Genomic DNA, 57671 nt, shown 5'->3' on the forward strand with positions numbered 1-57671 from the left:
GACTTTTGTCCCAGCCTCTTTTAGCTTATTAACTTATGCATGAAGACCTCTTTACTAGCCTGGCCTTATTTAGATTTAAAATCTACCATAGCCTACCAGCCTAGGTCCCCAGTAGCTGCTGTTGACACCTGTGAACGCTACTCCTGTACTCGTTTGAGAGCCAATAAACTGACCGCCTCCCGTATAGATCCCTACATGAGTGACCCGTCCGCCTCCTTCTGAAAAGAAGACAAGATCGCCTGGTCTTGGATTGGACACTTTCTGTGATTGGGCGTACTGGCCGGAAGCTGTTCTTGGCAGATTCACGCCAACCTGACGAAAGACATGCTGAGTAAAGCCAGAACAGTCAAAACCACTAGGAGTCGTTCCTCCCCATAGATAGGGTGTACCCAGTACCGCATTGGCATATGGACTAAGACTTGCCCAAGTTGTCCCGCCGGCGGGTGCTGGAGCAGGTGCCGGCGCCGGTGTGCTCGCAGGACTATTACTTGCATTACTTCCAACTGTTTCTGACGCGTTCGCATTCGAAACACTGTTCGTAGCAGATGTGGACGAAGTGCTGCTCTGTGACGTTGAGCTGTTCGAACTGGCTGCAGAACTTGAGGCAGCAGCCGAGGAAGAACTTGAGCCTGATTGAGCACTGCTATTTGATCCTGTATCCCTATCAGCGCTTGAGCTGCTTGTATTTGATTCGTTGCTGGCTGAAACCGTCATATTTTCAGAACGGGAATGAGACTGGTTCGCTGCTGTCTCTGAGGTGGATGGAGCTGTCGGTGAAGGAGAAGCCTCTTCTCTTTCTGATGATGACATAGAGACTTCCACCGCTGCCTCTTCGGCCTCCACTGCTGCTGCTTCAGCAGCCAACGCAGCACGCTCTTCTTCTCTTTGCAGCTCTTCCACCTGTCTTTGTTCTTCTGCTTCACGAGCAGCCTGAGCTGCCTCTTCACGGGCTACCAGTAACTGGCCTACTGCCTGTTCAGCAGCTGCCCTTTGCTGCAGAAAACGTTCGCGGTCTGATTCAGCTGTTGCTCTTTCAGCTGCTATTTGAGCCACGAGCACTTCCTTTTCCAGACGCTGCTGCTCGAGATCCTCTGCAATCGTCTCCAGTTCAGCTGCTAGTGCATTTTGCTGCACAATCGTCTGCTCTGTTCTTTCCTGCTTCTGAACGACAGCTTCCATATCTCTGGCCTGAGCTCGAATAAGTTTACGGTTGGACGAAATCAAACTTGATACGATATCAATCCTTCCGATAACATCTGTCAATGACTCAGCTTCAATAATAAATTCAATATAACTGGTAGTCTGGCCTTCAACTTGAATCCGTCTTGCTTGCTGCTCCAGTTGTTCTGTCCGCTTCTCAATGATGTCCTCAAGTTCGGAAATTTCTTCCTGCAGGACGGTCATTTCCTGATGTGCTGCTTCGAGACGACGCACGACTTCTTCAGTCCGGTGTTCGTTCTGACTTATGCTTCCTTCAAGAACAGTCAGTTCCTCTGCTGCGTTTTGAACCATATCCTGCAGGGAGCTGATGGTCTCTTCTAAATTATGTACTCTGTTTTCAGCTTCTTCTATAGTGTTGATATTCTGGCTGATTTCTTCTTCAAACTGGTCTGCAAATACTTCAGGAGCCGCAGCAAGTGCACTCAGCAGCACCGTGCTGGTCAAAGTTGATACTATTAGTTTTTTGATCAAATGAATTCCCTCCATAATCGGCTTTTTTGAACCCTGTCTATCTGCTGTAAAACAACTGGCTAAATTATAGCATTATTTCGAGAGTCTATAATTTCAACTAGATTACACTTGCGTGTCACTTTCACTTATTCTTTTTTTTAATGCCTCCCTAATCCCTTGCTAGCTTGCATTTTGTAAGCAAAACCACTATAATTTGACTGATTCCATTCAGATGAATGCGTTTTGGTTTCAATCAATAAGGAGGTTTTTATATGAGTGATTATCGAGTATTGCTTTATTATAAATATGTTAAGATCGAAAATCCTGAATCATTTAGAGCAGAGCATTTGAGTCTCTGTAAAGATATTGGGTTGAAAGGACGGATCCTTGTTTCTGAAGAAGGCATCAACGGAACGGTTTCAGGTTCCGTCGAGCAGACAGAACAGTACATGAAAGCTGTAAAGGCCGATCCACGTTTTTCAGATATGTATTTTAAGATGGATCCTGCTGAAGAACATGCCTTCAGAAAAATGTATGTTCGCTACCGGCCGGAGATTGTTTCTCTTCAATTGGGAGAAAACGATCTGGATCCCAATCAACTGACTGGCCAGTACCTAAAACCAAAAGAATTTAAATCTGCTCTGGAGGATGAAAACACAATCGTCCTTGATGCCAGAAATGACTACGAGTATGACTTGGGACATTTTAGAGGAGCGGTCCGGCCGGAAATTCGTTCATTCCGGGAATTGCCTGCATGGATTAAAGAAAACAAAGAGAAATTTATGAACAAACGCGTAGTAACTTACTGCACAGGGGGCGTCCGCTGCGAAAAACTAACCGGTTGGCTGTTGAAGGAAGGCTTTGAAGATGTTGCTCAGCTTCATGGGGGCATACACAATTACGGGACGGATCCCGAAACTCAAGGTGAACTGTGGGACGGTAAGATGTACGTTTTTGATAATCGAATCAGCGTCGACATCAATCGTGTGGATAAAACCATCATCTCAAAAGACTGGTATGATGGAAAGCCATGCGAGCGCTATGTCAACTGCGGAAATCCTTTCTGCAACCGACAGTTCATTACTTCTGAAGAGAATGAGCACAAATATCTGCGCGGCTGTTCGCATGAATGCCGTATCCACCCGCGCAACCGCTATGTTGAAGCCCATCATTTAAACCGAGAAGAAGTAGCTGAACGGCTATCTGAAATCGGCGAAAAGCTGCCAGAAACCATCTAACAACTGATCCTTTACGCATGTTTCTTTCATCGTAAGGGATCTTTACCTATCTCAATGGATGTTGTTTAAACGTTCCCGATCTATTTTGCTCTTGCACTGCTTGCTCTCGGGCCTGAGCGGCACGATTCGCTCGTATTGTTAACATTATTGTCACAGGCGCAGGAAAATCTGCTTCAGCTCCCTATGCCTCCGTTTTATTATCCGACCTGTTTTGCTATAATAAAAGCAGCTGAAATTAGAGATACACATCAAACATTAAGGAGTTCATCATGAAACATTCTGAAGATAATGAATCAAAGCACACAGAAGAAACGAATGAACCCTCGCGCTTTGAAACGTTCATTTACTATTTCGATATATTCTACCGTGTGGTCAAAGCCCTTGTGATCATGCTTGTGGTTGTTCTACTTGTGGGTGGATCGTTGGGTGCTGGAGCTGCAATCGGTTATTTTGCTTCCCTCGTTCACGGAAATGAAATTCCTGAACACGAAGAAATGGTCCAGCAAATCAATGATTTTAATCAAACCTCGACTATGTTTTATGCTGGTGGAGAGGTCGTCAGTGATTTGAGAGCTGATTTAATGCGGACCCCAGTCCCCTTGTCAGATATCTCAAACAATCTGGTTGATGCCATCATAGCGACAGAAGATGAGTATTTCTTTGACCATGATGGAATTGTTCCTAAAGCTGTAGCCCGAGCACTTGTTCAGGATTTGGGAGAATCCGGTAATGCCACCGGTGGCTCAACGCTTACGCAACAACTTATCAAGCAGCAAATCATTGGCGGAGAGGTTTCTCACGAACGAAAAGCTAATGAGATTTTGCTGGCCATGCGAATCGAGAACCATTTGGATAAAGAAGACATTTTGGAAGCCTACTTGAACGTTTCTCCGTTCGGACGAAACAACAAAGGGCAGAATATCGCAGGAGTTGAAGAAGCTGCTCAAGGTATCTTCGGTGTCTCTGCTTCTGAAGTAACTGTACCCCAAGCTGCATTTATTGCCGGTCTGCCTCAGCGTCCTAATATATTCAGTCCTTATACGAATACCGGACAAATTAAAGAAGACCATGAACTTGGTTTGAGACGCCAGCGTGAAGTCCTTTTCCGCATGCACCGTGAAGGCATGATCACTGCTGAGGAATATCAGGAAGCTCTGGACTACGACATCACCCAGGATTTCCTTAACCGTGAAGAGCTCAATTATGAAGACATGTCCTATGTCTACGACTTGGGTGTAGAAGAAGCAGAAAGAATCCTATACAGACAGGCTCTTGAACGTGACGGTATAACTCGGGAAGACCTTGAAGAAAATCCTGAACTGGCTGAAGAATATCGGGAACAGGTACGCTATAATGTTCGAAACCGGGGCTATGAAATCCACACTACAATCGACCGTGATATTCACCGGGCAATGGAACAGACCGCCAGAGAATATCAAAACGAACTAGGCGCTTCCCAGACCTTGACCTGGGTAGATGATGACGGCAATGAGCAGTCACTTGAACTCCCTGTTCAGATGGCCGGCTCTTTGATTGACAATGAAACGGGCCGTGTCCTTGGATTTATTGGCGGAAGAGACTATGAAGTCAGCCAATTCAACCGCGCTTTTAGAAATAGAAGAAGTTCCGGGTCAGTCATCAAACCTCTATTAACGTATGGACCGGCTATCGACCAGAATATTATTACTCCTGCTTCAATCATCCCTGATACCGAAGTGGAAGTTAGGGATACTTGGCAAAATGGAGCATGGACTTACCATACCCCTACCAACGTAGGTCCAACGACCAATGATTGGATCACTGCCAGACAGTCGCTAGTAGAATCCAAAAATATTGCGGCGATCAAAGTCAATTCAGAAATGACTCAGCAAGAAGTCGACCTTGAAGCCTATATTCGTCGTATGGGAATTCCTGAAGCAGGTATTGCTTCAAATGAATTCAATAATGCCACTTTGCCAATTGGCGGAATGAGCGGCGGTCCAACACCGATTGAACTGACCAGTGCCTTCTCAGCTATTGGTAACAACGGCATGCACGCCGAAGCTCATGTAATCGAGCGGATTGTAAACAGCGAAGGTGACGTGGTGTATGAACACGAATCCCAACAGACAGAAGTCTGGACACCAGAATCGAATTACCTGCTCTTGGATATGCTGAGAGATGTGCATACTGAAGGAACAGCGACCGGCACAATGGAACAGCTGAACTTTGAAAGTGACTGGTTCTCCAAGACCGGCACGTCCAACAATCGAGCGGACATCTGGTATCTTGGCGGTACACCTCAGGTCACTTTTGGAACTTGGATTGGGTATGATAATCAGAACCTAACACTTAGAGATGATTTCAATATTCACCCAAGCCGTAGAAATCGTAATATGTGGGCACGTATTATGAATGCCGTTCATGAGGTGAATCCTGATATTATAGGCGTCGGTGAAAATCACAGCCGTCCAGATGGTATTACGGAAGATTCAGTGATTCAAGCTACTGGCATGAAAGCTGGGCAAGTTGAAACTCCTGGTGGAAATAGCTTCCGCTATTCGAGCAGTACACACACTGAGCTTTTCAAATCAGATAATGTTCCTGGACCCACGGTGTACGATTTCGCTATCGGTGCAACCGATGATGAGCTCTCTGATTTCTGGGGTGAGCGCAGATCGAGTGACGATGACGACTCTAGCGACAGCTCTGATTCAAACAGCGATGATAGCGATGATAGTGATGAGGAAAACAGCAGTGAAGAGACAAACGAAGAACCAGAAGCAGACGAGGAGGACTCTTCCAGTGAAGAGTCTTCATCGGATGACTCTGGTTCTTCCAGTAATAACAGTTCCTCTGACGACAGTGGCTCCTCCAATGGAAACGGCAATGAGTCCTCCAGCGACAATGGGGCTTCCAATGGAAACGATAATGAGTCCTCCAGCGACAATGGGGCTTCCAATGGAAACGATAATGCGTCCTCCAGCGACAATGGGGCTTCCAATGGAAACGATAATGCATCCTCCAGCGACAATGGGGCTTCCGATGGAAGCGATAATGCGTCCTCCAGCGACAATGGGGCTTTTGAAGAAGAATCTGTCGATGATAGTGATCCTGAAACACAAAGTCCTGAAGTTACTGAGCCCGAAGATGCTGAAGAAGACGATGAAAATGAAGAAGAAGACATAGACGGTGACTGAGCCATTCATTCAACCACTGACTATTATAATACCACGCATGCAAAAGGCCCTTATCCGGATTCGGATAAGGGCCTTTTTACATTATTTGGTTGTTCCCTTACCTTCAATATGATAAGGAAGCTTCACTGTTTTTTCGTCTGTTTCTTCTTTATTCATCAACTTGGTCAACAGACGCATCGCTACTGCTCCGATATCGTAAAGCGGCTGAACGACCGTACTCATTTGGGGTCTTGTCATTTCAGTCAGTTTGGAGTTGTTGGAAGTAATCAGTTCAAAGTCCTCAGGGACTGACAAACCTCTGTCCAAAGCTGCATTCAAAACACCTACAGCCAGTTCATCATCGGCAACAACAGCAGCTGTCGCTCCTGCTTTCGTGAGCTGTTCAAACACTGCATCTCCGACCTTGTATGTGTACTCCGATTGAATCACCAATTCTTCATCATAAGCGATGGAAGCCGCTTTAAGAGCCTGCTTGTATCCACTTAGACGGTACTGCCCGTTGATTGGATCTTCATGACTTTCGGAAACAAAAGCAATCTTTTGGTGGCCGTTAGCCAAAAGCATCTCTACGCTGTCCTTGGTTGCCGCTTCGTAATCGATATTTACACTACCGACTTGCTCATCAGGATCAACTGTACCGGCCAGTACGACTGGTGTACGGGAACGTGAAAATTCCGCACGCAGTTCTTCTGTAATCTTGTTACCCATAAAGATTACACCATCTACTTGCTTGGCAAGCAAGGTATTAAGCACTTGCACCTCTTTTTGTTCATTTTCATCAGAGTTGGCTAGAATGATGTTGTATTTATACATCGTTGCAATATCATCGATTCCTCTCGCCAAAGATGAGAAGTAAAGATTTGTGACATCCGGGATGATCACTCCTACGGTCGTTGTTTTCTTGCTTGCCAGTCCACGTGCAACAGCATTCGGACGATAATCAAGACGGTCAATGACATCTAGCACTTTCTTTCGTGTCGTTGGTTTAACATTAGGATTGCCGTTTACTACACGGGATACAGTAGCCATCGATACGCCCGCCTCACGGGCCACATCATAAATCGTAATTGTCTGTTTATCCATATTTGTACTCCTTTATTATTGCACTTTTTTGTGATAGCGCATACTTCATTTTCTAGAATATCAGTAAATGAAAACAATTTCAAACAGTTTTTTTATTTTTCATGAAATTTTCTATACCCTTTTCAGAAATCGCTTACTTTACTCATTTGGTCCTCATGTTCTTTTAATAGAATATGATTCCTGATACACTGATGAAAACACAACAAAGGAAGCTGACTATATGACCCCCTTGAACACACTGCAGCAAAAACTGAAACAGCAGACAGCCAATCTTTTTTATACGGATAGCCCCCAGACCATTGCCTACCTGACAAACTTTTACAGCGACCCTCACGAAAGGATTCTTGCCCTATTTGTTTATGGTGAAGACAGCGTACTGCTCGTGCCTGAGCTGGAAGTATCTGAAGCCAGAAAAAATGAACACATTGGGCAGGTTATAGGATATCGTGACGAAGAAAATGCCTGGCATAAACTTAGACATGCGCCCTTTTTAGTGCAAGCTGAAAGGTACTGGAAAATCGGGATTGAAACAGACCAGCTGGTTGTCGAGCGCTATGAGGAACTCCAGAGCTTATTTCCTGCTGCCGACTTCATAAACTTCACACCGTCCATCAATGAAATGAAAATGGTCAAGTCGGCTGAAGAAATACAAAAACTTTTAAAAGCTGGAGAGCTGGCTGATCAGGCTCTTGAGATAGGGATGGCAGCTTTAAAAACCGGTGTGTCGGAAAGAGAAATCGTCGCTCTTATTGAATTCGAGATGAAAAAACGCGGAGCATCTTCTATGAGTTTTGATACAATGGTCCTGTTTGGTGATCATGCAGCTAGTCCTCACGGTACTCCGGGTGAGCGCAAGCTCGTGGAAGATGAACCGGTTCTTTTTGACCTTGGAGTCATTTATGATGGTTACGCCAGCGACGTTACTCGAACAGTTATGTACGGCAAAGCCAGTGAGGCCTTTCTAAGTGCATACAGCTCTGTTTTAAATGCCCAGCGGTCTGCACAAGAGCAAGTCAGCCCCGGCGTCACTACTGGAGAGCTTGACCAGATTGCCAGGGAGTTGCTCACTAAGGACAGCTTCGGTCAATACTTCACGCACCGGCTGGGGCATGGAATCGGCCAGTCGGTTCACGAATACCCAAATATCGCTGCTGGTACTGATTTGCCCTTATGCAAAGGCATGTGTTTTTCGCTTGAACCTGGGGTGTATATAAAAGGCCAGTTCGGTATCCGTATAGAAGACTGTGTTGCTTTAACGGATAAAGGGCCCCTGGCCTTTACCCAGACAAGTAAAGAGCTGATAACCTTACCTTTGCAGTCCTAAACCTTTCTCTCCTGTACCAATACATGTCGGATCGTTAAGCCCGACATATTATATAAAGTTTATGATAGCTTATAGGGACTTTACAATCCGAAACTGACCAAACTGTGATAGCCTGTGTGAAACCGTGTCTTCTTTTTTATTTTATCCACTGAGTATGTATATACAGAAAAGGATGCGATGTGATTCGCATCCTTTTCTGTGAGTCAGGCTTTGCCCGTCGTCTATTTTTGTTCACTGGACAAAGGCGCAGGATTAGACGTCCTTACTTTCCTCAATTCCTTCATCTACAGTGGCTTTTGCTTCAGCTGCAGCTTCTTTTGCAATCTCCTTATCCACTTTTGAACGTTCTTTTAAAGTGGCCTTGACATCTTGAGCTGTTTCCTTAGCTTCTTCCTTGATTTCATCCAGATTTGCCTGCGTTTCATTGGCAGACGAACCGATTTGACTGCTTAGCTGCTCATAAGTAGCTGACGCATTCTCCATATACTCTGAACCTGCCTGTTCTACTGTTTCTTTTAATTCAGAGCCTTTGGTTTTAGCTATAGCCAAATATTCTCGTGCCTGTTCTTTTGTTTTGTCCGCCTGATCGGCAATGTCATCACGCAGATCCTTACCTGACTTTGGTGCTAGAAGCAAAGCAGTCAGGCCAGCAACAGCCGCCCCCACAAACGTTCCTAGTACAAAACTTTCCACATTATTGTCTTTCATCTTTTCTCATCTCTCCCTTAAGCAGTTTGTTTTAAGTCAAGCTCTGACTTTAGAGCTGACTTTTTTAGCAATACCAATAGAGGCACCTTTCTTTGAAGCGCTGGCTAGATGCGAAGTCAAATTGCGTGTTGACTGATTCAGGCTTGATACAGATTCGCCTAGATCTCCTACTGCTTTGAACAGAGGATCGGTCATGCCCAGCTTACCATTGACATCATCCAGTGTGACGTTGGACTTGTTCAACAGACCTTCCACTTCTATAAGTAAATGATCAGCATCTTTCGTTATGGTGCTCAAGCTCTTGTTGGCCTCTTCGATTGTCGTATTCAGTTCTTGAACGACATTAGCCACTTTGAATAAAACAAAACATAGTCCTAATACGAGTACAGCAAAAGCACCTGCTGCTATTAATGCTGCTATTTCTCCACCTGTCATAGTTATCCCTCTTTCTTATTATTCTGTATGAACTAAGATTACCATTATGATGCTAATAATTGCAAACCAGACGGCCTGCTTTCGTGCAGCATCAGAGTCTCGTTGATTCCTTCTGTGCAGGTCTTTTTGACATTTTAAGATAAGATGTTATCATATTTAATCATGTGCCTGAATTATGCTGTTCATTTTATAGCACATTAATAAACACAAGGAAGGAAACAATATATGATAGAATCACTTGATGCAATTACAGAAGGTATGGATGATCCGGCCGGTTTTTTTGAAGAGCTCTGGTCTTCGATTCAATGGCAACAGATAGCTTTATCTATTCTCGTTGTTTTTTTCCAGATTCTCTTCGCACTGATCGTATTTCTTATCATTAGAAAATTAGGTCACTACTTTATCGAAGTCGTTTTCAAACGTTACATGAAAGAAAAGAAAACAGTTCCGAACCGCCTGAATACACTTTATCGCTTAAGCAAAAACAGCCTGAATGGATTGCTGTATTTTTTCCTGGTCTATACGGTCCTGGAACTCCTCGGCATTCCGGTCGGCACGCTAGTAGCCAGTGCCGGGGTTGTCGGTCTGGCGCTTTCTCTGGGAGCACAGGGATTTGTTTCTGATATCGTGAACGGTTTTATGATTCTGCTTGAAAAACAGATTGATGTTGGAGATGTCGTCCAGTTGAGCGGCATTATGGGCACTGTTGAGGACGTCAATTTGAAAACAACAAAAGTGAAGGATTTTGACGGAACTACCCACTTTATTCCTAACCGGTCAATCACCATAATCAGTAACCGTTCACGCTCAGACATGCGGGTACTTCTTCAGATTCGACTGTTCCCTCAGACCGATTTGCATCTGGTCCGTAAAGTGTTGGAAGAAGTCAATGCGACATGGATTCCTCAGAGGCAGGAAATTACAGTGGAGCCCACAGAAATATCCTTTGTTCCTGTTGGTTCCGGACAGATTGCCTCTCAAGTCATTATGTATACAGAATCTGGAAGTGAGTTTGCCATGCGCAACTTCTTTTATGAAAAGTATGTTGATGCCTTAAGAGAGGCTGGTATAGATCTACCGAAAATCAACCTCGACCTCCAGCAGGCCTAAGCGTAAGCTGCAAAAAAAACACCGTCAATAACTGGGATAGCAAAATCCCGTTAGACGGTGTTTTTATATTCTTCTGTTTCCCACCTGTTTCTAATAGAAGAGCAGTAGCCTAACGAATAAGTTACTGTTCAATCATCTCTTTTTCACGCACTTCATAGAGTTTTTCAAAATCGTGTGCAATCCGGTTAGTTCCCTTGAGTATTTCACTTCGTGTGATAATTCCCTTGAAGTAGTTGTTTTCATCGACTACTGTAATAAAAGCATGATTAACAAGCATTCTCAATACTTCCTCAAGTTCAAAGTCTTCATATACATATGGATAATCAGTGTCCATGACTTCACGTGCTTCTATCTCTGCAAGCTTTTCAAACTCTACATCTTCAATATTGATAATAGACTGCATAATGGTTGGCAAAGAAATCAGGCCATACATCTTAGACTGCTCGTCCAATACTGGAACGATTGCGTACTTGTCACTTGTCAGTATCAGCATAGCGTGATTCAGTCTATTCGTCAGACCAATAACAGCGACTTCTTCAGCTGGTTTGACCAGCGAAGAATCACTGTCGACCAGCATCTTCTTCATACGTTCACTTATCATTGTTTCACCCCTTGTGAGCATCTTCTCTTCATTACTATTTTACTCCTTATCATTCAGTTTCCCAAATGTTTCTGATTATAAAGTGAATTTTTTAAGAAAAAAGCGGACAGAATAAACTGTCCGCCAAAAAAACCAGTAATCAAGTATCATAAAATGTGGAATCAATGAGAAAATAGTCAGGCAGTCACATCAAACTGCTTGCTCAGATCGCTGAGTTCATTGTGGTCCTGATCAAAGTAGGTAAACTGGACAGTATGTTTTTTTGGGTTATAATCCATGACCAAGTAAGTTCCCCGCTCTCTGTCTCTAGGTTGCGTCAAACTTCCCGGATTAATGAAAAAGATCCCGTCTTCCTGTTCCACTTTCGCAATATGCGTGTGCCCGTAAAAGACAAAGGTCGCTTGTTCTTCGTCTGCCCTACTTTTAAGCTTCTGATAAGACTGTTTTACTGCATGCTTATGACCGTGTACAACCAGCATTGTCTTGTCTTCGATTCGGCGGACAAGCTCTAGAGGGATTCCTTTAGCATAATCCATATTCCCTTCCACTGTCTTGTAGTTTTGCCATAGCGGATGATCTTCCGGCAACTCGGAATCGCCACAGTGGATCCATCCTGGTGCTTCATCTTCGTAAATTGAAAGAATCTCTTCCATATAATAAGCATTACCGTGATTATCACTCACCACAATCAGTTTCATATTCAACTTCCTTCCTCATCTGTATTCAGCCAGTGATCCAATACATGACCTAATTCCTGAATCGCTTTTGCCCGGTGGCTGAGTTGATTTTTTTCTTCCTTGCTTAATTGAGCCATCGTGCAGTCACGCTCTGGCAGGAAAAACAAAGAGTCATAGCCAAACCCATTTTCTCCCTGAGGAACGCCTGCGATTCGCCCTTCAACTTGACCCTCAACGACGAGAGTCTTTCTTCCTGGTTTAGCCAAAGCGAGTGAACAGTGAAATTTTGCTGTCCTGTCAGCATCGCTAATGTCATAGAGCTCATTGAGAAGTTTTGCGTTATTTTTTGCATCATTTTTTTCTTCTCCAGCGTAGCGTGCCGAATAGATTCCTGGTTGACCATGCAAGGCATCAACCATGAGTCCGGAGTCATCAGCCAGCACAAACATTTTGAAGTGTTGTGCGATCGTTTCCGCTTTTAATACAGCATTTTCGTCGAAGCTTTCTCCTGTTTCTTCTACGTCCGGCAATTCCGGATAATCCAGTAAAGTCTTGACCTGAAAGCCTTTTTGATTAAAGAGGTACTCAAATTCTCTTGCTTTTCCCTCGTTTCTGGTAGCAACGAGCAGAGTGTGTTTAGATGTGTTATTTGACATATGAACTCAACCTTTCAATCGGGATACTTTTAATCTTCATGTCGGTAGACTGCATCCATTTTGTAGCGATTTTATTGAATAGTGACACGTTCCCAGTCGTGTAGAGAGTGATGGTCTGTCTGTTACACGAACCGGTCCTCAAACCGAGTGCATCGAGTCTAGACCCAATATTGACAGCCGTCAACGCTCCTGAATCAATCAGATGCACAGAGGGCCCCACTGCCTTCTGTATGAATCCAGCGAGCAGTGGAAAATGAGTACAGCCTAAAATCAGTGTATCGATGGATTGATCGGGAAGCTTTTGAAGTGTTTTTTCGACAACTGTTGCTGCATAAACTGACTCATACTGGTTTGACTCGACCAGTTGAACGAAATCCGGACAAGCTAGGCTGCTAATTTTCATATTGGGACTGGCCTGGCTGATGGTCTGTGCATAGTAATTGGAATCCACCGTACTCTGTGTGGCCAATACGCCTATATGACCATTTTGGGTCTGTCGTATCGCTTCTGTACTGCCGGCACTGATCACGCCTAAAACAGGAATATCTAAGTCTTTTTGCAGCTGTTTAAGGGTTAAGGCCGTAGCTGTATTACAGGCAATAATGAGCATCTTGATGTCCTGACTGACCAGAAAACTGGCCAGTTCGTTTGTATATTGTATAATTTCTGCTGACGTCCGGTCACCATAAGGATTCCGCGCACTGTCACCGATATAGACAAAGGATTCATCCGGCAGCATGGCCTGTGCGGCTTTCAAAACCGTTAGTCCTCCGATGCCTGAATCCAGCAGTCCAATTGGCTTGTTTGACATAATAAACAACCTTTTCTGTAAGACAACTTAATTCATATAGGTAAGTTCCGTCTTCTATTTTAGTAAGATTTATCGAACATTCATTATTTCACTAGAAACTTCAACGTAAACAAGGTAAAATAATGACACGTGTTCTCTATCCCTTCAATTATAATCAAATTATTACAGAAATAAAAGAGATAAAGATGCACATGATGTGTTTATTAATTTACATAGGGGTGACAACATGACGGACGAATCTAATCAGGATGTATTATTTGACGGACTTGCACTGATCAGAGATACTTTGCTGCCCAATCTTCTAAAGGAAGACCAGTCAGCTATACTCTACTGGGCAGGAAAAGAGCTGGCACGCGATTTTGCGTTTTCTGATTTTCAGGAGCTCGCCCAAGCTGTCAAAAGACTCTCTTTTGGAACAATCGAGCTTAAGGAGCATAAAAAAACAGCCTATCGCATCCATTTGACCGGAGCAGCCATTGAAAGCCGCTTGAAAAGAAACCAGAAAGCTGATTTCTCTCTGGAAGCTGGCTTTCTGGCAGAAGCAATTCAGCAATTAAGTGGATATTACAGTGAAGGCAGTTGGCAGACTTCAACAAGTCAGCAGCACGTGGATATTCGCATTGAATCCGATCCAAAAGAAAAGATTACTGAGCAGACCTACTGATTTTATCTACGGGTCTGTTTTTTGTGCTCAGGCTGTCAAAAACCCCTTTAACTGCGCTGTCAGAAATAAGTTCCACATTATTATTTCCATAGTGAACGCCTGACACTAGCTGGCCATAGGCTTTAAAGTTTCTCCTGATATTTCCATAACGGTCGATTGTACTCATTGACGGATAGTCTATTTGAGCCCCACCGAAGCGGCAGGGACTTAAGAGGCCGTCATTCAGGAGGTTTTGAATCAACTCAGAATGAAGTTCTGCTGATTTCTCCAGATTAGTATCCTGCCCGGTACAGTTTATTACATAATCCACTGAAAAACATTCACCTGTTTCAGTCTGTACTGAAAAATGATCTGGCTGCTTGCTGATGCCTTTAACCCCGCTGATTAGGCCTACTTCTTCATTGGATATACGCTCAATCAGCTGACGAGCCGTGTTTTGCGGTATAGGCGCTTTAAACCGCTGCCATTGCTTTCCATAATCTCTGATGAAAATCTGTTTGTCCTCATCAGACAAGGCCTTCCAGATAAGTGGGTAGCACTTTCTCATTTGACGGACTATCGACTGAAACTTGCCGAGTATGCCCGCATATTTCAAGTCCAGATTCATCCCTTCTACTGTGCCGCTTCCCAAATGAGTCCAGACCCAGTTCAGATCAATATCATTTTCTTCCATTTCATTGAAAAACCACTCCAATACTGTGTTTAGGCGGAAAGATTCTCCTTTAGCAAGCAGACCAGCCAGACGGTCTTCACAGAAATAATGGAGGCTGACCTGACGTTCATCTCCCCGAACCGAAGAAAACAACCCGTCCTTAGAAAAAAACATGATCTTCGCTGAAGGATATGTTTCCTGTATGTACAGCATGACATCCAGTGCTGTAAGCCCAGTTCCAATGATTCCGACAGTAGACTCTCCAGTGACTTGTATATTCCTTCTTGCTGGATAAGGATTGTACACGTACTTTTCAGTTCCCTTGAGTTTATATGGATCCTGATAAGCCAACACCCCTGTGGTCAAATGGACTACATCTACTTCTATACGCGAGCAATTCGAACGCAGTAGATAGGAACCATTATCTTGGGGCTCAATCGCTGATATTTTCTCAAACCTGACTGTTACATTCAATTCTTGAATCCAGCGATCAAGATGCTCATTCAAGTACTCTCCAAACCAGGTTCTCGGCAAGTGTGTATGATAAACAGTCTGTATCCCTTTATTTTTTTTGACCCAATTTACGAAATCATCTGGCTGCTCTGGTATGATAGTCATTGTTTCAGTATACTGATTGATCAGGAGACTATCATCGTCGGCTTGAAAAGCCAGTCCTGTTCCAAAAAGATGTTCATCTGCAAATATTACTATTTCCGTCTCTTTGCGCTTTAAGGTATCCAGCTGGCTGCGCAGCTCTCTTAGTACGCTAATCCCTGCCACACCCATTCCAATAATTCCTATTCTCATCCAACTAGCCTCCAGAATTTCTTTATGCTCCTATCATATCATTCATTTCTATGTATAACTAAAAAAAGTGCTACCTTGTATAGTAAAACAAGATAAACACTTTTGTCTACAAATTCACATTCAGGTGTACACTGTTAATCACGTGGACGTTAGTATCAATAATCTTAACAAACTGAACCTTGCGCGCATCCCATTTCATCAAATCATTCAGGGAGTACTGATTTTTTCTGAGTACAACATCCAGTGGACAGTCGATTTCATCGTCTGCATTGTAAAACACATCCCTGTCATCCACCTCAAGCTCTATTGTCTGTTCTTTGCACTGGATGATATATTTATATTCTACCGTTGCTGCCAGCATTGACTGGTTGCCTTCGTTTCTTGTCATATGACCACTCTCCAAACTAATTTGTATGTAGACACGCTGTAGTGAGAGTTTATACTATACTAATTCTTATCACCTGCAATTTGATGATTGATTGAAAACAGGCTATGTGAGTATGTTAATACTATATCAGATATACTAAAAAAGATAGGATAATTGGCTTTTTTTTATTTACTCCTCAGTGAAGTGACACATTCCTTTCACAATTTATTACTGGCCAAACAATAACACAAAATAAACTTTAAAGAAAAAATGTGGTTTCAATAGAAAAAAAGGCCCGGTTGCATACCGGACCTTCAACTGACTGATGAAACACATACAGACAGTTTGTTTATTTATATTTAGCTAATGCAGATTCGATTTGCTCTTTGCTGTGGTAGCCAATTAACTTATCTACCACTTCTCCATCCTTTGTAACCAGCAAAGTCGGGATACTCATGATTCCGAACTTGCTTGGAGTCGCCTGGTTTGCATCGACATCCATCTTGAAGTAGTCTACTGTGCCGTCAGATTCTTCATTTAACTCATCAATCACAGGTGATTGCATGCGACATGGTCCGCACCATGTTGCCCAAAAGTCTACCAAGGCCAGTCCTTCATTTGTTTCTTGCTCAAAATTTGAGTCTGTCAGTTCTCTAACCATTCTTCATCCTCCTAAATTTAACTTACTTATTTAAAGTAAGTTATTTGATCCATTGTCAGTATAGCAAACTTTCACATAGTTGTCTACCATTGGGAATCATTATTTAAATGTAACGATGGTCGCACCGCTTCCACCCTGGTTAGCCGGAGCATCCTCAAACTGGTTCACCTGAGCGTTTTTCTTTAGATACTGATGCACGCCTTTCCGGACTGCACCAGTCCCCATTCCATGAATAATGGTGACCGTCGGATAATTGGCAAGAAGTGCCTGATCGATGTACTGATCTACCCGCTTGATTGCTTCTTCTACTCGTTCTCCTCTGACATCGATTTGAGTCGATACCCCAGACGATGAGGTCCGTTTGACGGAAACCCTCTGCTGAGGTTCTTTCTCCTGTTTTTCTTTGAGCAAGTCGGACTCGGGCAGCTTCATTTTCAGCATACCCATCTGAACAACCCACTGGTTTCCGTCTGCTTTCTCAATCAGTGTTCCTTTCTGACCAAAGGACTGGACCGAAACTGCATCCCCCACTTTCAGTGCTTTCTTTTCCTTCTGCTTGCGCAGCACTTTGTTCTGCTCGAGTCCCTGCTCTTCCCTTTTCAATCGGGAAAGACGGGTTTGAGCTTCAATAAATTCGTGCTCTTTCAGACTGTTCTGCCGACCGCTGTTCATCTGACGCTCTCTCAGCTCTTTAATGATTGCGTCTGCTTCAGCCTTGGCTTTTTCAACATAATCGTTGGCTTTTTGTTCAGCCTGTTTCTGGAGCCGATCTTTCTCTTTCTGATAATCAGCATAGGCTTGCTTGAGTTCTCGGTGAATTTTTTGGGCTTCTTCTAAATCATGTTTAGCTTTGACCGCTTCCTGCTCGGCTTCATTACGGCGGCTTTCTAAGTCTTGAATCATCTGATCGACACTCTGGCTTTCTCCGCTCATTAACTGGCGGGCTGAATCAATCACTATCTTCTTAAGACCAAGCCTGCTAGCAATATCAAATGCATTACTTCGCCCGGGGATACCAATCAGCAGACGGTATGTTGGACTGAGCGTGTCTACATCAAACTCCATACTGGCATTGATGGTTTCCGGCCGATTATAGCCGTATGCTTTAAGTTCAGGATAGTGTGACGTAATCATAACATAACTGCCTTTTTGAGCGATTGCATCCAGGAGAGCAATGGCCAGGGCTGCTCCTTCCTGGGGGTCGGTACCGGCACCCAATTCATCCAGGAGAACCAGACTTCTGTCATCAATTTGTTTCAGAATTGAAACGATATTAGTTAAGTGGGAAGAGAAAGTAGACAAACTTTGTTCAATCGATTGCTCGTCTCCGATATCAGCCAGCACACTGGAAAATATCCCCATGGTACTGTTCTCCTCTACCGGTAAAAAGAGACCTGACTGCCCCATGAGTTGAAGGAGACCGAGTGTCTTGAGTACAACCGTTTTACCCCCAGTATTCGGACCAGTCACAATAACTGTTTTAAAGTCCTCACCTAAAACAATATCATTGGACACGACCTGTGATTCCTCAAGTAGCGGATGCCTGGCTTGAATCAATGAGACTTTATTCTCGGAAGATACTTGCGGATGTGTTGCTTTGATGGACTGCGCATACCTTCCTTTAGCCTGGATCACGTCCAGTTCGACCAGTCGGTTCAACTGTTCGCTGACAGCTTCTCTATATGGTTCGATTTCAAGAGTTACTTCCTGAAGGATACGGTTGATTTCATTTTTTTCTTCTACTTGATACTGCCTGAGTTTGTTATTTAAATCAAGCACACTTTGCGGTTCAATAAAGAGCGTCTGACCAGTCGAACTTTGATCATGAACGACCCCGCCAAACGTATTGCGGTTTTCCTGCTTGACAGGAATGACATAGCGGTCATTGCGCATGGTGATGAGTGCATCCGTCAAATAACGTGACTGCGGTCCCCTGACGATATTTTCAAGCTTTTGCCGGGTTCGACTTTCAGTCTGTCTAATACCTTGCCTGAGGCCTTTAAGCTTAGTACTGGCATCATCCAGGACATAACCCCCTTCATCCACAACACTAAAGATGGATTTTTCCAGTTTGGTAAATGTTTCCAGTCCATTTACTTTGTCGTAGAGTCGAATCAGTGGTACGGCTTCTTCTTTCACTTTAGAAAAAAATGTACGGATTTCTCTAATTGTTCGAAGGATCCGGCCGATTTGCGCCAGTTCCTGGCCATTCAACGTCCCCTGCATCCGGACGCGGTTCAAATGAGGGCGGATGTCTTCGTAAGCAGCGAGGGGCATTCCCCCTTTTAATCTTAAAAGCATGACCGCATCAGCAGTTTCTTCAAGTCTTTCTGTTATCTCTTTTTCGACTGTCGAAGGCACTATCCTCTGTGCTTCAAGCCGGCCCAAAGGAGACACTGTATGGTCTGCCAACTGGCGGATCACTTTCTCAAATTCAAGTTTTTTATATGAAGCCTGAAATTTTTCTGTCATCATGGATCTCCTTGTCAATTCAGATAATATAGGCATACGCTTAACAGCCTATTGTTTTGTGGCTATAGAAAAAGGATGAGGCAGAGACAAACTCCCTGCGTATCATCCTCCTATTTGATATGAATGTTAATCCTGTATCCCTTCGACAATCCACCATTCATAGAACTGTCCCGATAATTCCGGGGTAGTCGTAATAATATTCCGTGCAGCATTGCTCGACGCAAGCTGGTCCTGTATGAAGGGAAGAGGGACTGTGGACAATACAAACAGCACAAGAAACAGTCCGATATAGTGGACCACAAAGCTCAGCAGTGCGCCCCCAATGGCATTGATTGTCCGTACAACTGGAATATCTGCCATAAAGTTAAACAACCCGCCAACCAGCCGGGTAATCAGCCAGCCTGCAAAAAGAATCAGCACAAAGGAAATTCCCCTGTAGAAGGCTCCATCCATTTCAAACAAAAAGTCCATACTGTAAAGGACAAAGGGGTTGGTTGACGAAGATGTCGGTGTCGGATAGGGAATTAGCATTTCAGCCCATTCACTGACCTGTCTGTGATACGTCAAGGCCGCCCAGAAAGATACTGAATAGCCAATTGTGAGAACGAGCTGCAGAATCAGCCCTCTTCTTGCGCCGCTGTACAGCGACAGTAACAAAATAAAGAAAATGATTAGCGTTAATACCATACTCTACTCCTTGTCGATTCTCGGTGGATACACTTAATCCAGCCGAGAATTCTCTTTCATTTTTTTCTTCAGTTCGTCCAGTTCCTCGCGCATGCTCAACTGATCCGATACTGCATTAATTGCCAGCAGAATTGCCCGCTTTTCTTTGCTCAATCCTACAGTCAGTTCCTTTAGTTGCTTTAATTGTTCATCTACTGTCTCGGCTGTTATTTTCATGTGCTCCTGAGATTTTGGCCCCACGATCGTGTACGGTTCACCATCTATCTCAGCCTTGTAGCGTCGCGTTCCCTCCGGCATCGAAAAAGCCTCCCTACTTGTCAAATTCTTTATTATGATAACATGAATCTAGCGTTTATGCATTATTTCCCCACTCTTTTGCCACTGATGTTCATATTTTAGGCCCAAAGGGGAAGTACACACAAAACAGCCCGCTTTTACTTGATGCGTCTGACCTGTTTTTTACTTAATTGAATAAAAAAGCGCCGTCGATCCAGCATCGGACTGTCCGGTTAAAACAGTCCATTGCTGAGTCGAGGCACGGTTTGCATCACTGCTTATTTATCTAATATCGGCATCAAGCTGGTCTACAAGGGCCCGCTTGATTTTTTCGAAATCTTTAGTGACCTCTTCTTCTTTGAGTGTCGCATCAGGGTTCAAATAAGACAAACTATAAGCCAGGGATTTTTTACCTTCTCCGATATTTTCTCCCTGATACAGATCAAACAGTTTGACTTGCTTGAGCCATTTTCCGCTATTGGAGTGAATAATAGCCAGTATTTCCTCATGCAGTACCTTCTCATCAACGACCAGTGCAATGTCGCGCGACGTTCCCGGATATTTCGGTGTCGCTTCATATTTCAGTGTCTTTTGTCCAGATGTCATCAGGGGCTCCATATCGATTTCAAATAAAACCGTTTCGTTCAAGTCTCTTGCATTGGCTATGGATGGATGAAGCTGACCGATAAATCCAATCTGTGTATCATTCCAAACAATTCGGGCTGTCCGGCCCGGATGCATTTCCTGGATATCTTTAGCCGGAAGAAACTGGAGCGTTTCCGTTGTTCCGGCAGATTTTAGCCATTCTTCCACTACACCTTTAACCGCAAAATAATCTACTGCCGTTTCCTCTTCCTGCCAGCTGTTTTCAGTTAGCGTACCGGTCATGACGCCCGCAACATGGGTTGTTTCAACAGGCAAGGCACCTGAACCCTTGCTGAAGACCCGTCCGATTTCAAACAGGCCGACCTGCTTAGCCTGTCTGGCAGTATTATACTGGACATTATCTAGCAGTCCACTGATCAAACTCTGCCTCAGTGCCTTGTGCTCTTCACTCATCGGCCAGTCAAGTGTAATCGGTTCTTCTTCAAAGTTTGAAAAAGCAGCAGCTTTAGACGGAGTCGTCAGTGCATAGCTGATAGCCTGCGACAGGCCGCAGCTTTCCATAAACTGCCGGGTATGGCGTGTCATGCGCTGAGCATAGGTAAGCTCCCCAGGTACTGAAGCACTGTGAGGCAAAGTAGCCGGCAGCTGGTTGTAGCCATATATACGTGCTACTTCTTCAATGAGATCGGCTTCAATGGTTATATCCCAACGGCGGGGCGGGACTGTCACCTTGACCTGATCACTGCTGATTTCTGACATGAAACCAAGGCGGCTAAAGATACTTTTTAGTTCATGAGTACTCAAGCCGGTTCCCAGTGTCCGGTTGATCTTACTGACGGTCGTTTCGACCATCTGATCTATTGGCTCTTCAGACTCTATTTGTGCAACACCTGAAGCGACAACACCCTGTCCTAGAGAGGCAATCAGTGCAGCGGCATGATCCAGTGCTTTATCAACGGCTGCACGGTTCAGCCCTTTTTCGAAACGCGAGCTGGACTCACTTCTCAGATTCAGAGACTGGGCTGTCTTCCGGATCAGACTTGATTCAAATACAGCCGCCTCAAGTGCAACGGTCGTTGTTCCAGCTGTTACATGGGTATTTTCTCCCCCCATAACGCCGGCGAGGGCCACTGGCTTGATTCCGTCTGTGACCACTAGATCTTCTGCTGTCAGTATCCGGTCTGTACCGTCCAATGTGCGAATTTCTTCACCCGCCTGAGCTCTGCGCACTAGAATTTGTTTAGCATCAAGTTGATCGTAATCAAAGGCATGCAACGGCTGACCGTATTCCAGCATGATGTAATTTGTCACGTCAACCACCGCATCGATAGGTCTGATGCCAGCATGCATCAGCTTTCGCTGCAGCCAGAGTGGGCTTTCAGTTACGGTCAAATCTTTGATGAGACGCATTTTGTAAACTGGCGTATCAGAGTGAGACTCCACTGCAACTTTGATATGACTAGCTGACTGGAAACTGTCCTCTTCGACTAGATTGACCTCCTTGAATTTGGGCTGCTGACTTAAAATAGCTGCCGCTTCATACGCTACCCCTTGCATACTTAAGGCATCTGCCCGGTTAGGAGTTATGTCCAGTTCAATAAAGGTATCGTCTAGCCCTAAATAAGGCAGCGCATCTGTGCCCACCTCAGCATCTGCTGGGAGTACGTAAATACCGCCTTCAGCATGCTTGGGAATAACAGAATCCGAGAATCCAAGTTCTTCCAGAGAACAGATCATTCCGTTGGATTCATGACCGCGCAGCTTACTTTTTTTTATTTTCAGTCCATTAGCCAGTCGGGCTCCTGGGAGAGCAGTGATGACTTTCTGTCCGGTCTTAATATTCGGTGCACCACAAACAATCTGCACAGGTTCATCTTCACCTACAGCAATAGTGGTCAGGTTCAAGTGATCCGAATCCGGCATTTTATCTGCAGATAATACATGCCCGACGACAACCTGTTTCAACTCAAGTGCAGGCTGACTTACAGCATCAACTTCGATCCCGGTCAGCGTGATTTGTTCCGCCAGGTCAGTTGGATCACTTTCTGATAAATCTAAATATTCACTTAGCCAGTTATAAGATACTTTCATTGTCGTTTATCCTTTCCTTTTGAATTGTTTTAAGAAACGCTGGTCATTCAGATAGAAATTTCTTATATCATCTACACCGTACTTCAGCATGGCTATGCGATCCGGTCCCAGACCAAAGGCAAAGCCGCCATATTTAGACGAGTCGACGCCAGACATTTCCAGTACATTCGGGTGCGTCATGCCCGCACCAAGGATTTCGATCCAGCCAGTCTTTTTGCAGACATTACAGCCTTGACCGCCACATTTAAAACAGCTGACATCTACTTCTACTGACGGCTCAGTGAAAGGAAAATAGCTTGGACGCAATCTGATTTCGCGGTCTTCCCCGAACATCTTTCTTGCCAAAAGCTCCAGTGTTCCCTTGAGGTCCGCCATGGTAATGTTTTCGTCTATAACCATCCCTTCGATCTGGTGAAACTGATGGGAATGGGTCGCATCATCTGTATCACGGCGGTAAACCTTCCCGGGACTGATCATTTTCAGAGGACCTTTGGAAAAATCATGATTTTCTAGCGTACGGGCCTGGATGGGAGACGTGTGTGTTCGTAATAGAACATCAGACGTGATATAGAAGGTATCCTGCATGTCACGGGCTGGATGATTCTGCGGCAAATTGACCCGCTCGAAGTTGTAATAATCCGACTCTACTTCACTTCCTTCGATAATCTGGTAGCCCATTCCTAAAAACAGATCTTCGATTTCTTCCATAATCTGAGTCAGAACATGTGACTGTCCCTTAGACACCTGACGCCCAGGTAAGGTCACGTCAATCGTTTCACTCTCAAGCTTAAGATCAAGAGCCTCTTTTTCCAGCCTTGCTTTTTTACGCTGAAGAACAGCGGTCAGTTCATCTCTAACTTCATTCGCTTTTTTTCCGATTATCGGGCGTTCTTGTGGTGAAACATCTTTCATGCCTTTCAGTACACTGGTGATTTCACCTTTTTTCCCTAGATAACTGACACGGATTGCTTCGATTTCCTTAACTGACTCGGCCTGGTTAGCTTCGCTGACTGCTTTTTCCAAAATCAGTGCTAATTGTTCTGTGATTTCCATTTCTTTGCTCCTTTATCTGTTTTTGTTCATAAAAAAGACCCCCTCCCTGTATAGGGACGAGGTCATCACGCGGTACCACCCTTGTTCAGAAGTCTCGCTTCTGCACTCATGCATAACGGCGCATACCGGGTTCAATTTCTTGAACCGCTTCACTTCAAGGCTGATTTAACTGCCTGAAGCTAATGGAAGCGAACTTCCTGAAAATCTTCACTCGATGCTTTCAGCCAAGGCATCGCTCTCTGCAAGTGAAGGATGAACAGTACTTTTTTCCATCTGCTTATAAGTATTGTAATTTTACTTATTCAATTCCGAATCGCATACCCACTGATTAGCCCAGATTTGTACTTCGTGCATGACTTTTTCAAGAGCCTTGCCTTTTTCAGTCAGGCGATATCCTGAGCGAATCTCACAAGTGTCGTCCAGATCACGGGTAACGATTTCTTCTTTTTCCAGTTCTTTCAGACGTTCGACTAGTACACGGTCACTAACCCCTGGTATAGCCTGAGAGAGGTCTTTGAAACGACGAGGACCATCCAAAAGCACATCAATAATTAGGCCGGTCCATTTCTTTCCCAGGATAAAAAATGTCTGTTCGAATCTTGGGCATATGACCTTCTCTGATTCGATATCTTTAATATTGGACAATTCTATCATCTTGTTTCACCCCTTCTTCACACTGTACAGTATAACATTATACCAGAGAAAAGTGTAGAGGCTATACTTATTTTTAGGAAGTTTAATAATTTGTTCACAAAGTCTTTTTTCTGTTGCGCTGTACTTTAAAGCAGTTCGATTAGCATGGTCGCAATCGTAAAGTATATGATCAGTCCCAAAGAATCATTAATTGTTGTGATAAAAGGACCAGACGCAACAGCCGGATCGATATTGAATTTGGTAATAATAGCTGGAATAACTGTCCCAATCACTGTGGACACACTGACCGTGATCAGCATGGACAAGCTGATAATAAAGGCTAGTACCACGTTTCCGTGCACGACCATGACGATTCCAATCAGAACTATGGCTGAAATGACTCCCATGATTATCCCGGCGCCAAATTCATTTTTTATGGTCTGGAAAAAGCTATCTTTGTCTTGGTCATCATCGATTGTCAAGTTCCGGACAGCAACGGCCAGTGACTGGGTTCCGACATTCCCTGCCGTATCCATAATCATAGGGATAAAGGCCGCTAATAGAACCACAGATTCCAGCGTTTGTTCAAAAGCTCCAATCACTCCACCGGTGATCATACCTAAAAACAGCAGGATAATAATCCAGGGTGCTCGGGCCTTGGCTGTGCTGAAAGGGGTCGTTTTGGCTTTACGGTCATCATCGCTGCGTTTGATGGCAGCAAATTCATTAAAGTCCTCTGTGACCTCTTCTTCCAAAACGTCCATGACATCATCGACTGTAATGATTCCTTGCATCGTTTTATCATGTCCCAATACCGGCACAGCCAGGAAGTCATAGTCCTGAATTAGTCGGGCAACCTGTTCTTGGTCCTCGTCAATACGGACGGAAACCACTTGAGTAAACATGATGTTCTCCACGGTCTCCGTTTCCGGGGACAACAGCAAGTCTCTCAAAGAAAGGACTCCGACCAGTCTTTCCTTTTCATCCACGACATACAAGTAGTAAATCGTTTCTGCTTCCTTCCCAATCTGTCTCAGCTGCTCGATGACTTCCGTTAATGTTTGCTTGTAGTGAATCGAGATATATTCCTTGGTCATGATCGAACCAGCTGTTTCAGGAGCGTAGGACATCAGTTCCTGAACATGCTGACTTTCTTCATCGTCCATCATAGCAAGCAATGCCTGCTTGTCTGTCTTTTCACTGCGATTGAAAAAATTGGCTACATCATCAGCCGCCATGAAATTAAATACCTCTGCCATAAAGGTATCAGGCAGATACTGAACAGCATCTTCCTGATCTTCAATGTCCATCCATTCAAAAATCTCGGCAAATTCTTCCGGTGTTAGAAAACTGGAAATTTTACGCTTCTTTTCCGGGTATAATAAGTGAAATACTTCATGCTGATCGCGATCATGGAGTCTCAAGAAAAGGGATCGAAACGCCTCCCGGTCATCTTTCTTGGCCGCCATAAAAATCTGATCATATACTTTTTGCTTGTTGCTTTTAATAAGTTTCATTCTTCATCATCCTTTTGAGCAGTCATCTGAACCAGATTTCTGCCTATTTTCTAGTACTTGCCGCCTGAATCTTCTATAAAAAGAGCTCTGTCGCCCCTCTAACTTCTAGTTATCACGAAATAAAACACGATTCACTCACGTTTATACTGCAGGTAAACTACTTACTTTTAACTGAGTCAGATAACATTCCCAGCGGACTCTTTGAATACTCCCACTAAAGCCGGATACATTTACTGTCAGTTCAGCTTAAAATCTGCCTACCTCATTAAACATCATAACTAATGCGTCCTTTTTCTTCAAGAATTTGTTTCTACTCCACTGATTTATTCACTTTTTTAAAATCTTTATTTTTGTACCAGCCGTTCTCTTTGTCTATACTAAATTTGTACACTGCTTTTAACCTTACAATTGTATACCAAGGAGGACTTTATACATGAAAATCATGCTGATAGCGTATGCTGTGGTTGCTTCGCTAGCTCTGACTGCCTGTGGCACAAACGATGAAGCTGAACTTGAAAACGGCGGTGAGCTGGAAGATACTGAACAGCCGGCTGAAGAGGAAGTAACGGATGACCAAGGAGACATCGACACTCAAGAAGATGAAGCCGCACTCGATAATGAACCCGATGAAGACATGGTGACGGATGAAGAGCTTGCCTTAGCGAGCGAGGCTGAACTGGAAGAAGCAGAGCCAATCGAAGACTTAAGCCAGTATGAAGAGTTTGCTGAGCAAGACGTCTTTTCACCTGATAACTACGATGCCTATCTGCTGTCTGACGAAGGGGGCATGCGCGAAATACTCTTTATGGATAATTCCCAGCAGCTCTTCCGATCTATTTACACTTATGAAGACAACAATTTAAGAATCATCGATCTGATAAATCAGGAACTGCTACTCAACAGTCCGCTATAACAGCCTTGTTCATAGATTTAGGCTGACTGTCCCATTATGATCCCATGAAAAGCTGGTAAACATGTCGCAAGCTTGTTCCTACCCTACTCAGAAACCCAAAAGAGATGACCTGGTTTCCGCTAAACGTCAGACACTCAATCCCGTACCTCGAGTAAAGAGCAGCGATTACCAAGCAATCGGAAAGCTCAAAGGATTCAGTCCTGTTGTGATAGGCGCCGACAGGGGTATCGGCCTTGCTATAGCCTTGGCCTTTGCTAAAGAAGGCGCCCGTGCTACGCTTGTTGCCCTGAAGAGAATACGGTTCTTAAATCGACAACAATTAGGAGTTCATACGCCGAGCATGGCGGTGTCCCAAAGGATTGTCCTAAAGAATCGTTTGAACTGGCTCTTGCCTATGCCTACTTGCATCAAGCGACTCCAGCTATGTTTCCGGTCAGACAATCCATGTGAATGACGGCGAGATCATCAATGGCTGAACGCTCAGCTTGCCGATTTTTGATCCTGCTTATTGACAAGTTGATCCAACGTCTAGCCCCTACTGAAGCAGCCTTTTCCGGCTGCTTTTTGTTTGCTTTCCGTACCCAGTTTTTTCACAAAATTGTTAACTAATTCTAAACGTGATGTCAGGCGATTTATGGTAAGCTTTAATTTGTGGATTCTCATTTAAGATACATCTATAATTCTTTTATCTAACTGGAACATGCACGCTCAGCTGAGCAGGACATGCCCGCAGCTTGTAAAGCTGTGAAAGCAAAGATAACGAGACCATGATCACTCATTGAAGGGAGAAATACTGTGAAAAGAAAATTATTTATACTGCTGTTTGCATTCAGTCTCTTCATTCCCTTATTCTCAGGGGTCGCTATAGCCAGCGGAACAGTAGAGACAGACGAGGAACTCGAAGCATTTGATGAATTTGATGAATTTGATGAATTTGAAGATGACACTTTTGAGCTGGAAGAAGCTTTAGAAGAACCTTCTGACCCTGATGAAATCGAACGTGCCCGTGTAATCGAGGTAATCGACGGCGGTACCCAAGAAGCTGAAGAAAGTTTTTTTGATGATGTACAGACGGTGCGCATTGAAATGCTGTCCGGTGATCAGTCTGGAGAAGAACTGGAAGCTATTCATACACTGATCGGCAATCAGGGATCTGATTTTATTGTTGAACCAGGTGACCGAGTGCTGGTCAGTGCCATCGATATCGGAGGGGAAACAGAAGTTCACATCATCGAATATGAACGGGATATGTATATCTATACCGTACTGGGACTATTCATTGTTCTGCTAATCCTTCTGGGCGGCAAAAAAGGAATCAAGACTATCTTCACCCTTGCCTTCACACTTCTTCTGCTGATTGGTGTGCTTATCCCCGGACTTCTAGCTGGCTATAGCCCGGTCTTGCTGACCGTTCTGATTTCAATAGCGGTCACAGTCGTAACTATTCTTACGGTCGGTGGAGTCAATGTCAAATCAGCATCGGCCATCATTGGTGTACTCGGTGGAGTACTGATATCCGGCCTGATCGCTTACTTTGTAGGTAACCAGATCAATCTGACCGGCTTGTCAAGTCAAGAAGCTATGATGCTCATGTTTATTCCCCAGGAAGTCGACTTCAATTTTGGCGGACTGCTCTTTGCTGGAATTATTATGGGGGCTTTAGGAGCTGTAATGGATGTGGGTATGTCGATAGCCTCTGCCATGGAAGAAATCCGCCTGGTTGACCCTTCTATTCCAACTAAGAAACTCATACTTGCCGGCTTGAATGTGGGTAAAGATATCATGGGGACTATGGCCAATACACTCATTCTAGCCTATGTGGGTAGTCTCATTCCTGTACTGCTGCTGTTCAGCGCTTACCAGGAGCCGTTCATCAGTATCATTAACATGAACATTATCGCTACCGAAGTGATACGAGCTTTAGCTGGAAGTATCGGACTGATCCTAGCGATTCCACTGACAGCTGTATCTGCGGGACTTTTAAGGGATAAGTTCCAACCCAAAAAAGAGCCGTACGTCAGCGCGTCTCCTTTAGACCCTTCTACTGAGACAAAGTCTTAAACCTCAGTAAAAGGCTGCTTTTGCAAAACATTGAAGCAACAGGTTTCAATACTCAGCCTGACCTTGAAGGAGTCCTTGTGTTCTAAACACCTGAACTCAGGGGCTGCTTTTTTCGGCGGCTGCTCTGACTCCTGTCTGATGATCAAAAAAGACAGCTGAGTCAGCAAACAGTCAGCCTGAACAGTCTCCTTAACTCTTCTCTGTACTAGACAACTGCTTTAACCCATTTATCTATACTAAAAAGCTGTTTCCATTTAAGTTGAGTCTAAGAACTCAAATGGAAACAGCTTTTACTTTTAAGATCTGTCTGTACGTTTAGGCATGAACGACACGCAGTTTCATACTCCATTCAGATAATTTTTCTTTGACTTTCAATCTGACAGGCGTAGATACTTCACTGATTGCACAATATTTATCTACACATGTGACAACCATGCTTTCTTTGTATTTAGGCAAGCCGACACCCGTCGTTGTCATAAACATATGCTTAAGGATGATGTCTTTTTCCAGTTCACTCAGTTCCGTCAGGCGCTGGGCATTTTTAACAGCAATATGCGGATGAACAAAATTGTGTGAGCCCTGTTTCATCATGGCAATTTCTTCTCTGCCTTCATGGAAAAAGTCATGCAGTAGGCCCGCACGTGCAACCGCACGGCAATTCAGTTTTAGTCGCTTGGCAATTTTGTAGCTGACATAAGACACGAAAAGCGAATGGATCAGACGAGTTGTGTAATGGTGGTGGGTAATGTCATCCAGCTTAAGCAGCTCTTCACTTTCCAGTAAATCACCGATATGTGCCATGTAGTCCTGGTCATTTTCCCAAATTGAACGAACAAATTCCATCGAACGTCTCCTTTTATGATAGTCCTCTTTAAGTATACGGGTAGCGTCAATCTGACAGCTCTTTGAGCTATCCAGTACGTATCTTACTCCTAATCTTTTAGAAAATAAAGGGTGTCATCCTAAAGAAAAACGTTTTCATCCCATTTGTGTCAGGATTGTCAAATTTATGAGGGGTTATAGAGAGAAAACATGAGAATCCCGGCAGCAATAGCGACGTTAAGAGATTCTGCCTGACCAATAATAGGAATATAAAGATTACAAGTCGTTTCCCTTAATAACTCATCTGATACACCCTTGCCCTCATTGCCAACAATCAGGGCAAATTGAGCTGACGGATTGACTTGACGGTAGGAGCGGGCTTCTTTGTCTAAAGCTGTACCGTAAACAGGAATCTCTCTGGCCTTCAAATCTTGAACCCAACCTTTCAGGTCGTCGTGGACAACCGGCAAGTGAAAATGACTGCCTTGTGCTGACCGAAGGGCTTTAGGATTATATAGATCCACTGATCCTGTCCCAATGACAACCCCCTCGAAACCCGCTGCATCAGCTGTACGAATCAATGTCCCTAAGTTTCCGGGATCCTGCACCCCATCCAGAAGCAGTAAAGGTTTTTGTGCAGCCAGTTCGGATAAAGATTCCTTGGTATTCATCACCGCGAGTATGCCCTGCTCCGTTACCGCATCACTCAATGCTGCAGAAATGTCTTCTGTAATAGTGATAAGCCGGCCGGCCCCCTCAAATGTGCGGATTACATGTTGATACTCATCCAATTTATCTTCTCTGACCAACAAAGCATCAATAGACTGCCTTGCCTTAACCGCCTCTTCTACTAGGTGCAGGCCCTCAATAATATATTTCTGTTGTTTCTTTCTTCCTTTCCGTGTGAGCAGTTTTTTCCATTCTTTAACTTGTTTATTCTGTATCGACTCAATCGTTTCCACTGTCGAAAGCCTCCATTCGTCTATCTTGACCTCATCCAGTATACCCCAGACACAAAAAGAGAGAAAGCCTGATTGCTTTCTCTCTTAAACTTGCTGTTAATTGATAAAGTTCATTGGGTTTTGAGGCTGTCCATTTCGGTGGACCTCGAAGTGAAGGTGTACACCAGTGGAACGTCCAGTAGTTCCCATAATACCCAATTGCTGTCCTTGGGAAACGTCTTGTCCAACAGACACGCTCAGGTTTGGCTGCATGTGCGCATACAGTGTCTGGTAACCCCCTCCGTGATCGACAATAACGGTATAACCAAATGATCCTCTGTATGAAGCAGCAGTCACTCTACCCGCACGTGCTGCTCTGATTGGTCCGCTTCCAGCGATATCAACACCTGCGTGGAAAGATCCGCGCTGTCCCGTTACCGGGTGTGTACGGTAACCAAATGGTGACGTGATGCGTCCTTGAGCCGGTCTCAACCAGCCTGAACTTGACTGTGCACTCCCTGAGTTGTTTGAACTTGAGCTGCTTGTATTTGAACTGCTTGTACTTGAACTGCTCGAACTACTGTTGGATGAAGTCTGTGCTGCTGCCTGAGCTTGTCTTTCTTCTTCAGCTCTAGCTTCCTGTTCTGCTCTTCTTTCAGCTTCAGCTCGCGCCTGTGCTTGGGCTTGAGCTTCGGCTTCTGCTCTTGCCTGAGCTTCAGCTTCTCTTCTTCTCTGTTCTTCAGCACGACGGATTTCTTCTTGCCGGCGACGTTCTGCTTCGATGATTCTCTCTTGTTCAGCTCTCATTTCGTCGCTAAGATTGCTCGCACGTTCCGCAACAACATTCTGCTCATTAATGAAAGAATCTCTTTCATCTTCTGTCAGATCATAACGTTCAGCAACCTGGATGACTTTCTCTTCAAGATCTAGACGGTTATTGACTAGCTCAGTCCGGTCACTTTCCATCTGTGCTTTGACGGCTTCCATTTCTTCCTGCTCAGCAACGACTTGCTTCTCTGTTTCCTCAAGTTCCTGCTGGTCTTCAAACTGAGCCTGCATGACATTCTGGTTCGCAGACACTAGCTGATTGACCACCCCAATACGTCCAATCAAGTCAGACAAACTTTCTGCAGACATCATGATATCTACAATGTCTGCCGGGTTAGCCTGAGTCTGGACAGAACGTGCCTGAGATTCAAGTTGTTCATTACGTCTTTCTATCTGATCTTTCAATCTGTCAATTTCTTCATTCAGACGTTCAATTTCTTTTTCAATGCGTTCAATCTCATTTGTCTGTTTGTCGATGCGTCCGACCAGTTCGTCGATCCTTCCCTGCAGTTCAACAACGTCTGCTTCCAGCTGCTCTCTTTCTTCTTCTAGAGACTGCATCTGCTCTTCTCTATCTGAAATCTGGCCATCCAGTTGGTTTGACTGGTTTTCCAGTTCCTGTTGCTGACGCTCCAGTTCTCTCATTCTTTGAGAAGAAGCTTCTACGTTTAAAGTACTGAATGTCGGTGCTGCCAGAACTGCTGTAGCAATGACTGTCAAAATACGTTTCCTATTCAATGTGTAAACACCCGTTTCTGATAGATTATACAAATATTTTAAGATTTATAGTTTTTTATTAAAGGCTCTCTACAGCGGAGTATGGCCATTCGACACAATCGGCCGTTGCCTCCCGTTTGAAGCACTAAAAGCATCATATCATGGAAAAACAAGCAATTATTTTTAAATCCTGTGACAAAATTTCCACTCAATTGTTACATAACTGTATTGTTTGAATAAAATTTGTCTGCACTAATACTCTCAAACCCTTTATATAGCAGCCTTTATAAATAAATTAACCGTAAAATAAACAAAACTGTCTCTATAGATTAGTGAACATTTAGTGACAAATGCGTCAGAAGGCTGTCGCTGCTGTTTCCTTTGCAAACGTTCTTCTTAGCGCCCGTGCTTTCTTATTCAGGCCTGGTTAAGTCTGTTTGGAACTGTCCATCCTACTAATCTGCCGCTGATTTTATAAAAATGCATGTTTAGTCCTTTAATTTTTTTCACTTGGCAGCTATCTCTTTCTTTCCAAAAGACAGGCTGTTTGCTATCCTGTTAAAGAAAAGAAAGGAGACGCCTTTAGTGACCACTTTCCATCATCTATGTAACTACAGCAGCTTGCTTGAGGAAAATGATTTTTTTAGGCTTTATGTGAATAGTCAAAGTCCGCTCCGCTATGACTCTAACTACTGCGAACTTCTATATACACCCACTCAGAAGGAATTTAAACTGATTGAGGATATTGTCTGGAACTTTGCTCTGGAACAGAAGTTAACCCATATAAAAATCGTCTGGCCTGAGAATCAAGGAATCCTTTCCGACACGCTAACGCACCTGGACGAAGAGCGTTACAAGCTGGAGAAACTTGAACTTTACACCATCGATCCTTCTCTGTTCATAGCCAAAGCTGATCCGGCCATTACGGTCAGAAGCGTAGATAAAAGCAGCTTTCGCTCATTCATTGAGCTTAACCGTATAGAAGATTCACTAGTATCCGAGCGTTTTGCCAACATGAAGCAGTTGTTTTATCAGCAGATAATACAAAAGCCTCATATCACTCTACTAATGGCAGAAAAAGAGGGGACTCCGGCGGGTTCCTGTATAATGATTGACGGAGACTCTACAGTAGAAATCGATGATCTCTTTACAGCCCCAACACACCGGAAAAGCGGAGTCGCCCGTACGCTTCAGTCATGGGTTATGGCTCATGCCGTTCACTCCGGCAAAGAGGTTATTCTGGCTGCTGATGCTGAGGATACTCATCCCCTGATGTATCAAAAGCAAGGTTATCGACCTGTGAGCTTTCGGATTGGAGCGCTAAAAACATTCGAGGAGGACGACCATTGACTTTATCTTTTAGACAACTGACACTTGACGACTATTCTTTATACGAACAGATGGAAACCGGATTAGAGCAGGATTATATGCTCCGAGTCTTTGAACGTCTGGTCAGTGAAAATAATCGCTTATACGGCATGTTTGAAGAGGACATCCTGGTGGCTGTAGCCGGCTATACTATTTTCTGCGGTGAGTTTGCCATGCTCGGACGTCTCCGTAGTGACGCCCGCTACCGCAAGCAAGGTTATGGTACAATCATCACAAAGTATATTCTAGATGCCGCCCGTGAGGAAAGTGGAGTAACCTGGATCGGCGCCAATACAGAACAGCACAATATCCCTGCCCAGAAGGTGCTCCAGAAACTGAATATGCCCCATCAGCTCACCTTGTATGCGGCTCAGGCAGAGACGCTTGGCCCTCTTCTTGACGGTCAGCCTCTCTGGCAGGAAATCACTGAGTTGGACAATAAAAAAAAATGGCTTGAAGAGACTTACCTTAATCCATCCTTTGGCAAACAAGTCTTCCCTTATGAAGCCTACTATCCTTTCCCGGCTTCACCAGCTATGTTTTCTGATCGTAAACTCATGGAAATGCATTGCTATGTCAACCCTCAAGAAACCAGAGTTGTGTTTATGTGGGAAGAAGAAAAAGGTGAGGCATACTTGCATGTGGTTTACCCCTGGTTTGACCTGACCAGTCAGGCGGGCTTGTTTGACACCATTTCTTCAGTTTTTGAAGAACGGCTGCGACGGGGAACCTCCTCAAAAGTATGGATAGACCTAACCGAAGAAGAAGCAGCTGATTTGCCGGCTGATCATCCTTTTGATCTTCCCTCCCCCTGGATGCTTCATGGTTTTCAATGTTCAGATAAAACTGATAGCCAGTCCCATCTGAAAGAAGCGAAGGAGCTTCTGGACCATCTTGAACAGGAAATCAAAGAACTGAACACACAGCTGGATACCACAAAGCTGAATGTAAAGAAACTATCCAGTCAGTTTGATCAACTTGACCTGTAATTACTGCAAGCCGTCTAAGCGGCTTTTAGGCCTTTGTCCGTATCCTTAGAGTTGATGCCTAGAACTGTATTCATCATAAAAAGCAGCCAGTAATGGTTCCCCAGAGGAACTTTACCGGCTGCTTTTATATTTACCATAAGATCTGGTTGCTCATGTGTTTGACGGTACAGAATCAGAGTGCCTGATCGTCTACAGCGTCCAGTGTCTGATCAATCGCTTCGATTACTTCTTCCAGCGATCCCTGTTCAAAAGGTGAGCGCAGACCAGCCGTTTCTACCGTTTCAAGGAAGCTTTGAGTACCCCCGGCTCTACAGATAGCCAGATAGTCATTCCAGGCTGTCTGATCCTGATCAGCAATAGCTCTTTGCCAGAACTGAAGCGCGCAAATTTGAGCCAGTGTGTAGTCGATATAATAGAATGGCATTTCAAAAATATGTCCCTGCCTGTACCAGTAGGTCCCTTTATCCAGAAATTCATTCTCAGCGAAATCTCTTTCTGGAAGGTACTGTTTTTCAAGTGAACGCCAGACAGCCTTTCTTTCATCCGGGGTCATATCCGGTTTCTCGTAAACTTCATGCTGGAAGTGATCGACCAGCACACCATATGGCAGGAAGCGGACCGCTGCACTCAAATGATCGAACTTGTACTTTTCAGTTTGTTCTTTGAAAAAAAGATTCATCCATGGATAGGTAAAGAACTCCATACTCATAGAATGGATTTCGCACGTTTCAAAAGTCGGAAAGACAATTTCCGGTTGCTTGATCCAACGCGACTGGTACACCTGAAAAGCGTGCCCGGCTTCATGAGTTAGCACATCAATGTCTCCTGAAGTTCCATTGAAATTCGCAAAGATAAAGGGTGCCTGGTAATCCGGAAGGTACGTACAGTAGCCACCACTTGCCTTTCCGTCCTTGGAGAGAAGATCAATCAATCTACGGTCAAACAGAAAATCAATGAATTCAGCTGTTTCTTCACTGAGCTCATGGTACATCTGACGGCCGTTTTCAATAATATAATCCGGATCTCCTTGAGGTGTCGGATTGCCGTCAGCGAACTGGAGGGCTGTATCGTAGTGCTTCATTTCATCAATACCGATTCGGACGGCTTGCCTTTTCGCCAGCTTTTGAGTTACCGGCACCACGTAGTCCAGCACCTGCTTCCGATATATATCGACCATCTCACGGTCATAGTCAAAACGCTTCATTCGAACATAACCCAGTTCAACAAAATCTTTATAGCCCAGTTTAAGAGCGATTTCATGTCTGGTCTTGACCAACTCGTCGTACAGGCTATCCAGCTTGCCTTCATTCGTCTCAAAAAATCCCCACTGAGCATTCGAAGCAGATTGTCTGACAGAACGATCGATTGCTTCCAAGTACGGTCCAAACTGTGACAGCGTCAATTTTTTCCCGTCATAGTCGACCTCAGCTGAAGCAATCAGTTTCTGATAGTCGCTGCTCAGCTGATTTTCTTTCTGAAGTAAACCGATTACCTTGGAATCAAAAGCATCCAATTCAAACTGCATATTCTGGAAAAAAGTACCCGAATACTCTTTCTTCAGATCTTCCAGATAGGGCGAAGCCATGATTGCTTTATAGTATGTCGTACTAAGCTCCTGATAATATGGAGAATACTGATTCCAGTATTCGTCCTCTTTTTCATAAAACGTATTTTTTGTGTTTATTGAATAGCGGATCGACGCCAGTGTAGCCATCGTATCCAAAGTAGCCTGCAGTCTGGACACTTCATCGATAGCTTCCTGAACTGTACTCAAACTCTCTCCTTCTTCAATCAATTTTACTTGCTTTAGAAAGTCGGTCTTGTATTTATCATACTCCGGTCTTTCGTAAGTATAGGACTCAAATGTCATCTTTCTACCCCCGTAGTTTTAGAATGCTTTAAGTATAGCACAAGATCCTTCGCATACATCAAATAACAGTTGTTTATGGTAAACTGTCAATAAAAAGGAGTGCATGACGTTGAAATATAATCAACAAGCCCATTTGTCTCAAAACCAGAGACAAGCTTATCTGCCCAACCTCGTTCAAAACATTCAGCTGCTCCAGCTTAATCGTGTGGAGCTGTCTGCCTATTTAAACAATCTGATCCTCAGCAATCCGCTCATCGATATGCCTGAATCTGAACAGCGCCTAATACAGCATGCCCTCAAGGACAGTGATTCTGTCATTGAACAGACCGCTGTTCAGAAACCTTCACTCTTCGACACGCTTAAAGAGCAGATTGAAATGCTTTACAGGCCGACCTATCTCAGGGAGCTGATTTTCTGGTGGATTAACCAGCTTGACCACAGAGGCTATGTCACCGTTACAATAGACGAGGCTACTGAAGAAACAGGAGCTACAGCTGTTGAACTACTGGACGCTTTGGTTCTTCTTCAGCAGCTCGATCCTCCCGGTATTGGAGCCCGGTCCCTGCAGGAATGTCTGCTGCTTCAGACCGAGCGACATGACCTGTCTCCTCCCACTGCTTACATCATTCTGGAAGAATCCTTTGACCTGCTGACAGACAAAAAGTGGCAAGTCCTGGGGGATAAATATGATCTGACAGTAGATGAAGTCAAAGAGGTCTTCTCTTTTGTTCAGACTCTGAACCCTTCACCTGCAGAAGTATTTCAGCCGCCCTATACTCCTTTTATTCTACCCGAACTGGGTGTCCAGTTTAATAACGGGGAGCTGAGCGTGAAGGAAACACGATATAAAACTCCTCTGCTTTCCTTTAACACCGAATACTACCAAGAACTGAAACGGCAGGAAGATCCGGAAGTTCAGCAGTATATTAGGGAGAAAAAACGTGAATGCGAAGCGCTCCAGGCTGGCCTGGTCAAGCGTGGAGAAACAATACTGGCCGTAGGGATAGCCATTGTTGAACATCAACGCCCTTTCTTTTCAGACAGTCAGCGTAGTCTGCTGCCTCTACAGCTTAATGATTTGGCACAGAAGCTCCAGCTGGATGTCTCAACTGTCAGCCGGGCGGTAAGAGAAACATATATAAGAACACCAGCTGGGACATTTGAGTTGAAAAGCTTTCTCTCCAGACGTTCAGCTGACGGGCGTTCTTCAGACGAACTAGACAAGGCGTTGATACAATTAGTTGAAAATGAGGACAAGCAAAAGCCCTACTCTGACCAGTTATTGTCAGATCTACTGAATGCAAAAGGAATGACTTTATCTCGCAGAGGCGTTGCCAAGTACCGCAGTCGGTTGGCCATTCCTCCTTCTACACAGCGTAAGGAATAACAAATGGTGCAGTGTTTGCTTACAAAGGGCCTGAGAACGACAGCCTGAACGACAAAAAAATGGTCACACCCAAGCGGGCGTGACCCTTTTGTCTTTTATCCCAGAATACCCAGAACATAACCCAGTGTTCCCAGTACAAATAGTGCAAAAATAAGAGTAATCGGGCTGACTTTTTTGCGCAGAAGCCACACGCAAGCCAAAGTCAGAAGAAGCGGAGCGATTCCGGGAATCAGTTCATCCAGCGTATTCTGAAGCGTGGTCACTTCTACTGGTTCAATGCTCATACCGGACTGAATCTGTCCGACCACATTCCGCAGCATATCTCCAGAAAGTACTCCTTCATTAGCTGCTTCAGCAATCGTTCCAAAATTAATTACTTCATCAGACGGAACATCGACCTCACTGAGGACCATCGGGAAATGCATATTGGTCCACCGAGGTACGAGTACCCCTAGAACAAACATCCCCAATACTGAGGCTCCCTGTGTCAGCTTCTGCATCAGACCGCCAGCCAGGTTTTGTGTAATATTTCCGCCCTGTACATATCCCAGTTCCTGAGAGTACCACAAGAAGGCCATGCGGATAATGTTCCAGCCAAAGAAGAAAATCAGTGGTCCCAGCCAGCTTCCAGTCAGAGCCAGAGACGCAGCAAAAGCACCTAGTACTGGTCTAAGTGTGCCCCAAAAAATTGGATCACCGACACCTGCTAGTGGACCCATCATACCAATCTTGACACCCTGAATTGCTGCATTGTCGATTTCTTCACCAGATGCTCGCTGTTCTTCTAGCGTCAGAGTTACACCGAATACCGGTGCAGCCAGGTAAGGGTGTGTATTGAAAAATTCCAGGTGACGTTTCAATGCTGATGCACGTTCTTCTTTGGATGAGTACATTTTCTTCAGTGCTGGAATCATTGCGTACGCCCAGCCGATATTCTGCATACGCTCAAAATTCCAGGAAGCCTGAAGGAACTGGCTTCTCCAGAACACGTGCAGTCGATCTTTTTTTGTTAATTTAAATTTTTCTTCAGCCATGTTGAATCAACGCTCCTTTTTTAATAGTCGTCTAGAATATCGTCCAGTGGATCACTTGAAGAGCTGCCGCCGCCTCCACCGCCCTGATTGAACTCAGGTGCAAACTGCAGATAAAGCAGAGCCAGCACGACTCCAATGATACCCATTGCAATCAGGTTCAAGTCTCCAACAGCTGACAGCGCAAAACCAAGTGCAAAGAACAGCCAGAGTTTAGCCGTCGCCATCATATTAATAACCATGGCATAACCAACAGCTACGATCATCCCACCGGCAACAGCCAGTCCACCCGTCAACCAGCCTGGAATGGCATTTAAGCTGTTGGTCACCACTTCTGGTGGTACAGCCAGTACAATAGCCGCTGGAATGGCGATACGCAGACCTTGAATAACTAAGGCCCCTAAGTGATAAAATTCTACAGCTCTGAAAGACCCTTCAGCCGCCTTTCGATCAGCTCCGTGTGCAATCCCTACAGTCAATGTTCGAACGAATATTGTCAGTACTTGTCCGGCAATTGCCAATGGAATCGCCAGCGTAATGCCTTCAGAAACACCTGCTCCGTGATAGGTCACCAGAATAGCCGAAGCGACCGAAGCCAGTGCGGCATCCGGTGCAACAGCTGCACCGATATTCATCCATCCTAAAGCGATCAGCTGAAGCGTGCCTCCAAGCATCAGCCCTTCCGTTGGATTACCGGTCACCAGGCCAATCAGTGTACAGGCCACGATAGGCTGGTGGAACTGGAACTGGTCCAGGATACCTTCCATTCCAGCTAAGAAAGCCACAAATAAAATCAGTATAATTGCTATGATATCCATCTTTTTCCCTCCTTGATAATTATCTTAACGTACGTATTCCGTTTTCTTCAGCAGATTCCACATGTCTTTGCGCTGATCAGCCGGAACTTTTCTCACGTCGAACTTAACCCCATGTTCCTTCATTTTTCTAAATGCTTCCACATCTTTTTCGTCTACGGACAGGACGTTATTAATCATGACTTTTCCTTCTGAGTGTGCCATTGAGCCGACATTGACTTCCTCTATCTCCACTCCGCCTTCAATCACTCTCCAGGCATCGGTCGGATTTTCGAAAAGAAGCAGTGCCCGAGTTTTACCAAAGCGCGGATCGCTCCAAATTTCAATCATTTTATCGATTGGAATAACATTTGCCTTGACTCCTGGTGGAGCCGCCTGTGTAATCAGTGATTTTCTCAGCTCATCTTTTGCCACATCATCAGAAACCACAATGATCCGGTTCGGATTGACGTCTTTAGACCAGGCTGTTGCTACCTGACCATGCAGCAGTCTGGAATCTACTCTGGCCAGACGGATATCGATTTTTCCGTCTCCAACAACTGTCCCTTTAGGCAAGGGCTTATTTGGCTCGTCAGAAACCGTTGCTTTGGCTTCCGCCGGCTGCAGGCTTTCAGGTCTGACCTTAACACTATCCTTAGCTACTTCAATCAGTGACTCCGCCACATCGTGGGCTTTATCTTTAGAAAAGCGTGCGGTAAATGCCTCAATCAGCATAGGTAGATTGAGTCCTGCAACGATTGCCCATTTGTCTTTTTTGTCTTCGAAGAGTGTGTTTGCCTGATTGAAGGGCGTTCCTCCCCATAAGTCGACCAGAAAGAGTATTTCATCTGTGTCGAATGAAGCAATGGCTTTTTCCATTTTTTTTCTGATGTCATCCGGCCCTTCACTTGGAAGAAGTGTTACCGCTTTGACATTTTCCTGTTCACCTACAATCATTTCTCCCGACTGCAGGATACCTTCGGCAAACTCGCCATGGCTTGCCAGTATAATTCCTACCATTTAATTCCCTCCTATTACTTACGGCCAAGCCGCTTAATTACTGACTTATGACACAAAATCCCCTTTTTTTAGCACATCCATCAAGGACTGCCTGCGATCACCGGGGACTTTTCTGATTTCCAGCTCGATACCCTGGCCGGCCAGCCAGACAAAGGCATCAATGTCGTCTTGATTAACTGAAATCGAATGCGTGACCATCTGTTTACCTTCAGTAAACTTCATTCCTCCAATATTGACTTTGCTGAAATACATTCCATGTTGATAACAGCATTTAACATCTTTAGGATTGGTGAACAAAAGCATCACCTTCACTTTGTTCAACAGTGGATGCGTTGCGATGTCAATCATCTTGGAAACCGTAATCACGTGAGCCTTGATTTCAGGTGGTGCTGCCTGGCTTAACAGCAGTTTTTGCAGCGGATCTCCTGCTGCCTGGTCACTCACTACGATAATCCGTTCAATTCCTGTTGATTTAGCCCAAGTTGTCGCTACCTGACCGTGGATGAGCCGGTCATCGATCCGGACCAGCCGGATATCCATACCTGCTTCCACCTATGTTTGTCCCTCCCCCCTTTTCAAACTGTCGGACAAATACACTGCCTGTTTCTGCCCTCCTACTTTATATAAGCAAGAAGTGTGCCAACTATAAAGCTTGAAAAAGCCTATCAAATAAACGCTTTGTCCAACACACAAAAAAAGACACACTAATTTAGTGTGTCTTTAGTGTGTCGCCCTTTATTGTTCCATCAGGGTATCAATACTGTCGATTTTTCCATCTGTGTTGTCGATATAATAGTATATATAGGGGTATTCTTTTCGAGGGATATTCACTGCCAGGCTTTTTTCCAGATTTGCTAATGCTCTTCTGAAACTTCTGAAATCTTCCTCAGACAAGACGAAGGCCGTCTGAGGATCTGAATCCACAGTCTCTCCATGAACAAGCCGCTCAATTAGCCCCCCCATGTGCAGCATGAGGTTAACATGAAAAGCATAGTCTGCTGATTCAGCTGCTCTCAATCGGGCACAGTCCAGCACAAAATTCCACAGTGGCGTAAACACTTTTTTGGGATTCAGGAAAGTATACTGTTCTTCCAGAAAATCGTAAGTTATTTCTTTGGCACTCTCCTCATCCAAAACAGCTTGGGCCGAATACATGCTAGCCCCGTGAATGATTTCTTCAAACAGCACTCTTGGTTCTCCTTCAATAAATTTGTCCAGTGGAATGTAAGGCGCTGACAGTTTGGGATCCAGTATTCCTGTTGTAGCAATAATAGTATAATCTTTTTCCCATTCTGCTATTTTTTCATCCAGCTCTGCTACAGAGCTGGTTTTCACTTCAATTGCCCCTTGGCGAGTCTGCTTGAGTGTTTTTTCAATCAGCTCTTTGATTTTTCTAGCCGTTCCTTCGCCACTGGCACAAATCGCTAAAATCACAGGGGGTTTGGCTTTCTTGAGGCTGCTTGGCCATTTCTTTCGGGCTCTTTCAGTAGAATAACCTGAAAACTTTAACAGTGTGTCATGAAGCAGTTCGAGATCTGTGTCCACAAGAGATGCTTTTCTGACTGCTTCAAGGACCATCGGTGTGGAAACCATATCAATAGAACGGACCGGTATGCCGGTCTCTTGCTCAATTGAAGAGCCGAATGTTGCTAGGGAACCCATATCGACCAGCAGCAGAACACCACTCCCCTGGTTGCTCTCAACCACTGCTTGCCTGACGCGTTCATAGGCTATCGCAGGAGACATATCAAGCGGCATATCCACTGCGCTGACGCTGCCTGCATCCAGCAGTTCTTCCGCTACCTGGGCCATACTGCTAGCAGTAGAGTTTCCGTGGGCAGCAATCACCACTTTAATTTGCCCACTTTCCTGATCCTCCCGCAAAGATACGAGTAAAACGGTCAGGTAGTAAATCTCATTTTCGGGTATACTTACCTGGAAAAACGAAGCAATCTTCTCCTTAATGCTAGCGGATACAGCCAGCTCTGCTTCATGTTCCACTGCCATTTCACGAATCCGGTCATGCATTTTCCGCTCTTCCCCGCTGGCAATTTTACTGAGCAGTGAGCTGATATGGAGGCTGATGGCATATATAAAACTCTGCTTGAAACCACCCCCCAGCTCATCCCCGATGAGCTGCACCATGTCGTGGGCAAAGCTGATCACCTCCTTGTTGACAACATCTGCCAGTTTAGATTCTGTATGGAGAGAAAAACCATGATTTCTGTAAAAAGATTTCAAATGAACATTGATGTCTGTGGAAATATATTGATGGATTGTTTCCTGATCCAGACCTTCCGCTTCCAGCAGTGCTGCCTTGTCTCCAATGATATCATATATATTATAGGGCAACTCGTAGGAGTCCATTTCCATCTTGTAAAATGGTTCATTTGGACTGACTGTCATTTTAGCTTCCAGATAGCTGGACAGCTCAGCTTGGTGATGTCGGTTGGATGACAGACCAACCAGGTGGTTTTGTATGGTATCGGGCATATCTTTGATGGACAAGGTGATTTCATCTTTATTCAGCTGATTCATAAAACCTCTGGCGCAGACCAGCTGGATTGTTGATTTGAGCTGACCCACATTCCCGTATCCGACACTACTCAGCAGCCCTTTGACGACATCTTCAGTCATCGTGATTTTCCTCTGAATACGGTTGGCTTCAAGGCCAGTAAGCAGCTTCAGCAGATCCAGCTGTTCCCTAATTGGCCGCTCCTTAAATGAGGGCATATGGATATTAATGGGTATTCGGCGCATAAAAGTGTCCAGGAAAGTAGACTTAGGATCCTCTGTCGTCGCACAGACAATCCGGATACTGGCCTCCCGGTTCTTCCCTGTTTCTCCCAGCCGGCTGTACTTGCCTGTATCCATGAAATAAAAAATCATTTCCTGTCCTTCCGGAGGCAAGCGATGGACTTCATCCAAAAACAGCATGCTTCCGTCAGCTTGCTGAATCAGTCCTTCTTTTTCATTGGCTGCTCCAGTAAACGCACCTTTCGCATAACCGAACAGATAACTCATCAGCAGTTCGGGATTATTGGCATAGTCAGCACAATTAAAGACAGTCAGTTCCTTATCCTCTGCTATCAGTTTATTGGACTGGGCGAACTGGAACATGGCATGAGCAAAAAAGGACTTCCCAGAGCCGGTCGGTCCGGTTATCAGCGTATTCAGTCCTCTGGGCGGGTATAAAACAGCTGCTTTAGCCTGATCAACTGCATTTCGCATGCTCCCATTGGCCCCTATAATAGATTGAAAGATGTCTTGCTGTCCTTTTACCGAGTAGCTGAGTGCCTCTTCTGTGACACTCTTTTGTTTTTTTTCAGATTCCTTATAGCTAGGGACGTGTCCAGACAATGGACGGTGCCGAATCTTTTCAATAGGGACAAAGCGTACGGGCCGTCCCTCTAGCTTCTTAAGTTTGCCTTCACGTACCAGCTGATTCAAATCTTTAGATACGTTACTTCTGAGGATGTCCAGCTTTTCCGCAACCTCAGCTGTAGTGATTCCTATGCCCATTTCGATTTCTTTCGCCGTAAACGTTGAGCTGGCCTCTTGAACAAATTCAAAAATCCGATTTTTTCGATGCAATGGGCACACCTCCTTATTTAATATCCTCTTTGACGAATTCGCTTCCAACCCTAGTATACCCTAAATTTTAGATTCAAAACATGCTTTTCAATGTAATCCTTGTACACTTTATAAACATAATACATCGATAAGCCTAGATTTTTGTTTGAATACTCTTTTATCTGATTTGCTGCAACGTTAAAAAGACAGCTGCCTACGCCAATGCGCAAAACAGCTGTCTGATTTCATATGTGCTTGTGAATTTGCTGTTCTCTCCCTTGTCCGAGGGCCGCAAATATCTAGTCTAGGCAAGCCTGAACTTATTCGTCTACGCTTACTTCTCCTTCAACCGTACCTTCGTCCATTGCAGCTGAGTCCATCAAATCTTCTGATGCAAATGTAACATTACCCGTTACTGTTGCATTGTAAAGCTCGAATCCTTCAGCATCAACGTAGATATCGCCGTCAAGTGTTCCTTCCTCGATACGGAAGTTTGGTGACTCAACAGTCATGGTTCCAACAGTCAGTGTCCACTCTTCCGTAACATTACGGTCATCGTCTTGGTCATAAAGAGCCAGTTTACGGTAGACATCATCATCTTCGTCGCCACGGTTGTGGAATGTACCGGCAACCGTCACGTCATCGCTGATATCAACGTCGTCTGTGATTGCTGTGATCCAGTTTCCGTCTGTGCTTAGTGAAGCAACGACTTCATCCGGGTCAGCAGTAATAGACGCGGCAGTAACTACTTCCTCATCGCCATTCGCTTCTTCCTCTTCGCCTTCTTCAACAACTTCCATGTCTTCAGCTGCGTCATCATCTGTGTCACAAGCTGCCAAGAAACCCCCAAGTGCTATAACTGCAGCGCCAGCTGCCAATTTCTTTTTCAAAAAGTCCATAAGTATCCCTTACCTTTCATGATGGAAATGTAATTTTTTCCTAATAATAAAACGGAGAAGAAGGAGAGAATGCAATACTCGGACAGTTCTTCCCCGTCTCATCACTATGAATATACTATAAAGCAATATTGTGAAATAGTCAACAAAACATTAGATAGAATTTTTTTAGTGTTTACTCATGCATAACTAATAAATACAGACTAGCACACGGTATGTGTCCTAGTCTGTTAAGTAGACTTATTTCAAAAATCACATGCATCTCCATTATTTTTTCAGGAATATGGTGTCAGAAAGCGGACTGACATGAAAACACGAGCAGGCATAAGCTACTCCGGTCTCTCTTGCCTTATCAAGCATAGAATTGGACTGTTGATTCTGTATGAGAACAATACACTATTCAGCCTCATCACCGTCGTCATCCATATCCATGTCTGCATCTTCTTCTGTTTCTTCAGCAGGTTCCACTACCTCGCCACTATCGTCTACGGTTTCTCCATCACCATTTCCGCAGGCTGCGAGCAGTCCAATACTTGCTGTAATCAGTAGCAGTCTATTCCACTTAGCCATTTTCATCCCTCCCTCTTTTCTATCTTTGACCCTATCTTACCATCCGGGAAAATCAAGTCAATTATTTGCACCTTAACCGATACTCAACGCTCATGATGTTATATCTATTCAGTAAAAGTTATTCGCTTGCTCTGCTTTGGGCTTGCTGCCGGTACGCAGGAGCCGCAGGCCATTCAGTATAACTAAGATGGTACTGCCTTCGTGACCTAATACCCCCAGAGGCAAATTAATCAGTTGAAGGACATTAACTGTGATCAGTACCAGTATCACACTGATGGAAAACACAATATTCTGCAAAATGATTCGATTTAACTTTTTAGACAGTCTGTGACTGTATGCAAGTTGATCTAGTTCATTTTTCACAAGAATAATATCAGCTGTTTCCATTGCTAAATCAGTCCCGGCTCCCATCGCTATTCCAATCGAGGCGTTGGCGAGGGCCGGTGCGTCATTGATGCCGTCTCCGACCATGACAATAGTTTCAAAGCGCTCTTTCAGCTCAATAATCAGTTCTGCTTTTTTATCTGGCAGGCAGTTGGCCCGAACTTCATCCATGCCCAGCTGCTCAGCTATCGATTGACCTGTCGCTTCATTATCTCCTGTGATCATTATCGTGTAAATTCCCTGTGTTTTGAAATAGTCTATCAGCCCCTTGGCAGCTGGTGCAGGCTGATCAGACAGAGCAATAACCGCTTGAAGCTGACCATCTTTTGAGACATAAAGGACGGTTTTCCCTTCATCCTGTTTCTTTAACGCACGAATGGCTAGTGGATCTGATTCATCGGTCAGCACAAAGGCCTTTTTACCAATCTTCCAGTGATGTTTCTGTGCAAAGCCTTCTATACCTTTGCCCTCAACTTCACTGATGGTGTCAAAGGCTACTGTCAGTTGCTGCATGTTTTTCGAAAAGTAATCGACCACTGCTTTAGCCAGTGGGTGTGAAGAAGTCCTCTCCATGCTAATAAGAACTGACTGAATCAGTTCTTTCTCACATTCATTCTTGTAAAGAACGTCTGTTACCGACGGCTTGCCCACTGTTAATGTACCCGTCTTGTCAAAGGCTACTGCATCTACCCGGTTTAAATTTTCAAGAAAAGATCCGCCCTTGTAGAGTACGCCTTTTTTTGCTCCGTTGGAAATAGCCGATAAAGTAGCTGGACTGGCTGAAGCCATCAGAGCACAGGGACTAGCTACGGTCAGAAGGACCATGCCGCGGTAAAAAGATTCTGTAAAGCCCCAGTTCAGTACATAATAAAAAATCAGCATCATCAGCGGAACGAACAGCAGGACCACTTTAACATAAGTTGTTTCTATAGAATGAATGAGCGTAGCTGTTTTAGAGGGCGTACTTTGGGCTTCCTCGACGAGCCTGATGATTTTGGAGAAAAGTGTATCTGAATGCACCCTAGTGACTTCAATCTTAATTGGGTTGTTGAGATTGAGGGTTCCGCCGATCACTTCCTCATTCTTTTCTTTGTTGACAGGGATGGACTCACCAGAGATAGCCGACTCATCCATCAAAGCATAATCACTCAGCAGTTTCCCGTCTATAGGAACAGCCCCACCCTTAGGGACTAAAACGGTGTCCCCAACACTTAACTCAGAGGCCGCTACTACTTCAGTGGATCCGTCCGCCTTGATCCGCCATGCTTCTGCTGGGGCCAGCTGCATCAGTTTGGCTATGGCATCCGTACTTTTGTTGGTCGTGTATATCTCGAGAGATCCGCTTAGTGAAAATATAAAAATAAGCAGGGCCCCTTCCAGCCAGAAACCTATAATAGAAGCCCCTACCGCTGCGAGCACCATCAAAATATCCACATTCAATTCTCTCTTACGGATAAAGTCAGTCACTCCTTCTCGTGCCTGATAGTAACCCCCAATTAGGAAAGAACTGACAAATATGACCGCGTCCAGTGGCTGCTGGTCAAAAATAGTGAATAAGCTGCCAATCATAATCAAAAAACCACTGATCACGGTCAACAGCATGGGCGTATTATTTTTAAATATTTTCTGCAGTGCGCTCATCTAAGACTCTCCGTTCTACCTTCGTTTATAGGCTAAAGATAGCATACCCCGACCTGCAATCATACAGAACAACCCTAAACAATAATGATAGTCTTTCTCAGTTTCCATATATTGGACAAAAAAACCGCCGGCTGTCCGGCGGATGAAACAGTTGCATCATGATTCAAAAATTAAGGAAAGCCCACTTGGATCTCTAAGAAGCAACTGATTGTCTGTTTCAGCATAAGGAATATGACTGGCCTCCAGTTGTTTTTTTAAACGATCCACTTCAGCAGTTTTCGAGAGACTAAAACAGACTGCTTGCAGCTCCGGCTGATTAGACTCTCTCCTGACCAGGTCCAAACGCCAGATGTTCACAGCCAGATGATGATGATAGTTTCCCGCTGCCAGAAATAAAGCCTGGGATCCATAACGGGCCTTCAAGTCCAAGCCCAACTGTTTTGCATAAAATTTTTCCGACAAGGCAAGGTCACAGACCTCAAGGTGGAAGTGACCCATTACTGTATCAGCAGGGAATAAAGCACACTGCCAAGTTCTGATCGGTTGGGCAGCCTCAAGGCAAAGTGATACAAGCCTGCCTGGCCTTTGGGATGATTATCCTTCTGCACCTGGGTCAGCTTTACAAGCGTCTGCTTGTTTCCACCTACGCCCAGGCTGACCGTATGCTCATCCTGGCTTAAACATTTCATACCGATGACTTTTGTGTAAAAATCAGCCAGTTTGCTGAGGTTACGAACATTTAGCTCCACTCGTGAACAGTTTAAGTTACTGTCGATTGCAAACATCTGATCACTCCTGTTTGAATAAATGTCTTTTTTTGTGCCTCTTTTCTTTTATGCTTGAACCTGCTGCTTATTTAAGGCGTTGAGCTACTTTCGAAAGGCGAATCCGATTGTAGCGCTGAATGAGTATAAACGGGACGTTAGCTAGTAAGGCATAGACAATCATAAGCCAACCTGCCCAGACCGGATTCCAGAAAAAAAACAGTGGAGCCGGCAGAATTAGCATCCAGTGCGTGAGCTCTGCTCTTTTGGTCTCCTTGATAAACAGTTGAAAGGATGCTTTGCGTGTCTCTGGTAGTTTCTTTTTTTTGTATCCCATTCGAAAAAGACTCGCCCCATCCGGCAAGGCATCTTTCCATTTATGGACCAGAAAACAATCACGCCAGAATGTCCCGTTTTTCTCAAAGGGTCTTTCTTTAAACAATCCGTTCAGCGGATGTGACAGCTGAAAAAAGCGGTCGCTCAGTTTCATTAGAGAAAGTGAAATACTGAAATGAAAGAACAGCCAAGCCAGTATATTAATCCATATAAGTCTCATCTCGCCCATCCCTTCATGTTTTAATTACCCGATCTCTCCATCTGACCCGCTTAAGAATCTTGACCTGAATCCATGCCCAGAAAAAAAGCAATACAAAGGACAGTACAAAAAAGGCGGAAAAGAAGGCCGTCCACCGGGGAAAAGCACCCACTTTATTCATCAACCATCTAAACTCCAGAGAATAAAGCAGGTAAACAGCCAAAAGTAACAGGAGACCTATCGTGTTACCTGTAAAGCTCGCCAGAATTAACTGGCCCAGACTGGAAAAAACACCCGCCACCCAGAAAGCAATACTTATACTCACTAGTCCATGGGTTTCTTTTGAGCCATGGACCAAACTTTTTGTCCAGCCATCTATCAATTGTCTGAGTCCACCAGGATACATCCTGAAACTAAATACCCCGGCTCCGCCGTAGACGGCTACTGGCCAGCTATGCTGCTGGTAGAGCTTAGCCAGCTCAATATCATCCATATGGCTGTTTATAATCGCACCATGTCCGCCAGAATGCTGATACTGTTCTCTATTCGTCAGCATCAAAGGACCAAAGGCTCCTTTTTCAGGCAAGTGTCTGCCCATCAGGCTGAAACGGTTCAGCCCCGCCATCACCATTATATTGGGTACAATAGAAAGTGTTTCATATACTTTCTGTATAATATGATAGGGCTGAATCGACAGGATACCCTGCCCCTTCATCTCGCTGTAGCACCCAAGAATGCGTTTAAGTGAGTCCCGATCTGTGAACCGGGTGTCAGCATCCAGAAATAACAACCACTCGCCTTCAGATTTTCTAAATCCTTTCCAACAGGCCTGAGACTTTCCTTTGACGGCTGCAGTTTTATCTTTCCCCGATATGACACTGGCCCCGTATGCTGCCGCAATGGATGCGGTCTGGTCCGTAGAATCGTCATCAACGACAATCACTTCATGAGGTGTAAACGACTGTTCTTGGATTGACCCCAGCAGCCCCGGCAGCGACAGCTCTTCATTTCTGGCAGGAATGATCAGTGACACCCTGATATCTGTTCGTTCCTTTTTTGAACAAGGAATAAGCGGGATCTTCCATAGAAAGAATACCCCGCCCAAAAAACCGAATATAAGAAAGAATGCATTCAACCATTCGATCATTTGTATCATCCTTTAACTTTTGTCTGACGTTTTGCATCTTCTGCAAGAATGATATCTGTCACTTGTTGGCCACTCAATGTTACCATCGGCATGCCTCCACCAGGATTCACGGACCCTCCGACAAAATAAAGATTTTTGAAAAGCTTACTGCGCTTGGGGAACTTGAATCCTTTATTTTTCTTACGGTCGGTTACAACTCCATAAATCGCTCCGCGGGTTGAATAATACGTTTTTTCGATGTCCACAGGTGTCCACATGTCTTCGACGACGATGTGCTTTCTCAAATCTGTCAGTCCCATGTTTTCAAGCTTAATCAGGACACGTTCACGCAGCTGAGCATAATCTTCTTCGGTGAAGGGCTCATCTTGAATATAAGGAATATGCGGCAGAATCTTGATGTTTTCATGCCCGGCTGGAGCCTGGGTCGGGTCAGTCTTATTACTGTTGACCAAGTAGATAGTCGGATCTTCCGGCAGCGCCTTATCCTTGAATACAGTCTGATAGTTCTTTTCTGAATCAGCCGAAAAGAAAAAGTTATGGTGGGCCAGCTGCGGGTACTCCCGATTGACTCCCAGATGCAGAACCAGTCCGGAAGCGGCCGGCTCAAATTCGTCTTCCAGTTCTTTCGTTACAGTCTGATCCACATCCAGCAGGCGTTCATAAGCCGGAATGACCTCCATATTGGAAACCACACGGTCAGCGTAGACATCTTCACCTGTTGCTAGGCGGATGCCGGTAACAGTCTGTTCCTCATTTGTCAGAATTTCTGTGACCTCCTGATTCAGGTGGAAGGTTACACCTTCTTCTTCAGCCAAACGGGTCAGACCTTTGCCCAGGTTATGCAGACCGCCGTCTACATACCATAACCCTAAATGATGCTGGACATACGCTAGAACATTCATGATTGCCGGTGCATCATCTGCTGACGAACCGACATACTTGATGTAATACTTGAGCATGTCTCGCATATGTGGGTTGGAGATGCGCTTGTCAATTCCTTGGGACATGGTGTAAAAATAGCCAAAGTCTTTCAGCGAAGATATAATGCCATGATGATCTACAATTTCCTGCAGATCATCCAGACCTTTGCCGAAATAGCCATGTTCCGTTGCATCATAAAGTTTCTTGGCATACTTTAAGTATTTTTTATATTCCTGCATATCTTTTTCAGTCAGATTGGGATTCGCTGCTTTCATATCATCCAGATTGTTGTATAAATCGATGACTTCACTGTCTGTAAAAAATGAGCGCCATTCATGCTGGAGCTGTCTGATCGGTACGTAATCCGTCAGTTTTTTGCCACTCGCTTCGAACATCCGGTCAAAAATATGCGGCATGGTCAAAATAGACGGTCCAAGGTCGAAACCAAAACCTTCTGTCTCCAGACGATTCAGCTTGCCGCCTAGGTGAGCATTTTTTTCATATAAAGAGACTTCATAGCCGTTTTGAGCCAGGGTGATAGCTGAGGCGAGTCCCCCTAGTCCTCCACCGATTACAACGACTTTACTTCTTGCTCCTGTTTTAGTCTGTACACTCATACGCAAACTCCTCTATTCCTTTGATTTTTTAGAGACTTTATGACATAGATTTTTTCACTTCACACATGTACGCCATTTTTTTCATGAATGATGTCTTGTTTCGTTTAGTCAGACAATCATACCCATTTTCACGGACGGCGTCCAGAATACCTGCATAGACTCTGGCTGACAAGGCTACAGGGTACTGGCTGTCCCGGTCAAACATATACAAAGAGTCGGTGAAATCAAGAAAAAGGTGTTCCGCCCGTTTGGCAATCGTTTCCCAAATCTTAATAAAAGCCTCGTTGACTTTTTCCTGCTTCAAGTCCTCTATTGAATAATGTTCTTTCTCCATAAGAGTACTAGGCAAATAGATCCGGTCGATAGACTTGAAGTCTTCCCCTACATCTCTCAATATATTAGTCAGTTGCATAGCAATGCCCAGAGACACTGCCTGGTCTTGAAGCTGCTGCTGATTTTCTGTCGCAATGATTGGAAGCAGCATCAGCCCGACAGACCCTGCCACATAATAGCTGTAGTTTTCAACCTCTTTCAGCGTCTTTGGCTGCTTAAAATCATAATCCATTGCTTGACCATTCAACTGATCGTAAAAAGGCTGAATATCCATATCAAAACGGTCAAACACATCCCTAAGTGCTCTCCAGATAGGATGGTCTGCCTCTGTATGCTGTTCAAAACGGTTTAGTTCATTGGTTAAAAACGTCAGTGCTTCTTTCTGCTCTGCTTTTGTCTCTGCTTCGTCGATGCTGTCATCGGCCAGTCGGCAAAAGGCATAAATGGCGTAGACAGCTTGGGCTTTTTGCCTAGGCAGTTTTGAGAAAGCAAAATAAAAACTCTTGGAATGTTTTTTTATGATTTCTTCACAGTACAGATAGTCTTTTTCAATACTGGAAGAATGAATTTTTTCTTTTTCGATAAAAAGCTCCTCCTCCATCTTTTGGATGCAGTTACAAGAGGGTGACCTTTTTTACACAACCCCTATAACGCCTGTCATTTAAAAATACTAGTTTAATATTAACATACTTTGATTTTATACTATACATAGAACATCGGAACTCGAAAAAAAATCATATTTAACACGTTGTGCACCTGACAGCGCAGGATAATCACTGGGTAGGATTTTATGACGCTTGACACCCGAGGCATTCATATCACTTTCCAGTACATGGCTTATAGAAAAAGCTGCCTGAACGGCAGCTTTTTAATCTCCTAATACTGACTACAGCAAGGTCGCATCCAGATAACCTAATTTTCTCGCCTCTTTTATTCTCTTCTGATCTTCTTCTGTTATTTTGAGCAAAGCCGGATTGTGCACGATCATCTCATATCCATACTCCTGTATGCCTGCTTGAATAACTGCCTTGTCAATCCCCGTCACAACAGCTAATATTTCGCCCGGTTTTCTGTCTTTGGCTCTCTCATCGATTACATCAGTAAATAACATCAGAGCCCCTCCTTTACAGTCTTCCTACTCATTATATCAACGTAAGTATACCACAAATGAAAGCGCTTGAGTAGCAGGAGTACCGGCAGATTTATTTCCGGGTCTCCTGCTCTTGACTGACGGCCCGCTCCGCTATATTCTGACTGCTAATTTCAGCAACATCGTAGGGTGGACGGATAAAGAAAGTCAAGGTAAGCCCGAAGACCGCCAAGGCCCCTGCCCACAAAAAAGCCTCTGTCTGATTGGCAGTAGCTGCCAGCAGCACGGGTCCTACAAGGGATGATACACCGTATCCCTGGTAGAGAAGACCATAGTTAGCTCCAAAATGATGCTGTCCGTAATAGTCACTGCAAACAGCTGGAAAAGTAGCCAAAAAGCCGCCAAAAGAACTGACGATCACTGCCAGCAGAAAGAAGTACGTGACGGCATTGAGTACAATGACATTCAAACCAATCATTGAGAAAGCAGTCAAGGCAAAAAGAATGGCAAAAACTCTCAGCCTGCCGTAAATATCCGAAAGGGCTCCCCAGCCCAAACGCCCCGCAGCATTGGATACCGCTGCTATGGCTACAGACCAGCCTGCAATTTGAGGTGAGAGACCCGCGTAATCTCTGGCTATGTCTTGAGACAGGCCGATAATCATCAGGCCACTCAGACTACCGCTGAAAAACATCAACCAAAGCATATAAAAGGAACTTTTTTTCAGCATCCGGCCCGTTGGAATATCTTGAGCCGTGGCAAACACCTGGCTTTCTTCCATCTTGTCAGGCAGGCGAAGCAGTTGCGCACCACTGATTCCTATCAGGCCATAAATCAGTCCCTGGATCATAAACGTTTCAGAAACGCCAAACCTTGCAATCAGTCCAGGCAAAATAAAGTTAAACAGAAAACTGCCCATACCGAAGGCTCCAATGGTGATACCTGTCACCATGCCTTTTTTCTTTGGGTACCATTTCAAACCTGTCGAAAGTGGTGTCACATAAACCATACCGACACCTATACCTCCCAGCAAGCTATACCCTAAATAAAGGGTCATTAGTGTCGTGGCTTGTGACGCAATGATCAGACCTAAACTGAAGCACACCATGCCGAGCGTTCCTACAAAACGCGGACCTTTTTTGTCCAGCAGCCGACCCGAAAAAATCGTAACAAAAGCAAAGATAAACACAATTAATGAATAAGCGGTATAAACTTCGGTTCTTTCCCAGCCGAACTTGTCAGCCAAGGGCTGGTTAAATAGACTCCAGGTGTAAATCCCCCCGATACAGAGCTGCATCAGCACACCGCCAAATAAGACTTTCCATCTTGCATTCGAATTTTTCATCATCATTTCTCCTTTACTCAGACAGTATAGCAGATTGATATTTTGAAGTTCAAAGTATTTTTTGCTGTTTCTGATTTGAGATACTTTTTTAGCTGAAGCTTTCGGAATATAAATGGTATACTGACTTTGCAAGCAGAAAGGAGTTTACATATGTTCGCTGTTTTGATCCAGTCATTTCAATTCCTTCTCGTCATTGCCGTTGCCTATCTCTTCAAGCGGGGCAGTATCTTGAAATCAACAGACGGGCTGATTCTTCAAAAAATAATCCTGTATCTGACACTCCCCGCTACGATTGTAGTCGGTTTTAACGGGGTCACTGTGGAACCGATTTTGTTTATTATGGTTGCACTCGGGCTTCTTTCCAATATACTTCTAATTACTTTTGGTGGTTTTCTATGGCGCAAAAAGACAGCACCCCAGCAGGCTTTAATGATGTTCAGCCAAGCAGGGTACAATATCGGCAATTTCACCATTCCTTTTGTACAAGGATTCTTCCCAGCAGCCATCCCCTATATCGGCAGTTTTGATATGGGAAATGCGCTTATGCTTTTTGGTGGCTCCCCTGTCATTGTCGATCGCATGACCCGACAGGACCACAGTAGTGCAGGCTATTTGAGCCGAATCATCAAACTTTTTAAATCGCCATCTTTTACCGCCTACATTTTCATGTTTTTACTGGCTCTCTTGGGGATTGTGCTTCCCGATCCCTTAGTGTCTGTTTTTCAGCTTTTCTCAAGTGGCAATGCTTTTTTGTCCATGTTTATGGTCGGTTTATATCTGGAGATCACTGTCGACCGAGTATCCTTAAGACGGGTCCGCTACTTGCTTACTGTCCGCTATCTGCTGGCTGTTCTAGTGGCAGCCGGCTTCTACCTTCTGCTGCCCTTACCTGAGCTTGTCAGGGTTTCCCTTGTACTGGTAGCTTTAGCGCCAATCGGGACTGTATCGACAATCAACATGATCATTTACGGCAATCCACGCTCTTTTTCCAGTTTCCTTTCATCCGTCAGTATCATATTTTCACTGATTCTTATGACTCTTTCCCTGCTGCTCATTATGTAGCCTGACCTGCTTTTTCAGGTAAAAAACCTCAGGCTTGTCCCTATGAAAGCGGGCAGCCTGAGGCCTCACGATATAAATAGGACTGTATCAATAGTCATCTGGTATAATCAGTGCCAGAACAATGTAAAGGGGCAAATTAGGCGGCAGGATGATAAACAGAATTCTCACAGCCAAAGAAGATATGCCAAAAAATTCGGCAATTCCCCCGCATACTCCAAACAAGACACGGTCACTGGAAGACTTTCTCAATTTTCTATCACTCATATATTTTCCTCCTCTTTTTCTTATGTCTACCTTAACTGTATACAGATTGTCCCGCAACTAAAATCCCTTATGCTCATAAATATTCCTTTCGCTTAAGATAGACAGCAACCGCTGCTCCTAAAACAATGGATACGGCAATCACCACCAGCGTTTCTGCCGGAGACTCTCTACCTGCGAGCCCGCCTGTGTTCATACCAAACAGACTGAAAATCAGGGTTGGAATCGAGATAACCAGCGCCACAGATTCTAAAAATTCCATTATACTATTCAGCTTATTGTCGATGCTGTCTGAAATCAACCCACTTGTTGACTCAATCAGCTCCTGATATAAATGACTGGTATACTGTGTTTTTTTCAACTTGAGTGCTACTTCGGCTCTTTTATTTACGGGGGTCAGTGTTTTGAACCGTTTTTCTCCCAACCACTGGGATAATGCCTCTTCGAGATCATCGATCCGACGGGAAAAGACAACCACATTCTGCTCCAGTTCAGTCAGATCCAGCAGGACACTTCGGTTTGCCTTCTCTTTTGCTTCAGTTGTGACCCTGTCGATCCGCGGCTGAATGCTATTCAGCTCTTTGTCAATTCCCTCACAGGCTGACAGCATCCTGTCGACCATAATAGTGTAAGGGCTCTCACCGGTCTCCAGCTTTTTCTGAATTCGGGAAGGATCCTCTTTACTTAACAGTAGCAAGGCCATCTTGTCAGTATATATGAAAGTTACCGACTGGTCTGCTCCCTCGTTACTAACATAGGATCTGTCCTGCCAAAGCGGTATATGCAGCATGTAGACAGGCTCATGGTAAAAGGTCTCTAGCTCCAAGAAAAAAGCTAGACTTCTTTCTTCAGCCAGCTTAAAGCAGACAGCCGGAAGATGCTGCTCTTTTTTCACCTGTTTAATTTCTTCTGCTGATGGCGAAGACAGCAGAAGCCAGTTTATGTCAGCATCTTTATGCACTTTTTCAGCTCCACAGTGAACTTTTACACCTGTTATAAGCATCCTGGCCACCTCTTTTTATCTTTGTCCTCATCATACTCTTTACTGACTGGTTTCTTCCAGAAAATGCACTGCAAAAGTCAGAAAAATAAATAGGCAAATGCCCCCTACTGAGGTACACTCTATCTATACAGTGACTTTAAAGGAGGTGAAGGAAGCTGTAAATGGCAGTTTCCCATATATGTTGGTCCCTTTTCTATTAGCGAGCGGTTTTGCCCTTGTTCATTTTCTTTCGATTCACCTCAATCTTCCAAAGCAACGGTTGAGGATGTTCCTTTCCTTTTCTGCCGGTGTGGGCATTGCGTATGTCTTTATTCACCTCTGGCCTCAAGTGGCCGAACACCAGGCTGAAGCGGAAGAATCAATCAGCTGGCTTTCTGGTCATGTGCTACACTACTCCCTCTATATCACTTCACTATTTGGACTGGCTTTATTTTATACACTGGACCGGCTTATCTCCCGGGCTTATGAATCAGAAGAGACGACCGACCCGAATCTCATCGAATCCCGTCTGTTCTGGGCCCATATCTCTTTTTTTGCTCTTTACAATGCGATGATTGGATATCTGCTGAATCACCTCGAGTCTCTAGACCGGACAGTGCTTATTTTCACTGTCGCCTTCGGTCTGCATTTTATTACCAATGACTGGGGTCTAAGGCATCATCACGAAAAGGTCTATGATAGCTACGGAAGACATGTCTTGTCTTTATCCATACTCTTAGGATATCTCCTGGGAGCCCTGACTGATCTGCCGCCTTATTTTATCGGCAGTCTGGAAGCTTTCATTGCAGGCGGAATGACCTTGAATGTGA

General features: G+C 44.5%; 52 protein-coding genes (1 of these 52 running past the window's edge). 12 read left to right on the plus strand and 40 right to left on the minus strand.

Annotated elements, in window-relative coordinates:
• Window positions 1-75: 75 nt before the first annotated feature.
• Complete coding sequence (locus ADIAL_RS06340) at window positions 76-1692, minus strand: C40 family peptidase (RefSeq protein ID WP_034301476.1); 1617 nt, start codon at window positions 1690-1692, stop codon at window positions 76-78.
• Window positions 1693-1943: 251 nt separating this feature from the next.
• On the opposite strand from ADIAL_RS06340, the gene trhO reads away from it, so the two are divergent.
• Together trhO and ADIAL_RS06350 are read left to right on the plus strand one after the other, a co-directional pair.
• Window positions 1944-2909, plus strand: coding sequence for an oxygen-dependent tRNA uridine(34) hydroxylase TrhO (trhO, locus tag ADIAL_RS06345; protein WP_034301479.1), 966 nt, complete (start codon window positions 1944-1946; stop codon window positions 2907-2909).
• A 269-nt stretch (window positions 2910-3178) separates the two neighbouring features.
• A complete protein-coding gene (locus ADIAL_RS06350; RefSeq protein WP_051503770.1) occupies window positions 3179-6088 on the plus strand; it encodes a transglycosylase domain-containing protein in 2910 nt (969 codons plus the stop codon).
• A gap of 81 nt (window positions 6089-6169) precedes the next feature.
• Here ADIAL_RS06350 and ccpA read toward each other — a convergent pair whose 3' ends face one another.
• A complete protein-coding gene (gene ccpA / locus ADIAL_RS06355; RefSeq protein WP_034301482.1) occupies window positions 6170-7171 on the minus strand; it encodes a catabolite control protein A in 1002 nt (333 codons plus the stop codon).
• 220 nt (window positions 7172-7391) lie between these two features.
• Here ccpA and ADIAL_RS06360 point away from each other — a divergent pair, with 220 nt between their 5' ends.
• Entirely contained in the window at window positions 7392-8495 is a 1104-nt protein-coding gene (locus ADIAL_RS06360) for an aminopeptidase P family protein (protein WP_034301485.1), read from the plus strand.
• Window positions 8496-8747: 252 nt separating this feature from the next.
• On the opposite strand, the gene ADIAL_RS06365 is transcribed toward ADIAL_RS06360, so the two are convergent.
• Together ADIAL_RS06365 and ADIAL_RS06370 are read right to left on the minus strand one after the other, a co-directional pair.
• On the minus strand, window positions 8748-9203 hold the full coding sequence (locus ADIAL_RS06365; RefSeq protein WP_034301488.1) for a YtxH domain-containing protein: 456 nt from the start codon (window positions 9201-9203) through the stop codon (window positions 8748-8750).
• 36 nt (window positions 9204-9239) lie between these two features.
• Window positions 9240-9638, minus strand: a complete 399-nt coding sequence (locus ADIAL_RS06370; RefSeq protein ID WP_034301490.1) for a DUF948 domain-containing protein — start codon at window positions 9636-9638, stop codon at window positions 9240-9242.
• A 225-nt stretch (window positions 9639-9863) separates the two neighbouring features.
• Here ADIAL_RS06370 and ADIAL_RS06375 point away from each other — a divergent pair, with 225 nt between their 5' ends.
• Entirely contained in the window at window positions 9864-10748 is an 885-nt protein-coding gene (locus ADIAL_RS06375; protein ID WP_034301493.1) for a mechanosensitive ion channel family protein, read from the plus strand.
• 121 nt (window positions 10749-10869) lie between these two features.
• On the opposite strand, the gene cbpB is transcribed toward ADIAL_RS06375, so the two are convergent.
• The 4 genes from cbpB to murI all read right to left on the minus strand — a co-directional run bounded on the left by cbpB (window position 10870) and on the right by murI (window position 13493).
• A complete protein-coding gene (cbpB, locus tag ADIAL_RS06380; protein ID WP_034301495.1) occupies window positions 10870-11349 on the minus strand; it encodes a cyclic-di-AMP-binding protein CbpB in 480 nt (159 codons plus the stop codon).
• 176 nt (window positions 11350-11525) lie between these two features.
• The gene (locus ADIAL_RS06385; protein ID WP_034301503.1) at window positions 11526-12047 is read right to left on the minus strand and encodes a YfcE family phosphodiesterase; all 522 of its coding nucleotides are present in this window, start codon (window positions 12045-12047) and stop codon (window positions 11526-11528) included.
• Between the two features lie 2 nt (window positions 12048-12049).
• Window positions 12050-12682: an XTP/dITP diphosphatase gene (locus tag ADIAL_RS11690; RefSeq protein WP_034301506.1), complete on the minus strand. Its 633-nt coding sequence runs from the start codon at window positions 12680-12682 to the stop codon at window positions 12050-12052.
• Window positions 12672-13493, minus strand: coding sequence for a glutamate racemase (gene murI, locus ADIAL_RS11695; RefSeq protein ID WP_034301509.1), 822 nt, complete (start codon window positions 13491-13493; stop codon window positions 12672-12674). The genes ADIAL_RS11690 and murI overlap by 11 nt, the downstream gene beginning before the upstream one ends.
• Window positions 13494-13719: 226 nt before the next feature.
• Between murI and ADIAL_RS06400 the strand changes: the two genes are divergently transcribed.
• Window positions 13720-14157, plus strand: a complete 438-nt coding sequence (locus tag ADIAL_RS06400; protein WP_034301512.1) for a DUF2507 domain-containing protein — start codon at window positions 13720-13722, stop codon at window positions 14155-14157.
• Here ADIAL_RS06400 and ADIAL_RS06405 read toward each other — a convergent pair.
• From ADIAL_RS06405 to mgtE, 10 genes are all read right to left on the minus strand, one after another.
• Window positions 14138-15616, minus strand: a complete 1479-nt coding sequence (locus ADIAL_RS06405; protein WP_034301516.1) for an FAD/NAD(P)-binding protein — start codon at window positions 15614-15616, stop codon at window positions 14138-14140. The two genes, ADIAL_RS06400 and ADIAL_RS06405, sit on opposite strands and share 20 nt — an antisense overlap.
• A gap of 106 nt (window positions 15617-15722) precedes the next feature.
• Window positions 15723-16004: a hypothetical protein gene (locus ADIAL_RS06410; protein WP_034301517.1), complete on the minus strand. Its 282-nt coding sequence runs from the start codon at window positions 16002-16004 to the stop codon at window positions 15723-15725.
• A gap of 328 nt (window positions 16005-16332) precedes the next feature.
• Entirely contained in the window at window positions 16333-16644 is a 312-nt protein-coding gene (trxA, locus tag ADIAL_RS06415; RefSeq protein WP_034301520.1) for a thioredoxin, read from the minus strand.
• 99 nt (window positions 16645-16743) lie between these two features.
• On the minus strand, window positions 16744-19116 hold the full coding sequence (locus ADIAL_RS06420; RefSeq protein WP_034301522.1) for an endonuclease MutS2: 2373 nt from the start codon (window positions 19114-19116) through the stop codon (window positions 16744-16746).
• Between the two features lie 126 nt (window positions 19117-19242).
• Window positions 19243-19803: a CvpA family protein gene (locus ADIAL_RS06425; RefSeq protein ID WP_034301523.1), complete on the minus strand. Its 561-nt coding sequence runs from the start codon at window positions 19801-19803 to the stop codon at window positions 19243-19245.
• 33 nt (window positions 19804-19836) lie between these two features.
• A complete protein-coding gene (gene zapA, locus ADIAL_RS06430; RefSeq protein ID WP_034301524.1) occupies window positions 19837-20100 on the minus strand; it encodes a cell division protein ZapA in 264 nt (87 codons plus the stop codon).
• 261 nt (window positions 20101-20361) lie between these two features.
• The gene (gene pheT, locus ADIAL_RS06435) at window positions 20362-22776 is read right to left on the minus strand and encodes a phenylalanine--tRNA ligase subunit beta (RefSeq protein ID WP_034301525.1); all 2415 of its coding nucleotides are present in this window, start codon (window positions 22774-22776) and stop codon (window positions 20362-20364) included.
• Between the two features lie 6 nt (window positions 22777-22782).
• Window positions 22783-23829 (minus strand): phenylalanine--tRNA ligase subunit alpha, encoded by a 1047-nt coding sequence (gene pheS / locus ADIAL_RS06440; RefSeq protein ID WP_034301530.1) that lies wholly within the window; start codon window positions 23827-23829, stop codon window positions 22783-22785.
• A gap of 294 nt (window positions 23830-24123) precedes the next feature.
• Window positions 24124-24465 (minus strand): winged helix-turn-helix transcriptional regulator, encoded by a 342-nt coding sequence (locus ADIAL_RS06445; RefSeq protein WP_034301720.1) that lies wholly within the window; start codon window positions 24463-24465, stop codon window positions 24124-24126.
• 143 nt (window positions 24466-24608) lie between these two features.
• Entirely contained in the window at window positions 24609-25979 is a 1371-nt protein-coding gene (gene mgtE / locus ADIAL_RS06450) for a magnesium transporter (RefSeq protein WP_034301532.1), read from the minus strand.
• Window positions 25980-26412: 433 nt separating this feature from the next.
• On the opposite strand from mgtE, the gene ADIAL_RS06455 reads away from it, so the two are divergent.
• Window positions 26413-26892 (plus strand): hypothetical protein, encoded by a 480-nt coding sequence (locus ADIAL_RS06455; RefSeq protein ID WP_034301535.1) that lies wholly within the window; start codon window positions 26413-26415, stop codon window positions 26890-26892.
• A 795-nt stretch (window positions 26893-27687) separates the two neighbouring features.
• Window positions 27688-28953: a YibE/F family protein gene (locus ADIAL_RS06465; protein WP_051503771.1), complete on the plus strand. Its 1266-nt coding sequence runs from the start codon at window positions 27688-27690 to the stop codon at window positions 28951-28953.
• 315 nt (window positions 28954-29268) lie between these two features.
• Here the strand turns inward: ADIAL_RS06465 and ADIAL_RS06470 are convergent, their stop codons facing one another.
• The 3 genes from ADIAL_RS06470 to ADIAL_RS06480 form a co-directional block, all read right to left on the minus strand.
• Window positions 29269-29796 (minus strand): HD domain-containing protein, encoded by a 528-nt coding sequence (locus ADIAL_RS06470; RefSeq protein ID WP_034301539.1) that lies wholly within the window; start codon window positions 29794-29796, stop codon window positions 29269-29271.
• Between the two features lie 164 nt (window positions 29797-29960).
• A complete protein-coding gene (locus ADIAL_RS06475; protein WP_034301542.1) occupies window positions 29961-30737 on the minus strand; it encodes a TrmH family RNA methyltransferase in 777 nt (258 codons plus the stop codon).
• 96 nt (window positions 30738-30833) lie between these two features.
• Window positions 30834-32282, minus strand: a complete 1449-nt coding sequence (locus tag ADIAL_RS06480) for a M23 family metallopeptidase (RefSeq protein WP_034301544.1) — start codon at window positions 32280-32282, stop codon at window positions 30834-30836.
• 564 nt (window positions 32283-32846) lie between these two features.
• Between ADIAL_RS06480 and ADIAL_RS11085 the strand changes: the two genes are divergently transcribed.
• Entirely contained in the window at window positions 32847-33611 is a 765-nt protein-coding gene (locus ADIAL_RS11085) for a GNAT family N-acetyltransferase (protein ID WP_051503773.1), read from the plus strand.
• Entirely contained in the window at window positions 33608-34618 is a 1011-nt protein-coding gene (locus ADIAL_RS06490; RefSeq protein ID WP_051503774.1) for a GNAT family N-acetyltransferase, read from the plus strand. The genes ADIAL_RS11085 and ADIAL_RS06490 overlap by 4 nt, the downstream gene beginning before the upstream one ends.
• A gap of 172 nt (window positions 34619-34790) precedes the next feature.
• Here ADIAL_RS06490 and ADIAL_RS06495 read toward each other — a convergent pair whose 3' ends face one another.
• Window positions 34791-36488: a M3 family oligoendopeptidase gene (locus ADIAL_RS06495; RefSeq protein WP_034301546.1), complete on the minus strand. Its 1698-nt coding sequence runs from the start codon at window positions 36486-36488 to the stop codon at window positions 34791-34793.
• A 109-nt stretch (window positions 36489-36597) separates the two neighbouring features.
• Between ADIAL_RS06495 and rpoN the strand changes: the two genes are divergently transcribed.
• Window positions 36598-37875, plus strand: coding sequence for an RNA polymerase factor sigma-54 (gene rpoN, locus ADIAL_RS06500; RefSeq protein WP_051503775.1), 1278 nt, complete (start codon window positions 36598-36600; stop codon window positions 37873-37875).
• Window positions 37876-37970: 95 nt separating this feature from the next.
• Here the strand turns inward: rpoN and ADIAL_RS06505 are convergent, their stop codons facing one another.
• The 16 genes from ADIAL_RS06505 to ADIAL_RS06575 form a co-directional block, all read right to left on the minus strand.
• Window positions 37971-38909, minus strand: coding sequence for a PTS system mannose/fructose/sorbose family transporter subunit IID (locus ADIAL_RS06505; protein WP_034301554.1), 939 nt, complete (start codon window positions 38907-38909; stop codon window positions 37971-37973).
• Window positions 38910-38929: 20 nt separating this feature from the next.
• The gene (locus tag ADIAL_RS06510) at window positions 38930-39724 is read right to left on the minus strand and encodes a PTS mannose/fructose/sorbose transporter subunit IIC (protein ID WP_034301557.1); all 795 of its coding nucleotides are present in this window, start codon (window positions 39722-39724) and stop codon (window positions 38930-38932) included.
• A gap of 24 nt (window positions 39725-39748) precedes the next feature.
• On the minus strand, window positions 39749-40720 hold the full coding sequence (locus ADIAL_RS06515; protein ID WP_034301560.1) for a mannose/fructose/sorbose PTS transporter subunit IIB: 972 nt from the start codon (window positions 40718-40720) through the stop codon (window positions 39749-39751).
• 45 nt (window positions 40721-40765) lie between these two features.
• Window positions 40766-41260 carry a PTS system mannose/fructose/N-acetylgalactosamine-transporter subunit IIB gene (locus ADIAL_RS06520; protein ID WP_034301732.1) on the minus strand — a complete coding sequence of 165 codons (495 nt, stop codon included), beginning with the start codon at window positions 41258-41260 and terminating at the stop codon, window positions 40766-40768.
• Between the two features lie 195 nt (window positions 41261-41455).
• Window positions 41456-44314, minus strand: a complete 2859-nt coding sequence (locus ADIAL_RS06525) for a sigma-54-dependent transcriptional regulator (RefSeq protein ID WP_034301563.1) — start codon at window positions 44312-44314, stop codon at window positions 41456-41458.
• Window positions 44315-44613: 299 nt separating this feature from the next.
• The gene (locus tag ADIAL_RS06530) at window positions 44614-45192 is read right to left on the minus strand and encodes a hypothetical protein (RefSeq protein ID WP_034301577.1); all 579 of its coding nucleotides are present in this window, start codon (window positions 45190-45192) and stop codon (window positions 44614-44616) included.
• 393 nt (window positions 45193-45585) lie between these two features.
• Window positions 45586-45759 carry a hypothetical protein gene (locus ADIAL_RS11390; protein ID WP_155849193.1) on the minus strand — a complete coding sequence of 58 codons (174 nt, stop codon included), beginning with the start codon at window positions 45757-45759 and terminating at the stop codon, window positions 45586-45588.
• A 108-nt stretch (window positions 45760-45867) separates the two neighbouring features.
• Window positions 45868-47784: a heavy metal translocating P-type ATPase gene (locus tag ADIAL_RS06535; protein ID WP_051503776.1), complete on the minus strand. Its 1917-nt coding sequence runs from the start codon at window positions 47782-47784 to the stop codon at window positions 45868-45870.
• 156 nt (window positions 47785-47940) lie between these two features.
• A complete protein-coding gene (locus tag ADIAL_RS06540) occupies window positions 47941-48282 on the minus strand; it encodes a VOC family protein (protein ID WP_034301580.1) in 342 nt (113 codons plus the stop codon).
• Window positions 48282-48569 carry a VOC family protein gene (locus ADIAL_RS06545; protein WP_034301583.1) on the minus strand — a complete coding sequence of 96 codons (288 nt, stop codon included), beginning with the start codon at window positions 48567-48569 and terminating at the stop codon, window positions 48282-48284. Before ADIAL_RS06545 ends, ADIAL_RS06540 begins: the two co-directional genes overlap by 1 nt.
• A gap of 67 nt (window positions 48570-48636) precedes the next feature.
• Window positions 48637-49104 (minus strand): glycosyl-4,4'-diaponeurosporenoate acyltransferase, encoded by a 468-nt coding sequence (locus ADIAL_RS06550; RefSeq protein ID WP_231492107.1) that lies wholly within the window; start codon window positions 49102-49104, stop codon window positions 48637-48639.
• A gap of 13 nt (window positions 49105-49117) precedes the next feature.
• Window positions 49118-50230 (minus strand): glycosyltransferase family 2 protein, encoded by a 1113-nt coding sequence (locus ADIAL_RS06555; protein WP_051503777.1) that lies wholly within the window; start codon window positions 50228-50230, stop codon window positions 49118-49120.
• Window positions 50231-50235: 5 nt separating this feature from the next.
• Complete coding sequence (locus ADIAL_RS06560) at window positions 50236-51768, minus strand: phytoene desaturase family protein (protein WP_051503778.1); 1533 nt, start codon at window positions 51766-51768, stop codon at window positions 50236-50238.
• A gap of 37 nt (window positions 51769-51805) precedes the next feature.
• Entirely contained in the window at window positions 51806-52702 is an 897-nt protein-coding gene (locus ADIAL_RS06565) for a phytoene/squalene synthase family protein (protein ID WP_051503779.1), read from the minus strand.
• Between the two features lie 285 nt (window positions 52703-52987).
• Complete coding sequence (locus tag ADIAL_RS06570; protein ID WP_034301589.1) at window positions 52988-53212, minus strand: hypothetical protein; 225 nt, start codon at window positions 53210-53212, stop codon at window positions 52988-52990.
• A gap of 91 nt (window positions 53213-53303) precedes the next feature.
• Entirely contained in the window at window positions 53304-54536 is a 1233-nt protein-coding gene (locus tag ADIAL_RS06575) for an L-lactate MFS transporter (protein ID WP_197017772.1), read from the minus strand.
• A gap of 150 nt (window positions 54537-54686) precedes the next feature.
• On the opposite strand from ADIAL_RS06575, the gene ADIAL_RS06580 reads away from it, so the two are divergent.
• Window positions 54687-55598 carry an AEC family transporter gene (locus ADIAL_RS06580; RefSeq protein WP_034301592.1) on the plus strand — a complete coding sequence of 304 codons (912 nt, stop codon included), beginning with the start codon at window positions 54687-54689 and terminating at the stop codon, window positions 55596-55598.
• Window positions 55599-55685: 87 nt separating this feature from the next.
• Here ADIAL_RS06580 and ADIAL_RS11090 read toward each other — a convergent pair whose 3' ends face one another.
• Entirely contained in the window at window positions 55686-55862 is a 177-nt protein-coding gene (locus ADIAL_RS11090; RefSeq protein WP_051503781.1) for a PspC domain-containing protein, read from the minus strand.
• 73 nt (window positions 55863-55935) lie between these two features.
• Entirely contained in the window at window positions 55936-56862 is a 927-nt protein-coding gene (locus ADIAL_RS06585; protein ID WP_034301595.1) for a CorA family divalent cation transporter, read from the minus strand.
• Window positions 56863-57040: 178 nt separating this feature from the next.
• Here ADIAL_RS06585 and ADIAL_RS06590 point away from each other — a divergent pair, with 178 nt between their 5' ends.
• Window positions 57041-57671 carry the 5' portion of a hypothetical protein gene (locus ADIAL_RS06590; RefSeq protein ID WP_034301598.1) on the plus strand. It continues 92 nt past the right edge of the window, so 631 of the gene's 723 nt are visible here — the first part of the coding sequence; the start codon lies at window positions 57041-57043; its stop codon lies beyond the right edge, outside the window.

Origin of the sequence: Alkalibacterium sp. AK22 (assembly GCF_000585255.1) — a bacterium.
GTDB lineage: Bacteria > Bacillota > Bacilli > Lactobacillales > Carnobacteriaceae_A > Alkalibacterium.

Excerpts from the sequence above, each read along its gene's own strand:
- trhO (WP_034301479.1), top strand. The coding sequence starts at position 1,944 with ATGAGTGATTATCGAGTATTGCTTTATTATAAATATGTTAAGATCGAA.
- ADIAL_RS06350 (WP_051503770.1), top strand. The coding sequence starts at position 3,179 with ATGAAACATTCTGAAGATAATGAATCAAAGCACACAGAAGAAACGAAT.
- ccpA (WP_034301482.1), bottom strand. The coding sequence starts at position 7,171 with ATGGATAAACAGACAATTACGATTTATGATGTGGCCCGTGAGGCGGGC.
- ADIAL_RS06360 (WP_034301485.1), top strand. The coding sequence starts at position 7,392 with ATGACCCCCTTGAACACACTGCAGCAAAAACTGAAACAGCAGACAGCC.
- ADIAL_RS06365 (WP_034301488.1), bottom strand. The coding sequence starts at position 9,203 with ATGAAAGACAATAATGTGGAAAGTTTTGTACTAGGAACGTTTGTGGGG.
- ADIAL_RS06370 (WP_034301490.1), bottom strand. The coding sequence starts at position 9,638 with ATGACAGGTGGAGAAATAGCAGCATTAATAGCAGCAGGTGCTTTTGCT.
- ADIAL_RS06375 (WP_034301493.1), top strand. The coding sequence starts at position 9,864 with ATGATAGAATCACTTGATGCAATTACAGAAGGTATGGATGATCCGGCC.
- cbpB (WP_034301495.1), bottom strand. The coding sequence starts at position 11,349 with ATGATAAGTGAACGTATGAAGAAGATGCTGGTCGACAGTGATTCTTCG.
- ADIAL_RS06385 (WP_034301503.1), bottom strand. The coding sequence starts at position 12,047 with ATGAAACTGATTGTGGTGAGTGATAATCACGGTAATGCTTATTATATG.
- ADIAL_RS11690 (WP_034301506.1), bottom strand. The coding sequence starts at position 12,682 with ATGTCAAATAACACATCTAAACACACTCTGCTCGTTGCTACCAGAAAC.
- murI (WP_034301509.1), bottom strand. The coding sequence starts at position 13,493 with ATGTCAAACAAGCCAATTGGACTGCTGGATTCAGGCATCGGAGGACTA.
- ADIAL_RS06400 (WP_034301512.1), top strand. The coding sequence starts at position 13,720 with ATGACGGACGAATCTAATCAGGATGTATTATTTGACGGACTTGCACTG.
- ADIAL_RS06405 (WP_034301516.1), bottom strand. The coding sequence starts at position 15,616 with ATGAGAATAGGAATTATTGGAATGGGTGTGGCAGGGATTAGCGTACTA.
- ADIAL_RS06410 (WP_034301517.1), bottom strand. The coding sequence starts at position 16,004 with ATGACAAGAAACGAAGGCAACCAGTCAATGCTGGCAGCAACGGTAGAA.
- trxA (WP_034301520.1), bottom strand. The coding sequence starts at position 16,644 with ATGGTTAGAGAACTGACAGACTCAAATTTTGAGCAAGAAACAAATGAA.
- ADIAL_RS06420 (WP_034301522.1), bottom strand. The coding sequence starts at position 19,116 with ATGACAGAAAAATTTCAGGCTTCATATAAAAAACTTGAATTTGAGAAA.
- ADIAL_RS06425 (WP_034301523.1), bottom strand. The coding sequence starts at position 19,803 with ATGGTATTAACGCTAATCATTTTCTTTATTTTGTTACTGTCGCTGTAC.
- zapA (WP_034301524.1), bottom strand. The coding sequence starts at position 20,100 with ATGCCGGAGGGAACGCGACGCTACAAGGCTGAGATAGATGGTGAACCG.
- pheT (WP_034301525.1), bottom strand. The coding sequence starts at position 22,776 with ATGAAAGTATCTTATAACTGGCTAAGTGAATATTTAGATTTATCAGAA.
- pheS (WP_034301530.1), bottom strand. The coding sequence starts at position 23,829 with ATGGAAATCACAGAACAATTAGCACTGATTTTGGAAAAAGCAGTCAGC.
- mgtE (WP_034301532.1), bottom strand. The coding sequence starts at position 25,979 with ATGAAACTTATTAAAAGCAACAAGCAAAAAGTATATGATCAGATTTTT.
- ADIAL_RS06455 (WP_034301535.1), top strand. The coding sequence starts at position 26,413 with ATGAAAATCATGCTGATAGCGTATGCTGTGGTTGCTTCGCTAGCTCTG.
- ADIAL_RS06470 (WP_034301539.1), bottom strand. The coding sequence starts at position 29,796 with ATGGAATTTGTTCGTTCAATTTGGGAAAATGACCAGGACTACATGGCA.
- ADIAL_RS06495 (WP_034301546.1), bottom strand. The coding sequence starts at position 36,488 with ATGACATTTGAGTCCTATACTTACGAAAGACCGGAGTATGATAAATAC.
- ADIAL_RS06505 (WP_034301554.1), bottom strand. The coding sequence starts at position 38,909 with ATGGCTGAAGAAAAATTTAAATTAACAAAAAAAGATCGACTGCACGTG.
- ADIAL_RS06510 (WP_034301557.1), bottom strand. The coding sequence starts at position 39,724 with ATGGATATCATAGCAATTATACTGATTTTATTTGTGGCTTTCTTAGCT.
- ADIAL_RS06515 (WP_034301560.1), bottom strand. The coding sequence starts at position 40,720 with ATGGTAGGAATTATACTGGCAAGCCATGGCGAGTTTGCCGAAGGTATC.
- ADIAL_RS06520 (WP_034301732.1), bottom strand. The coding sequence starts at position 41,260 with ATGGATATCCGGCTGGTCCGGATCGATGACCGGCTCATCCACGGTCAG.
- ADIAL_RS06530 (WP_034301577.1), bottom strand. The coding sequence starts at position 45,192 with ATGGACTTTTTGAAAAAGAAATTGGCAGCTGGCGCTGCAGTTATAGCA.
- ADIAL_RS11390 (WP_155849193.1), bottom strand. The coding sequence starts at position 45,759 with ATGGCTAAGTGGAATAGACTGCTACTGATTACAGCAAGTATTGGACTG.
- ADIAL_RS06535 (WP_051503776.1), bottom strand. The coding sequence starts at position 47,784 with ATGAGCGCACTGCAGAAAATATTTAAAAATAATACGCCCATGCTGTTG.
- ADIAL_RS06540 (WP_034301580.1), bottom strand. The coding sequence starts at position 48,282 with ATGGGTCACTTCCACCTTGAGGTCTGTGACCTTGCCTTGTCGGAAAAA.
- ADIAL_RS06545 (WP_034301583.1), bottom strand. The coding sequence starts at position 48,569 with ATGTTTGCAATCGACAGTAACTTAAACTGTTCACGAGTGGAGCTAAAT.
- ADIAL_RS06550 (WP_231492107.1), bottom strand. The coding sequence starts at position 49,104 with ATGAGACTTATATGGATTAATATACTGGCTTGGCTGTTCTTTCATTTC.
- ADIAL_RS06555 (WP_051503777.1), bottom strand. The coding sequence starts at position 50,230 with ATGATCGAATGGTTGAATGCATTCTTTCTTATATTCGGTTTTTTGGGC.
- ADIAL_RS06560 (WP_051503778.1), bottom strand. The coding sequence starts at position 51,768 with ATGAGTGTACAGACTAAAACAGGAGCAAGAAGTAAAGTCGTTGTAATC.
- ADIAL_RS06565 (WP_051503779.1), bottom strand. The coding sequence starts at position 52,702 with ATGGAGGAGGAGCTTTTTATCGAAAAAGAAAAAATTCATTCTTCCAGT.
- ADIAL_RS06570 (WP_034301589.1), bottom strand. The coding sequence starts at position 53,212 with ATGTTATTTACTGATGTAATCGATGAGAGAGCCAAAGACAGAAAACCG.
- ADIAL_RS06575 (WP_197017772.1), bottom strand. The coding sequence starts at position 54,536 with ATGAAAAATTCGAATGCAAGATGGAAAGTCTTATTTGGCGGTGTGCTG.
- ADIAL_RS06580 (WP_034301592.1), top strand. The coding sequence starts at position 54,687 with ATGTTCGCTGTTTTGATCCAGTCATTTCAATTCCTTCTCGTCATTGCC.
- ADIAL_RS11090 (WP_051503781.1), bottom strand. The coding sequence starts at position 55,862 with ATGAGTGATAGAAAATTGAGAAAGTCTTCCAGTGACCGTGTCTTGTTT.
- ADIAL_RS06585 (WP_034301595.1), bottom strand. The coding sequence starts at position 56,862 with ATGCTTATAACAGGTGTAAAAGTTCACTGTGGAGCTGAAAAAGTGCAT.